We start from the raw sequence: 55992 nt of genomic DNA on the forward strand, positions 1-55992 counted from the left end.
CAGCAGCCTTTCTTTCTGTCAACCAGTTTCGAAGAATTTTTCGTTTCCTCTCAACCGCTTGCGCCTTATCGAAACTTTCATCTCGCATCAGCGGGAGGCGAATTCTACAGCGTTCAAAACCGCTGTCAACCACCTCTTTCTAGCATCTTCGATCTTTTCAGACCGAAGCCCCGACAGAGCCAAACCACCACCCTGCCAGGCCGGCGCATTCTACTCGAATCCGCCGCCGGTGCAACCCTTTATTTTCATCTAACTCCTTGTTTAACAAGAAGTTTTCAGATCAGGCTGCGCCGGAAGAGGTGCGCATTATAGGCACTCAAATCCGCCCGTCAACGACTTTCTGCGAGGAATACTAAAAAGAGGAGCTACATATATAGATGAGGCGGTTCAGGCCTGCATGATCCACCCCTCTACCCCCATAGCAGCCTGACGCAGCGCCTCGGAACGGGTTGGATGGGGATGGCAGACCAGTGCGATGTCTTCCGACGAGGCCGCGAACTCCATCGCCACGCAGTACTCGCCGATCATCTCGCTCACGCTCGGCCCAACCATGTGTACGCCCAGGATCTCGTCGGTGCGCTCATCGGCCAGAACCTTCACGAAGCCTTCCGTCTCATGGTTGATCTTGGCGCGGCTGTTGGCCGTGAAGGGAAACTTGCCGACCCTATAGGCGCGCCCCTGTGCCTTGAGTTGTTCCTCCGTCTGCCCCACACAGGCCACTTCAGGCTTGGTATAGATGACGCTGGGGATAGCGTTGTAGTTCACTTCGGCAGCCTTACCGGCAATTTTCTCGATGCAGGCGATCGCTTCATCTTCTGCCTTGTGCGCCAGCATCAATCCCGAAGTCACGTCACCGATGACCCAGGCGCCCGGCACGGATGTTTGGTGATGCTCATTGATCAGCATGCCGCGTTTGTCTGTAGCGAGCCCTACGCTTTCCAGCCCCAACCCCTGCGTATAAGGACGGCGCCCGATGGCCACGAGGACATAGTCGCACTCAACTATCTGCGACTCACCGCCAGCCGACGGCTCGAGCGTCAGTTCAACGCTCTTACCCTTGACCACAGCACCGCCGACCTTGCTACCGAGTTTGAAGCGCATACCCTGCTTGCTCAGAGCTCGCTGCAGGGTCTTGGCTGTTTCATCATCAAGGCCGGGACATATGCGATCGAGGTATTCGACCACGGTTACCTCACTGCCGAGCCGGCGCCAGACCGAGCCCAGTTCCAGCCCTATTACTCCGGCACCAATCACGACCAGGTGTTTAGGCACCTCTGGTAGTGACAGCGCCCCCGTAGAGTCGAGAATACGCTGGTTATCGATGTCCACACCTGGCAATGGCGTGGGCTCGGAGCCCGTCGCGATGACAATGTCTTTGGCCTGTAACTCGAGCAGGCTTCCATCGGCGGCCGCCACCTGCACCCGCCCTGCTCCAGCCAGTTTCCCCCAGCCTTTGATCCAATCAACCTTGTTCTTGCGGAAGAGGAATTCGATACCCTTGGTCAGCCCCGCAACGCTCTCGTCCTTCTGCCTCATCATCTGCGTCAGATTGAGCTTCGGTTTGACCTCGATGCCGAGACTGGCGAACTCCTTGCCGGCAGCTGCCTCAAAGAGTTCGGAGGCATGCAACAGGGCCTTGGACGGCATGCAACCCACATTCAAGCAGGTTCCGCCCAAGGTTTCGCGCCCTTCGACACAGGCCACTTTGAGACCGAGCTGGCCGGCTCGGATAGCCGCGTTGTAGCCGCCAGGACCACCGCCTATCACAACCACATCGTATGCAGTCATTCGATCACTCCCCAGGTTAACGAGCAGCCGGCAATGCCGCAGTTTGGGCACGACCGCGCAGCAGATGGAAAGCCGCAAAAGCCGCTGCAGCAAAAACGCTATGCAGTAAAACCATAGGCCAGGAGGTACCGTCCTGCAGCATGCCGAGCAGCACACCAGACAACGTTGCTCCCGCCATCTGGGCAAAACCCATGAAACCCGCCGCAAGTCCAGCGCGATGGGCATTGGGGATAACCGCGCCGGCGACCGAAGCCGGTATCAGCATGCCGCCGCCCACCGTCACCAAAACCTGCGGAAGAGATAATCCCAATAGAGAAAGACCGTGTAGCGAATGGACCAACAGCGTCAGCACTGCACCTCCCGCCACCAGAGCCACGCCGATCGCGACAATCCGCTCAGGACCCAACTGCATGATCTTACGCTGCGTGAAGAACGCACCGGCGACCAACCCGGAGACAATGGCACCGAAGGTCAACCCATACTCGGCGGCACTTAAACCGAGCATGCCTATATAGATGGAGGATGAGCCGGCGATCACGCTGAACATGGCTCCGTAAGTAAAAGCCAGGGTCAGTGCGAAAATGCGCACCGCCCGCCCTCGTAGCAGGTCTCGGTAGTCTCCAGCCAGCGCCAGCAACCTCCCTGCTTGTGGGTCGAGGTTGCGATTGCTCTCCTGATAACGGAAAAGCACCGCCAGCAACGCAACGCCCCCCACGCCGATCGATGCCAACAAGGGAGCCTGCCAGCCCCACTGCTGGGTGAGGAGCCCACCCAGCATGGGCGCGACCGCAATCGAAACCAGCATCCCTATGACCGTCAGGGCTAGCGCCGGGCCAGCCTGCGCCTGCCAGACATCCCGCACTATGGCTCGCGCCAGCACCAACGCAGAGCAGGCGCCTAGGCCTTGCAGCGCTCGCGCCGCGATGAACTCGCTCAGGTCGACGGCAGCCAGCATCCAGGATGTCGCCAGTAGATAAACCAACAGGCCCGCAATCAGTACCGGGCGCCGACCAAGACGGTCGGACAACGGCCCGAGCAGCAATTGCCCCAGGCCAAAGGCCGCAACAAAGACCGACAGCGCCGGCAGGCTCGATCCCTGCGGTTCGGCAAATCCGCGCTCCAGCTCGGCAAGCGCTGGAATCAGCAGCTGGGTCGATATCTCACCCAGCGCAGTCAGCGCCATGAGCATCAGTAGCAGGACTCTGGAAGGTTTCAGCATGACGCGACTCCGCGGTGATAGCGGCACCAGGCTGGATCCGCCATTTATATTTTGACCATAATATAATTTGTGGAATGATGGCAATCATCAAAAGCCCAACCGAGGACAGGCGTCATGCAAGATCAATCCCGAGAAGAACGTTTGATCGCCTGGCGACAGGCAGAGCAGCAGGCCCGCACCAAGCTTGCTGAGCCCGGCACGCTGCCGCTGAAGCAGGTCAGCACGATGAGCGCCCAGGAGTTCTTCGACCGAATAGGCAATGGCGAGCTACCCAGCCCACCCTTCGGCCACTTGATCGATTTCATTCCACTGGAGTGGGAGCCAGGTCGATTCCTGTTCCAGGGCACGCCCGATAGTCGCCACTACAATCCCCTGGGCAGCGTACATGGCGGCTACGCGGCCACCCTGCTCGACTCCTGCATGGGCTGCGCGGTCCATACCCAACTCCAGCCAGGCCAGGGCTATACCACCCTTGATCTGCGCATCAGTTACGTGCGCGCTCTGACCGCCAGCACCGGACCGATTCGAGCCGAAGGAAAGATCTTGCACCTGGGCCGCTCCACGGCACTGGCCGAAGGACGGATCTACGACGTAGACGACCGCCTGTATGCCGTTGGCTCTACCACCTGCATGGTCTTCGACCTGCGTGGTTGAGCCAGTCAACGTCAGTCGCAAGCACCCAGCCCTGCCCGGCTCGGGCCCAGCACACTTGCCCACAGGATCGAATGTGCGCACCGAAAGAGTTTCCCCACCCAGCAAGCAGCTTGCACATAAAATTACGATTGACATGTATACATTCAATAGAATTACTACCATCATTCATAACCATCAAAGTCTATCGCTCCGCCACCACTGAGACAGGATCATCGTCATGACTTCTATCGTGATTGCCGGCTATGCCCGCTCCCCCTTTCACTTCGCCAAGAAAGGCGGCTTGATCAACCTGCGCCCGGACGACCTGGCCGCTCAGGTGCTGAAAGGCCTGGTCGACAAACTCGACCTCGACCCTAGCCGACTGGAAGACGTGATCATGGGTTGCGCCTACCCCGAGGCCGAACAGGGCATGAACATCGCGCGCATCGCCAGCTTCCGCGCCGGCTTTCCGGAAACGCTCGGCGGCGCTACGGTGAACCGCTTCTGCGGCTCGTCCATGACATCGGTGCATTTCGCCGCCGGACAGATCCTGCTCGGCGCCGGCGAGGCCTTCCTCTGCGCCGGCGTCGAATCCATGACCCGCGTGCCCATGGGCGGCTTCAACATTTCCCCCAATCCGACGCTGATGAGCAGCTTCCCGCAGGTCTACATGGCCATGGGGCATACCGCCGAGGAAGTGGCCAAGCGCTACTTGATCAGCCGCGAGGAGCAGGAGAGCATGGCCGTCGACTCCCACGCCAAGGCCGTACGCGCCCGCGAACTGGGCTACTTCAAGGATGAAATTCTGAGCGTGAGCACCCCGGACGGATTGGTCAATGAAGACGGCTGTATCCGCCCCGATACCAATCTGGAGGCACTGGCCCAGCTCAAACCGGCCTTCGGCGGTAGTGTCACCGCTGCGACCTCGTCACCACTAACCGACGGCAGCGCTGCCGTGCTGGTCTGCACTGAAACCTTCGCTCGCGGCCACAGCCTGGACATCCTGGCACGCATCAAGGCTGTCGCCGTCGGTGGCTGTGCCCCGGAAATCATGGGCATGGGCCCGGTGGTGGCAACCCGCAAGGTGCTGCAGCGAGCCGGGTTGAGCATCGACGACATCGATCTGGTCGAAATCAACGAGGCCTTCGCCAGCCAGTCCATTGCCTGCGTGCGCGAACTGGGTCTGGACATGGCCAGGGTCAACCTGGACGGCGGCGCTCTCGCCCTCGGCCATCCGCTGGGCGCCACCGGCGCGCGCATTACCGGCAAAGCCGCATCCCTGCTCAAGCGCACCGGTGGACGCTACGCCATCGCCACCCAGTGCATTGCTGGCGGCCAGGGCGTAGCCACCCTGCTCGAAGCCGTCTGAAACGGACACGGCGGCCGCCTCGGTTAGCCGATGAGGCGCGCCGCCGTGTAAGATGAAGGTCGGCATCTCAACCTCTCTGGAGCTGATCGCATGCGCTATTCGGAAGACCATAAAGCCAAGACCCATCAACGCATCATCGAAGAGGCAGCCCTGCGCTTTCGCCGCGATGGGGTACTCGCGACCGGTCTGCAGCCATTGATGAAGGCCCTGGGCCTGACTCACGGCGGCTTCTATGCGCACTTCAAGTCGAAGGACGATCTGGTCGAGCAGGCCCTGCAGCACAGCGCCGGCCAACTCCGCGACAGCCTGGTAGATCTGGAGCATGAGCCCAAACCGCTCTACTCCCTTATCAAACGCTATTTGTCGTCAGCCCACTGCAAAACGCCCGGCGCAGGTTGCCCGCTGCCGACCATTTCCGCCGAACTGGGCCAACGCGGTGAGCCGAGCGAAACTACCGACCAGATCGTGCGCAGCCGCCTGGAACTGATCCGCCAGAACCTTGCCGGCGACGATGCCGAAGCACAAAGCGCGCTGATGCTCTCAGCCATGGTCGGCGCCCTGGTGCTGTCGCGCAGCATCGCCGACCCCGAACTGGCAGAGCAGGTGCTGACCGGCACGCGCAAACTGTTGCTGCAGCAAGCCGACGCCTGATCTGCGGACATGAAAAAGCCCTCGCAGTTGTCTGCGAGGGCTTTTTCATTGCAGGCTCAATTCTTATAGCGTTGTGCCGCGCTATTGCGAGAGAGATTCGGCCCCAGCGCACCGCGCGCCGCGACGAACGCCTGCCAGTCGGCAGCATCGGGCAGCGAGGGGATGGTGACCAGCTCACCCTGATCGAAGCCAGCCAGCGCCGCGTCCACCATTTCACCCACTTCCATGATCATCTCGGCCGGCAGCTTGCTCCCGTCGATACCGCTACGTTCCCAGATCTCCGTGCGCGTCACCCCCGGCAGCACCGCCTGGATCTGGACGCCCTTGGCCGCAACCTCGCCATGCAGGGTCTGCGTCAGGCTCAACACATAGGCCTTCGAGGCGCTGTACACGGCGTTGAACATCTCCGGAGCCAGCGCCACCACCGAGGCAATATTGACGATGGCCCCGCGACCGGCAGCCGAGAATTGAGCCGCAGCCACCGCAGCAAGACGAGTCAGCGCCACCACATTGAGCTGAATCAGCCGCTCGGCCTGTTCCAGATCGGCCTCGGCCAGGGTGCCGTTGCTGGCAACACCGGCGTTGTTCACCAGCAAGCGGATCTCGGCATCAGTGCGCAACCGGTCTTCCACTGTCTGCAGGTCGGCCTTGCTGGTCAGGTCGGCCTTGAGCACGTCTACCTTGACCCCGTACTTCGCGCCCAGGCTTGCGGCCATCTCCTGCAGGCGCGCCAGATCGCGCGCCACCAGCAGCAGATCGTAACCACGACGCGCCAGGCGCTCGGCGTAGGTTGCCCCGATTCCAGAAGAAGCGCCGGTGATCAGCGCCTTGCCGTATTTGCTCATGGTGGTTCTCCGCGATTGATTGAATGACGAGCGCAATATTATATGACAAGCATAATTAAACAACCTTGAAAGCTCTATGACATCGATAGAGGAATCACTGCAGGTATAGCTGAACTGGCGTACCAGTCAGCAGGTAATGAGCCCGGACAACATCTGCCAGGGGCCGGAGCATCTAGCCCTGGGCAGCGCGCTCGGGCGAGGCATCCTCGAAACGGTCGACCGTGCGCAGGCTGCGGAAGCCCCACATCCAGCCACCGACCACGCCCAGCGTGCACAGACTGCCAATCAGCGCTGCCGGCACAGCGCCGAACCAGGCGGCGCTGCTGCCGGCGCGGAACTCGCCCAGCTCGTTGGACGAGCCGATGAACAGCATGTTCACCGCATTGACCCGCCCACGCATGGCGTCCGGGGTGGAGAACTGCACCAGCGAGGAGCGGATGTACATGCTCACCATGTCCGCCCCACCCGCCACCAGCAGCGCGGCGAAGGATAGCCAGAACAGGCTGGACAGCGAAAACACCAGATTGGCCAGACCGAACACGGCCACCGCGACAAACATGCTCATGCCCACATGACGGTTGAACGGCCGCAGGCTCAGGTAGAAGCCCACCAGCACTTCGCCGATGGCCATGGCGCTACGCAGGATGCCCAGCCCGGTCGGCCCGACCTGCAGCACCTCCTGGGCATAGATAGGCAACAACGCCACCACGCCGCCGAGCAGCACGGCAAACAGATCCAGGGAAATGGTGCCGAGAATGATCGGGCGCGAACGAATGAAATGGATACCAGCGGTGAAGCGCTGCCAGGCGGTGGACTCCAGTACCTGGCGCGCCTCGGCAAAGCGCACCTTGACCAGCGCCAGCATCAACACCCCACCAAGGAAGCAGCCCAGGCACACCGCATAGGTCAGCCCGCCGCCACCCAGGGCATACAGACCGCCGCCCAGTACCGGGCCGGAAATGGTCGAAGCGCGCACTATCATGCTGTTGGCCGCGATGGCCGGCGCCAGCCGCTCGCGTGGCACGATCTGCGGCAACAGGCTGGACAGCGCCGGCCCGGTGAACGCCCGGGCGCAGCCATAGAACACCAGCACCAGATAGAAGGCATTGACCGGCCCGTTGCTGACCGACAGCCACAGCAATGCCGCCGCGCACAGCGCCTCCACGCCCCAGCTCAGGGCCAGGATCAGCTTGCGGTCATAGCGATCGATCAGATCCCCTGCCGGCATCAACAGCAACAGCATGGGGATGAACTGCGCCAGGCCGACATAGGCCAGGGCCATGGGATCTCGGGTCAGGTCATAGACCTGCCAGGCCACCACCACGGCGAGGATCTGTACGGCAAACATGGCCAGTACGCGACTGACGAGAAACGGCAGGAAGCCGGGTTGACGATAAACGGACTGTTCGGCGAGCACGACGGTGGCCTTGTACTGCGGGCTGGGCGGAAGGCCGAACAATTTACTGGAGGCAAAGCTGTCCAGGCAAACAACTTCCAGAATCGGAGTTTGCCTGATCGGCACAGGCGGTTAACCTCTCGGCAGGGACAATGGAGCATGTTCATGCAAGAGATGGCACACCCCAGCCACCGCACCAACAGCCGCCGGACGATGCAGCTGCTCGGCCTGACAAGCGCGCTGCTGTTTATCAGCCTGTTCATCCTGCAGGACTGGCTGAAGACAAACTCGCTGTTCAATACCTGGCTTCTGGTCTGTATGGCCTGTTTCCTGGGCTTCGGCCTGGTCGGTATAGGTCGCGAGCATCTCGGGCGCTGCCCAGGCTGCAGACGACTGATCCATGCCTCATTCTTCTCCCAGACAGAGGGCGAGCCAATCAGGCTGCCCTGCCCGCGCTGCCAGGTGACCTGGAATATCGGCATCATCAGCCGCTCTGGCGACTAGGCCGGTAGCCACAGCAATCGATACAAACTCGCGGCAATAAGCACACAAAGTGAAGGCATAATGCCGCCACTGTCATGAATCGCATGGAGCGCCGCCGTTGTTTGTCCTGCTATTGCCACTGACTGCTCTTGTTGCAGTGGTCGTCTCGGTTCTGTTCTACCGCCGCCTGCGACAGCAGCGACTCTTGCTGGAGCACCTCGAGGAAGGCGTCGTGCGGCTCTGCACGAACGGCCGCATACGGGAGCACAACCCGGCCGCGAAAACCCTGCTTGGCGGCGCCGAGGCGGACCTGCGCGGCCGCCCGCTACGCGACTGGCTGCCGGAGCTGAGCGCGGATGCCACGCAGTCGGTCTCGCTGCACGGCAGCGACGGCCGGCAACGCACGCTGCGCATCTGCCGCATACCGGCAGCCTTTGGCAGCGGTGAACTCCTGCTTCTACAACCCCTGACCGCGGTTGCAGAGCGCGAACGCTTCCAGCGCAGCCAGTATTTCGCCCGCATTGGCACCTGGGACTGGGATATCGACACCGAACGCCTGTACTGGTCCGAAGCCATCTACGGCATGTTCGGCTATCAGGTCGGCGAGGTGACGCCGTCCTATGAATTGTTCTGCGCCAGCGTGCATCCGGACGACCGCGAGCAGGTCAGGGCCGGCGAGCTGCGCTGCATCGAGACAGGCGAGAACCACGACGAGGAATACCGCGTGATCTGGCCGGATGGCAGCGTGCGCTGGCTGCGCGAAACCGGCAACGTGATCAAGGACGCGCACGGCACGCCGCTGAAGATGATGGGTGTGGTCCGCGATATCACCGAGGAAAAGGCCAGTGCCAGCCAGCTGCACAAGCTGGCCCATCACGACCCGCTGACCGGCCTGTGCAACCGCCTGCGCTTCGAGCAGGACCTGCGCGACACGCTGGCAAGAGCGCACCGGAGTGGCACGCGCGTGGCCCTGGTGTTCATCGATCTGAACGGTTTCAAGGCCATCAACGACCGCCTCGGCCACGCTGCGGGTGATCAGGTGCTGGTCACGCTCGCCAAACGCCTGCAACAGGCATTGCGCGACTCCGATATCGTGGCCAGGCTGGGCGGCGACGAGTTCGTCGTAGTAATGGAAGGGCTATCCACCCAGCGCGAACCGCAGGATGAGGCGGCGGCCATTGCCGCCAAGCTGCTGGCAGCACTGATTCCACCCATCGAGCTGGCCCAGGGCCGCCAGCAGGTCGGTGCCAGCCTGGGTATCGCCCTGTTTCCGGAGCACGGCGCCAGTGTCGATCGCCTGCTGCACTGCGCCGATCAGGCCATGTACGAGGCCAAGCGCAGTGGCGACAACCAGTACCGCCTGGGCCAGGCACCGCGCGCGATGGAGCGCGACGCCTCAGACTGAGCGACGCACAATCTTGATCGAGTATTCCATCTGCGGCTTGCGCGTCACGCTGGCCGCGCGCCGGGTGACCGTGTCCAGCGTGATGTTCCAGAAGCCGCTGCTGGGTACCGTGATTCTCGCCGGGAACCGGTCGAAGGCACCGCCGTGGTAGGTATGCCGGCCGCCATTCTTGAAACTGCGGAAATTGGCGTCGTTCATCAGGCGGATATTGCAGGGCTGCGAGCTGTGGATGACGACGATGTCGTCTTCATTGAGCTGCTCGCGCTGGTGAATGAATTTCATGCTGTGTAGTCCTGGGCGTGAAGCGAAGCGCGCGACGATAACACGAGCGCCGGCAACTGGCGCCTCGCCGCGATGACGGGCCGACGCGCTGCTACGCTGGTGAGCGAGACGCGGCCATGAGCAATGCGGCTTCAGATCACCGAAATCACCGCCCCATGAAGCAAGGAGCTGAGCATGATCCCATCGCGTATTTTCACCCTGTCACTGGCCGCCACGCTGCTGCTCGGCTGCCAAAGCAATGGCGACGACCAGCTGGAAACCGAGTACGACCGCACGGAAGCCTTCACCGAGGGGGTGCCCGGCGGCGCGGTGATCGAAACGGAGGAGCTGCTGGCCAGCGTCAGCGCAGTCGACCCGGCCAAGCGCAGCTTCACCCTCAAGGATCGCAGCGGCAACAGCCGCACCTTCCACGCGCCACCCGAGATGCAGAACTTCGACCAGCTCAAGGTCGGTGACCGGGTCCGGGCCAAGGTCGCGCTGGAGCGCATCGTCTACCTGCGCCAACCCAATGAAGCCGCCAGCGACGGTGCGGCAGGCCTGCTGGCCACCGCGCCGCAGAACAGCAAGCCGGGCATGCTGGCCGCCGAGACCATCGAAGTCACGGCCGTGATCAAAGGTATGGACACCACCTTGCGCACCGCCACCCTGCAGCTTGCCGACGGCAGCGAGCGCACCGTCAAGGTTCGCCCGGATGTCGAGATGAAAACCGATTACCTCGGCCGCATCGTGGTAATACGCATGACCTCCGCTGTCGCCATCAGCGTCGAACCGCAGTAACCCTCGACTCAGGAGGGCCACCACCCGCCGGAGCGCTCTACGCATAGCCCCAGGCGCGGTGATAGCATGCGCGCCCCATGCGTATCTCCGAGATCTATCAACGCCTCGCCGACCTCGGCGCCCTGCCCGCCCACAGTGGCCGGGTGGTTCGCGCCTGGCTGCAGGGCAAGCCGCTCAACGCCGGTACCCGGCGCCAGCACACCGAGCACTTCCTGCCGCTGTCCGTGCGCAATGGCCTGCCACAGCTGAGCGATGACCTCGACAACCTGGCCAAGGTGCACTCCGAGCATCCGGCCGCCGACGGCTCGATTCGCCTGCTGGTCAGGCTCGGCGACGGCCAGATGGTCGAGAGCGTGCTGCTGCCGCGCGGCGGTCTGTGCGTGTCCAGCCAGGTCGGCTGCGCCGTGGGCTGCGTATTCTGCATGACCGGCAAGAGCGGCCTGCTGCGCCAGGTCAGCAGCGCCGAGATCGTCGCCCAGGTGGCGCTCGCCCGGCGCTACCGGCCGGTGAAGAAGGTGGTGTTCATGGGCATGGGCGAGCCGGCGCACAACCTGGACAACGTGCTGGAAGCCATCGACCTGCTCGGCACCGACGGCGGCATCGGCCACAAGAACCTGGTGTTCTCCACCGTCGGCGACCCACGGGTATTCGAGCGCCTGCCGCAGCAGCGGGTGCGCCCGGCCCTGGCGCTGTCGCTGCACAGCACCGACGCCGCCCTGCGCGAGCGTCTACTGCCCAAGGCGCCGAAGATCAGCCCGGACGAGTTGATGGAACTGGGCGAGACCTACGCCCGCACCATTGGCTACCCGATCCAGTACCAGTGGACCCTGCTCAAGGGCATCAACGACAGCCAGGCTGAAATGGACGGCATCCTGCGCCTGTTCCAGGGCAAGTACGCGGTGCTCAACCTGATTCCCTACAACAGCCTGGAGCTGGACGACTACCAGCGCCCGGACGGCGAGCGCATCGTGCAGATGGTGCGCTACCTGCACAGCCGTGGCGTGCTGACCAAGGTACGCAACAGCGCCGGCCAGGATATCGACGGTGGCTGCGGCCAGTTGCGCGCCCGCGCCGTGGATGTGGTCAATACCAGTCGCCTGCAGCGCCCCGCTCGCGGATGAACGGCCACCTCCGCTAGGCTTGGCAGACCTCGCGCAAGGGAATCGCCATCATGCCCGCCAAAACCTACCTGTTGTTGCTGCTCGCCCTCAGTCTGCCCGGCCTGGGCAACGCCGGGCCCCTGCGCGACCTGCTCAAGGAGCGGGTCACGCTGCCCAGCGGCAGTGAGGTGCGTCGCGACCTGCCCTACGGCGCACATCCGCGCCAGCGCTATGACCTCTACCTGCCAGCGGCGCCACGCAACGCACCGATCATCTTCATGGTCCATGGCGGCGGCTGGCATACCGGCGACAAGGCCATGGCCGCGGTGGTCGACAACAAGGTCGCGCACTGGCTGGCCCGCGGCTATACGCTGGTTTCAAGCAACTACCGTCTGCTGCCCGAGGCCAACCCACTCGAGCAGGTCCGCGATGTCGCCAGCGCCTTCGCCGAAGTGCAGCGCCAGGCACCGGGCTGGGGTGGCGACCCGGCGCGCATGGTGCTGATGGGCCACTCGGCCGGCGCCCACCTGGTCAGCCTGCTGGCCAGCGACCCCGCGCTGGCGCGCGGCATCGACACGCCCTGGCTGGGCACAGTCGCGCTGGACAGCGCCGCCTTCGACGTACCGCGCATCATGAACCAGCGGCACTTTGCCCTGTACGACGATGCCTTCGGCAAGGACCAGGCCCTCTGGCAGGCCGCCTCTCCGCTGCTGCGACTACAACGCGGCGCCCGGCCCTTTCTCGCGGTGTGTTCGACCCGCCGCGCCGAAGCCTGCGCCCAGGCCGACGCCTTCGCCAGCAAGGCTGCCGGGCTGGGCGTGCAGGTCAGCGTACTGCGCCAGGACCTGTCGCACCGGCAGATCAACCAGATGCTCGGCGAGGCTCCCGACTACACCGCCGCAGTGGACGCCTTCCTCGCCCGCCAAGGCCTGCCCTGAGCCGTGCTACCCTCGCCCGCTTTATCAGACAGCCACCCGTCCATGCACAACCTCGAACAATTGCGCCGCGGCGAGCTGCGCGGTATCACCCGCCTGAGCCTGAGTGCCGACCTGAGCGAGTTCCCACGGGAAATCTTCGACCTGGCCGACAGCCTGGAAGTGCTCGACCTCAGCGGCAACCGCCTGACCAGCCTGCCCCACGACCTGCCACGGCTGCACAAGCTCAAGGTGCTGTTCTGCTCGAACAACCCCTTCACCACGCTGCCCGAAGTGTTGGGCGACTGCCCGCAACTGGAGATGGTCGGCTTCAAGGCCAACCACCTCGAACAGGTGCCCGCCGCAGCGCTGCCGCCGGCCCTGCGCTGGCTGATCCTGACCGACAACCGCATCGCCTCGCTGCCCGCCAGCCTGGGCCAACGACCACGTCTGCAGAAGCTGATGCTGGCCGGCAACCGCCTGACGGCGCTGCCGGAAAGCATGGCCGAGCTGGGCAACCTGGAACTGCTGCGCATCGCCGCCAACCGTATCGAAAGCCTGCCCGACTGGCTGCTGCAGCTGCCGCGCCTGGCCTGGCTGGCGTTCGCCGGCAATCCGGGCAGCGACCACGCCGAGGCAGCTGCGCTGCGCACACATCCACAAGCACCCATTGCGCGTGACGAACTGATCCTGGGTGAGCTGCTGGGCCAGGGCGCCAGCGGGCTGATCCACCGTGCGCAGTGGAATACCCGCGAGGTGGCGGTCAAGCTGTTCAAGGGACAGATGACCAGCGATGGCCTGCCCCACAGCGAAATGGCCGCCTGCCTCGCCGCCGGGCGTCACCCACAGCTGCTGCCGGTGATTGCCCCGCTGCAAACCGCAACCGGGCAACCGGATGGCCTGCTTCTGGAGCTGCTAGACCCGCGCTTTCACGTGCTCGCCGGGCCGCCCTCGCTGAACAGCTGCACCCGCGACTGCTACGCACCGCAGCAACGCTTCAGCGCCGAACAGGTGCTCGCCCTCGCGCAGGGTGTAGCCAGTGCCCTGGCTCACCTGCATGCCCAAGGCATCCTGCATGGCGATATCTACGCACACAATCTGCTGGTCGACGGCCACGACTGCCGCCTCAGCGATTTCGGCGCCGCGTCCTTCTTCCTCCCCGGCAGTGGCCAGGGCGCTTCCCTGCAACGCCTGGAGAGCCGGGCCTTCGGTATCCTTCTGGCAGAGCTGCTACAGCGTTGCGACACACCACCCGCACGGCTGAGCACACTGGCCGAGGCGTGCCAACAGGTCGATGTAGAACAGCGCCCGAACTTCACCGAACTGGCGGAGGCACTGGCATGAAGCGTCACGTCGGCGTCATCCGCCCGTAATCGCATAGCCACAAGGGGCTGTCAGGCTGGGGCTTTACCTCCGCCAAGGACAGCCTCCATGCGCCTGACCCGCCTCACCGCCACCCTTGCCCTGACCAGCCTGATCGGCACGCCGTTGCTGGCCGATGCCAAGCCCAAGCCCGACTCGCTCACCTTCACGGCGATCGGCACCTACCGCACCGGCCTGTTCGAACAAAGCGCGGCCGAGATCGTCGCCCACGACGCCAAGACCCAGCGTCTGTTCGTGGTCAACGCCGCCAGCGGTAAGATCGATGTACTGGATATTCGTACCCCGAGCCAGCCGGCCCTGCTGTTCAGCATCGACCTGTCGGCCTACGGCAGCACGGTCAACAGTGTCGCCGTGCACCATGGCCTGGTCGCCGCCGCCGTGCAGAATGCGGTCAAGACCGAGCCGGGCCAAGTGGTGCTGCTCAATGCCAACGGCCAGGCGCTGAGCGCGGTGACTGTCGGCGCACTGCCGGACATGCTCACCTTCACCCCGGACGGCCGACGCATCTTGGTAGCCAACGAGGGCGAGCCGAGCGACGACTACCTGATCGACCCCGAAGGTTCGGTCAGCATCATCGACCTGCCTCGCCGCCCGCAACAACTGAGCCAGCGCAACGTACGCACCGCCCACTTCCGTGCGTTCAGCCGCGAGCGCCTGGATCCTTCGGTGCGAATATTCGGCCCCAATGCCAGCGTGGCCCAGGACCTGGAGCCGGAATACATCACGCCGAGCAGCGATGGCCGTCGCGCCTGGGTAACCCTGCAGGAAAACAATGCCATCGCCGAGGTCGACGTCTCGACTGCCCGCGTGGTGGCCATACGTGGCCTGGGCTACAAGGACCACAGCCTGAGCGGCAACGAGCTGGATGCCAGCGACAAGGACAACGCGGTGAACATCCGCAACTGGCCGGTACGCGGCCTGTACCAGCCAGATGCCATCAGCAGCTTCCGCTACCGCGGCCGCACCTACCTGGTCACCGCCAACGAGGGTGACTCCCGTGACTATCCCGGCTATAGCGAAGAGACCCGACTCGGCAATTCGGCGTACCTGCTGGACCCGATCAAGTTCCCCGATGCGGCCAGCCTCAAGCAGAACGCCAATCTCGGCCGACTGACTGTGAGCAAAGCCAGCGGACTGAACCCGCAGACCGGTACCTACGAGGCGATCTACGCTTTCGGCGCGCGTTCCTTCTCGGTGTGGAGCAGCGATGGTCGCCAGGTCTACGACAGTGGTGCCGACTTCGAGCGGATCAGCGCCGAGCGTATGCCGGCCCTGTTCAACAGCAACCACAAGGAGAACAGCCCGGACGGTCGCAGCGATGACAAAGGCCCGGAACCGGAGGGCGTTACCCTGGCCAAGCTGTGGGGCAAGCCCTACGCCTTCATCGGTCTGGAGCGCCTGAGCGCGGTGATGGTTTACGACATGAGCCGACCGCAAACGCCGCGCTTCGTCGAATTGGTCAGCAACCGCAACGCCAGCGTACAGCCCCCTGCCGCAGAGGCCGGCGACCTGGGTCCGGAAGGCGTGCTGGTGATCAGTGCGCAGGACAGCCCGATCCGCGGCGTGCCGATGCTGGTGGTCGGCAACGAGGTCAGCGGCACCACCACCCTGTATCGCATCGACCGCCGCTGAACCATAGCCCCGGGGGACGCCCCCGGGGCTTGTCAGCGCCCCTGCCATTCCGCTGCTGACGCCCTGAACAAAGATTGCCGCTGGATCTAGAGTGCCCCATCAGGGCAGGCTGATAGCCTCATCGGCACTCGCCAGCCAGTCGCCCAGAGTACGCGGGCGCTGCACGCCAAAGCCCTGCACATAGTCAACGCCCAATTCCAGCAAACGCGTGCGAATGCTCGGGGTTTCCACATACTCGGCGATGGTGCGGCGGCCGAGGGCATGGGCGATCTCGTTGATCGAACGGACCATCGCCAGGTCACCCGAGGAATGCTCGATTTCCTTGACGAAGCTGCCGTCGATCTTCACGTAGTCCACCGGCAGGCGCTTGAGGTAGTCGTAGCTGGAAAAGCCTACGCCGAAGTCGTCGATGGAAAAGGTGCAACCGGCACGCTGCAGGTGGCGCACCAGGTCGGCGGTCTTGGCCAGGTTGGCCACCGCTGCGGTCTCGGTCAGCTCGAAGCAGATATGCCGCGGGTCCACCGCGTAGCGCTCGAACAGGCTCTCGATGAAACCCAGCAGCTTGTCGTCGTTGAGGCTGCTGCCGGACAGGTTGATCGACAGCCCGGTGCTGTGCTCCCACACCTGCGGGCAGCGCTCCAGCTCGCTGAAGATGCGCCGCAGCACCCAGCGATCGACCTTGGTCATGCGGCTGTAGCGCTCGGCCGCGGCGATGAAGTCCTGCAGCAGCAGTTCGTTCTGCATCACCAGTAGCAACTCGTAGTGCGGCATTTCCTCCGCATCGGGGTCGGTCGGGGCGATCTGCTGCACCCGCAGCGACAGGTCCTCGCGCTCGACGATGTCATCCACCCGCGCGGCGATGGCCAGCAGCCCGGTGCGCGCCTCGTCGGCTTCGTGGTCGAAACAGTGCACCCGGTTGCGCCCGCTCTCCTTGGCCACGTTGCAGGCGGCGTGCAGGTCGCACAGCAGGTTGGCCACATCGTGACGCGCGGCGGCCTCGACCACGCCGGCGCTCAGGGTCAGGCCGTGGCGGTGACCTTCCCAGGCAAAGCCCTGTGCCTCGACAGCCGCACAGATGGCTTCGGCACGCGCCACCGCGTTCGCCTCAGTGCAAGCGGGCAATACGGCGGCGAACTCCACGCCGCCCAGGCGCGCCAACTGGCTGTCGGCCGGCAAGTGCTCGGCCAGCGCAGCGGCCACCTGGCGCAGGCAGGCGTCGCCGGCCACCGGCCCGGCATGGCTATTGATCAGGCTGAACTGATCGATGTGCAGCATCAGGAAAGACACCGGAGCGCTGGTGGACAGGGCCTGTGCCACCACCCCGTCGAAACTGCTGCGGTTGAGCAGCCCGGTCAGTTCATCGTGGCTACGTGCATGGGCGATCTCCCGGTACAGGCGCCCGACCATGTCCTGCAGGGTGCGCTGAATCAGGCTGTCGCCGCCGGTCGCAGCCTCGCCGGGCATCAGCCTGCCTTCGGCCAGCAGATCGACCATCTGCGCCCGGCTGTGGCTGCCGGCCTCGCGGCCCTGGGCATCGACCAGCACGTAATGATCCATCTGCGGGTTGCGCCAGATCAGTTGCAACGCCTGGCCGTCGCTGTCATGCAGCCAGTCGCCCTCCTTCAGCGCGTCCAGGCGCTCCAGCCAGCGCTGCTGCTCGGCAGGCACGCTGGCAGGCGCCGGTGGCGCCGGTGGGCGCGGCACGTACTCCACCGCCTCCTCGCCCAGCAACTGGCGGCGTAACTGACCCAGCACCGGGGCATGCTGGAAATGCCCGACGGCGAACTCGTCCATGCGCCGTTTGAGGATCTGCAACAGGTGATCGACATCGAAGGTCCGCGCCACCTGGTCGGTGCCGTCCTGCTCCGTATCGCCTTCCTGCAGGCGCTTGGCCAGCAGGCTGGTCAGGGCCAGGTCGACGCGCCAGGAGTAGTCCTCGCCGCCCAGGCGAATCAACTCGTTGACCAGCAGATCGCGCCAGCCGGCATCCATCCAGTCGAGCAGCAGCTTGGGCACCTGTTCGCCGACCAGCCCGGCAACCGCAGCGGACACATCGTTGCGCGCCTGCTGCAGGATGTCGTGGCCGCGGTGCTGCTGCATCACCCGCTCGGCGGCGTGGCGATAGGCACGCTGTTGCTGCTGCAGCAGCTCGTCGAGCTCGGCATCGTGAGCGGTAAACGCCTCGGGGGCCGCCACCATGTGCTCGATCACCGTTTCCAGACGGTGCTCCAGGGCCTTGTTCGGCGGCTCGCAGTGATCACACAGGCGCAGTACCCGGTCGAGCGTGGCGCGTACCGGATGACTGCTATCGGCGATGGCCGCCGGTTCGCGCAGGGCCGACTCCAGTACCGGCAGCAGCAGACGCTGGAGGGCCGGTTTCAGCCCTGGTGCCACTCGCGCCTCCTGCGCCAGGGCCTGGAACACCTCACCGACCAGTTGGGTGTCTTCGCGCTGACGCGGACTCAGCTGGCAACCCTGGCCCTCGAACTGCTCGAGCAGCTGTCGGGGCGTCCAGCCCAGGCTTGGCGCCTGCTGCCGGTAGAGCGCCGACAGGGCCTCGCCGAACGGCACCTCCTGCGCCGGGGCTGGCATCGAACTGGCGGGCGCAGTGGTCGGTGCGCTGGCACCGTGCAGGTTACGCACGGCCCGCCAGGTGGCATCTCCGGGCAGCTCGCGACTGGCCAACGGGCTACGCCGCCCCAGTAGCGGGCCCTCGGGCTCAGGCAGCGGGGTGATGCGATGGCGGTCGAACTGCGCCACCAGTTCCTGAAAGTAGAGCTGCAGGCTATCGCCCAGTACCTGCGCGGCCTGTTCAAGGAACAGAGTGCGCACGGCTTCCGGCTGGTCGCGCAGACGCAGACCGGCCTGCACCTGACGCAGCAGAAACTCCAGGGAAAGCGGATGGTCGGCATCCACCTGGTGCTGACCGCCAAGCCGGTTGAGGCAACCGCAGGCGCGCCACTCCAGGGTGCCCAGGGACTCGCGCAGCATGCGGACCAGGCGCCGGGCGAGAAGCATGTCCTCGACCTCGGTGTCGTCCACCAGGCTCCATTCATCGTGCTCGCTGGCCTGGGTCGGCTGCGCCGCGCTGCACTGCGGCAGGTAGCGGCAGATGGTGGCGCAGACGCTGGCCTGCAGCCACTCCCCTTGCCTGGCGCACAGCCGCTGGAACTCGTCGCAGGCTTGCGCCTCCAGATTGGAGTGCGCTCGCAGGCGCTGCTCGGCCAGCGCCAGTTCGAGTGATCGCAGCAGTTCGCGCAGGGCCTCGGGCACACGCTCACGCACCACGGCAGTAAGCGCCTCGACGAGTCCGCTGGGAAACTGGATGACCATCGAACATGCCTCCTGCATGTCGCTGTATTCCAGCCATGACTATAGACGCTGTCCGCGCAGCCAGAAGACAGAAGGCCCGCTTGCGCGGGCCTTCTGTGGGTGAATCGAACGGTCTCAGGTACCGCTCTTGACCTTGGTCCAGATGCGCGTGCGCACCCGGTCGATCTTCAGCGGCATGGCTTCCAGGGCATAGAGCTTGCCCATGATCGCCTCCGGCGGGTAAACGGTGGGGTCGTTCTTCAGCTTGGGGTCGACCAGGTTGTCGGCCTTGGCGTTGCCGTTGGCGTAGTGCACATGGTTGCTGATGTCGGCCATCACCTGCGGTTGCAGCAGGTAGTTCATGAAAGCGTAGCCAGCCTCCTCGTTCGGGGCATCGACCGGCATGGAGACCATGTCGAACCAGATCGGCGCGCCTTCCTTGGGAATCACGTACTCGATTTTCACCCCGTTGGCGGCTTCGTCGGCACGGCTGCCGGCCTGCATGATGTCGCCGGAGAAACCGACTGCCACACAGATGTCGCCGTTGGCCAGGTCGCCCACGTACTTGGAGGAATGGAAGTAGCTGACGTTCTTGCGCATCTCCATCAGCAAGGCCTCGGCCTTCTTGTAGTCATCCAGGTTCTGGCTGTGGTGCGGCAGGCCCAGGTAATGCAGGGCCATCGGCAGCAGCTCCGGGCCGTTGTCGAGGATGGCCACACCACACTTGGCCAGCTTCTGCAGGTTTTCCGGCTTGAAGATCAGGTCCCAGGAATCGACAGCCACGCCTTCGCCGAGCACCGCCTTGACCTTGTCGACGTTGTAGCCGATGCCGGTGCTGCCCCACAGGTACGGGAAGCCGTGCTGGTTACCCGGATCGTTGGTTTCCAGTGCCTTCATCAGCACCGGATTGAGGTTGTCCCAGCCGGGCAGCTTGCTGCGGTCGAGCTGCTTCAGGGCGCCGCCCTGGATCTGCCGGGCCATGAAGTGGTTGGAGGGGAACACCACGTCGTAGCCCGAACGCCCGGCCATCAGCTTGGCATCGAGGGTCTCGTTGCTGTCGTAGACGTCGTAATGAGCCTTCTGGCCGCTGGCCTTCTCGAAGTTCTTCAGGGTGTCCGGGGCGATGTAGTCGGTCCAGTTGTAGATGCGCACGCCATCGGCGGCCTGGCTGGCGGATGCGATCAGCATCAGCGGGAGGAGTTTCTTCAGCATGCTTTACCTCATTGATTGTTCTTGTAGGCAGATATGAAGGGGGGGCTCAATAGATCAGTACGTAGGTCTTACGCACCGTTTCTTGTATGTCCCAGATGCCGGTGGTGTTGGCCGGCATCATCAGCGCGTCGCCGGCCTTGATCTCCATCGGCTCACCGCCGTCCGGGGTGAAGGTGCAGCGCCCGGCGATGAAGTGGCAGAACTCCTGGTGCACGATCTGCCGGCGCCAGCGCCCCGGGGTGCATTCCCAGACGCCAGCCTCGACGCCGTCGTCGCGCTCGACGCTGGTGGTCGACGCCACAGCCACCGGCTCGCCGAGCGGAACGGCGACCGGGTTGGACTCTTCCAGCACCAGGCTGGCGGTGTTCTTGAAGTGGTTGATGGTCATGACGTTCTCTCCAAAAAAATCGCGCGGTCAGCGCATGAAGCCTTCCATGAAGCCCGCCACCTGCTGCGCCAACCGCCGGCGCCAGGGAGCGCTGTGCGGGTTGGCCAGAACCCGGTCTTCATGGACAAAACTGCGGATGATGGCGTTGTAGCCCAGCCAGCGGCAGGGTTCGGGTTCCCAGCCACGCAGCTGCTTCAGGTTGCTGTCGCTCAACACCCAGGGCTGGCGGGTCAGCTCGGTTTCGCGGCCGAGAATCAGGTCGGCCAGCGTGCGCCCGCCCAGGTTGCTGGCGCCGACACCCTCGCCGCCGTAGCCGCCGGACAGGGCAATGCCGTTCTTGCGGTCGCGCAACATGTGCAGGTGGAAGTTGCGCGACATGCCCAGGTTGCCGCCCCAGGCGTGGCTCAGGCGGACGTTGCGCAGCTGCGGGAACAGCTCGCCGAACAGGTAGCGACGTAGCTCGCGCTCGTCCATGGACAGGTTGAAGTCGGCCCGCAGCTGGCCGCCGAAGCGATAACCGCCGCGCGCGCCAAACACCAGGCGATCGTCCGCACTGCGCTGGGCATAGGTGACCTGGCGGCTGGACTCGCTGAACGCCTGGCCACGGTCCAGGCCGATCTGCGCCCAGACATCCTCCGGTAACGGCTCGGTGGCCACCAGCAGGCTTTGTACCGGCAACTGATAGCGCCCCAGCGGCGGCAGACTGGCGGCATAGCCTTCGACGGCCGGCACCACCCAATCGGCACGCACATGGCCTTGCGCGGTGCGCACCTGCCCGGGCTGCCAGTCGATCACCCGGCTCTGCTCGTAGATTTCCACGCCCAGCGCCTCGACGGCGCGGGCCAGACCACGCACCAGCTTGGCCGGCTGGATGGTCGCGCAGTGCGGGGTGTAGATGGCGCCATAGGCATTGCTCAGGCGCAGCTGCTGGGCCAACTCGTCGGCGCTCAGCCAGCGATAGTCCTGCTCACTCAAACCGTCGGCATGCAACTCGCGCAGCCATTCGCGTTGACGCACTTCCTGCTCCGGGTAACGCGCCGCGCAATACAGCACGCCGCCCTTGCGGTAGTCGCAGTCGATGCCTTCGCGCTGCAGCACCGCGCCAACCTCATCGGGGATACCGTGCAACAGATCGAAGCCCGCCTTGCGCTGCTCCGCCGGCAGGCCACCGAGCAGGCGATCCTCTCCGAGGATATTGCCCATCAGCCAGCCACCATTGCGCCCGGAGGCGCCGAAGCCGGCAGTCTCGGCCTCCAGCACCACCACCCGCAGCTGCGGTGCCTGGCGCTTGAGGTAGTAGGCGGTCCACAGCCCGGTGTAACCGGCGCCGATGATTGCCACATCGGCCTGCAGTTCGGCCTGCAAACTCGGGCGGGCCTGCAGCGGCTCGTCGAGCTGGTCCATCCACAGGCTGATGTTGCGCCAGGAAGTCATCGGGGTGTCTCCGCCAATCAATCGATGGCGCAGACTAGTCAGCCGACTCAGGCTTTGTCTTGCGTGCGGGCCCGCGAGGAAATTTGCTTGAGGTAAGCCTTGGGCGTCATGCCCATGCGCTCGCGAAAGCATTTGTAGAAGGCCGACAGCGAATTGAAGCCGGCGGCAAAGGCCAGCTCATCGATACGACCGGAGTCACTGCCGGCTTCCAGGCCATCGAGCAGATGCTGCAGGCGCGCCTGATTGACGTAGCGATAGAAGCTCTGCCCCAGCACCTGGTTGAGCAGATGGGAAATCTGGTTGCGGCTGTAGCCGGTGGCGGCGGCCACCTGCTGCAGATCCAGCTCCGGGTCGAGGAAGGGTCTGTGCTTGTGGAAGTAGTCCTGCAGATCCTGCGCCAGCAGGCTCAGCTGGCGCGCGGACAGGCCCAGGCGGCTGGTCGCTGGCCGTGGCGAACCACGCCCCTCAGCACTCCCTGGGGCCTCCCGCACCAGCGTCGCGTATTCGTTGATGCGCCAGATCAGGCCCTCACGTACGGTGATCGACTCGCCGGTACGAAACGCCACCAGCCCCTCACCGCCAAGCACCCGCGTCTGGTACTGGATAAACGCGGTGTGGCCGTCGATACGAATTCGGTCGACATGCTCCAACAGCTCGCCGGGACGCCGCGGCAGGTTGTTCTCCACATACTCACGCAACTCGCCCAGGCGCATGCAGCGCTGCTGGAAGAAGTCGTTGTACTCGATATCCGGGTGATACAGCGCCAGCACCGCTTCCAGGTCACGATGCTTCCAGCTCAGGTGGTAGCGCAGGATGGTCTCGCGGGTGCGCTCGGTCTGCGCCGCGTCGTCGGGGAAGTCGCTGTCGTGCATACGGGTATGGGCCAGGGAGAACGCCGCCAGCTTGCCCGAGTCGTCGTTCCTGCTCAATGCCGCTAACCGGCGTAAAGCCGGGCGCCGCCGGGATGTGCCAGCACGGTCGACGGGCTCATGCCGATGATGGTGCGAAAGGTATGGCTGAAATGCGCCGAATCGGTGAAACCGGCAGCCACCGCCGCATCGGTGAGGCTCATGCCGCGCGCCACGCCGACGCTGGTGACGAACAGGCGGTGCCACTGGCGGTAGCGACGGATGGGGATGCCGATCTTCTGGCGGAACAGCTGGGTCAGGCGTGGCACCGAGAGGCCGACCTGCTCGGCGAGAAAGGCGATGGACTGGTTGCATGCCACATCCGCCTTGATCAGCTCCACGGCGCGGACGATGCGCGGGTCGCAGGCAAAGCCGACAGGAGTCTGCTGCTGCGGATTGATCAACTGCTCCAGCCAGTCCCAGACCACCTGCGGTTCGGCACAGCTGCGGTGCAGCGCATCGAAGCGCGCGATGCAGGCACCCTCGTCGTCCAGAGCGAAGCGCACACCGCCGCACTCGCTGGCCATGCGCGGCGCCAGCAGGGCGTGATCCTCGCCGAATACGTCCAGGTAACAGATCGCCACCCGCGAGCCCTGGCCGTGCACGACCAACTCCAGGCCGGCGGGGAGCAAGGCGCTGCGACAGTGGATGTCGGTGCCTTGGCTATGGATCAGCAGCTCGCCATCCAGGCTGAACAGCAGCATGGCCGCAGCCTGTTCCAGCTGCAGCGGCGCAGAGAACGGACTGAGGTGGAAGGTGCGTTTGTCCCACAGATAAAGCAGGACCGGAGCATCGCTCGCCGGCATGGACGTATCTCGCCCTTGTTGTTTTTGTGGCCGCAGGGTTAGCACAGGCCGACAGTCGATGGAAGCGCGGCCGCGAACGTCGTCACAATAATTTGTGTTGCGGCGCTGCGATTTCATCAGTTCTTACAAGCCGGGCCGGGACACGAGTGTTTTCATGGCCGCCACCTCGCTGCTGTGTGCGGGGCTACAAAAACAACAATGAACACACAGGTACAACCCCCATGAAAAAGCTGCTCGTCCCGGCGCTGGCCACTCTCGGCCTGTGCGTTGCCATGTCATCCCAGGCTGGCACCCAATCGCAAACCAAGAACCCCATCGTCCTCGTCCCCGGCATCTTCGCCTTCGACAGCATCGCCTTCGTCGATTACTGGTACAAGATTCCCAGTGCCCTGCAGAGCCAGGGCGCCAAGGTCTACGTACCGAAGATCAACGCCTTCGACAGCTCGGCCAAGCGCGGTGAAGCACTGATCGCCCAGTTGGAACAGATTCGCGCCGCTTCCGGTGGCAGCATCAAGAAGTTCAACCTGATCGGCCACAGCCAGGGCGGCCTGACCACCCGTTACGTGCTCAACGTACGCCCCGACCTGGTGGCCTCGGTGACCACCCTGAACTCGCCGCACAAGGGCTCGCCCCTGGCCGACCTGGTGACCGGCGTGGCTCCGCCCGGCAGCCTGCAGGGCGTTGCTTTCGACGTGTTCGCCAACGCCGTGGGCAACCTGGTCAATCTGCTGTCGAACAACAAGAAGAGCCCGTCGGACGTGCGCGCCATGCTCGCCGAGTTCAACAAGAACGGTGCTGCGTCCTACAACCAGCGTTACCCCGTGGGCGTGCCGAGCACTGCCTGCGGCCAGGGCCCGGAAACCGTCACGGTGAACGGCAACAGCGTGCGCTTGTACTCCATGAGCGGGACCGCGCCACTGACCAATGTGCTGGACATCTCCGACCCGCTGTTCACCGTCACCTCGTTCGCCTTCAACGAGGCCAACGATGGCGTTACCGGGCGCTGCTCCAGCCACTTCGGCAAGGTGCTCAAAGACAACTACACGATGAACCACCTGGACATCAACAATCAGGTGTTCGGCCTGGTGTCGCTGTTCGAGACCAACCCGAAGACGGTGTTCCAAAACCAGGCCAACCGCCTGAAGAACCTCGGTTTGTAATGCCTGAGCGGGCATGGTGCCGCCCCTCGCCATGCCCGCCACGAGGAATATTCGATGCCCAAGCGAATCATCCCGGCCGCCCTGGCCGTCGGTGCAATCACGGTCGGCGCCACCTTGCTGCTCTACCAGCCTGCGCCCCTGCCCTCGCCCTCGCCTGCTCCCGTTATGCAATCCGCGCCGAACGATGCCCGCAGCCAGCAGGCCCGTGCGCTGAACCAGCAATTGCGCGCCACGCCAGCCACGGCGCTTAGCGATCCCGGCCCATTGCCAGCCTCGCTGCAGGGCGCCAGTCACGGCGTGATTCTGCACAGCGACGCCCAGGGCAACCTGATGTTGCAGGCGGATGTGCTGCACCTGTTCGATTTCTACCTGGCCGGCCGCGAAGAGGAAGGCCTGGACAAGGTACTGACCCGTATCCACCAGGCCCTGGCTGCCCAGTTGCAAGGCCAGGGCCTGGAGCAGGCACGCGATCTGCTGCGCCGCTATGTGGATTACCGCATCGCCCTGCAGAACCTGCCGGAAGCCGGCGCGGAGCTGGATGCCGGCGCACTGCGTCTGCGCTTGGACGCCATCAACGGTGCGCGCCAGCAGTTCTTCAGCCGCGAGGAGTACGCCGTGTTCTTCGCCCGCGACAATGCCGAGGACGAATACATGGTGCAGCGCCTGGCGATGGCCCAACAGGATGGACTGAGCGACGCGCAACGCCAGCAGGCACTGGCCGAGCTGGAGCTGCAACTGCCGGAAGATGTGCGCCGGGTACGCGCCGAGAGCGTGCGCTACGGCGAGCTCTATGCCGAGACCCTGGCGCTGCAGGAGCAAGGCGCCAGCGCCGAGGAAATTCGCCAGCTGCGCGAGCAGAGCCTGGGCAGCGAGGCCGCCGACGCTCTGGCCGAGCTGGATCGCCAGCAGGCCGCCTGGCAGCAACGCCTGCGTGACTACGCCAGCGAACGCAACCGCCTGCGCGCCGCCGGACTCAGCCAGACCGACCTGCAAGCGGCCATCGCCAGCCTGCAGAGCAGTCGCTTCGACGAACTGGAGCGCAAACGGGTGCAGGCACTGGATAGCGACCTCTGAGCTACGCTGAGCGCAGGAGGTGGCTCATGACCCCAGACAAAGACGACAAACCGCTGACATTCCGCGAGATGCTGCAAAGCGTGCTGGCCGCCGCCTTCGGCGTGCAGAGCGGCAAGAACCGCGCGCGCGACTTCAGCCGCGGCAAGCCTAGCCACTTCATTGTGCTCGGGGTGCTGTTTACCGGAGTGTTCGTGCTGGTGCTGTTTGCGCTGGTCAAACTGGTGCTGCATCTGGCCGGCGTGTGAATCTCACTGCAGCAGACTGTCAATGGAGCAGCTGTAGCGATGCATCTGCGGATTGCGAGTGGCGCTGAAACGCTTGAAGTCCAGGCCCATATCCGCACGCGCCAACCTTTTCAACAGGCGTGCCGCCTGCTCTCGATCCACCAGACGCAGCAACCTAGCCAGCTGATCCTTGCCACCGCGCTCGGCAAAGTCCAGCCCTGTGGCGTGGTCATGCAGCATGACCAGCGCGCAGCCGCCCAGGATGAAATGCCCCGTCGCCAGCACATCGACCTTGCCGTCGATACGTGCCTGCAGAGCCTCCGGCGAACTGTTCAGAGCCGTGTAGCGCAACTGCCGGCCTTGCTCCTGGGCCGCCTGCATCACGCCGAAAGCCATCTCGTCATTGGTTGACCACACCAGGCTGACCTGCGGATAACGTGGCAAAACGCCAAGCGCCTGCTCGTAGGCACGCTGGCGCCGCCACTCTCCGTACAGCAACTGGCGCAAGCGCATCTGCGGCTGCTCAGCCAGGGCTCGCTGCAGACCAAGCTCGCGCAGGGTCGCCGACGGAGTGTTCTTCACACCGGAAAAGCCCAGCAACTCCGCGCCCTGAGTGGGCGCAAGCGCGAACAGCGCCCTGGCCATCAAGTAGCCGGCCTCCTCGTCGTTGGGCACCAGGCTGCCAATCCAGTTGGCGTATTTGCTACGAGTCCCGCCGACAAGCGCCTGCTGCTCGGCGGTCAGCGTACTGTGCAGGGAGAACAGGCGAATGCTGCTGCCTTCGAACAGGCGCAGGATTTCCGGGCCGGTGTACGATTCGTTGGTGAAGATCAGGTAGTCGGGTTTGCGCTTGCGCTCCAGCACACCGCGCGCCTGACGCAGGATGTTCTCGGCACTGCGCTCGCCGTACAGCACCTCAAGCTGCATGCCCAGGTCACCGGCAGCATCTTCCATATAGCGGGCGTAGTCGACCCAGAAGCGCTCGTGGGAAAAACCAGGGTTGAGAAAAACCACCGAGGCGGCCTGAGCGGATGCCCAGCCACAGCTGAGGATGCAGATCAGTAACGCACGAAGGAACGACACGATGAGCCTGAGCCTTGGGGTTTTCCGGCGAAGTATACAGGGCAGATCCAGTCGAGCATGAAAAAGCCAGTGCTGACGGCAGTCGAGCACTGGCTTGGTACCCCTCGCGACTACTGGTGGCTGACCCAGAACACCGCCGTGGTCACGACTATCAGTATCAGTGCGAAGATGGCCCATGCGTCGATGACGCTGTCATTGCTCTGTTCGGTCATGACTGCCCCCCTTGTTGTGATTATCGGCCCTAGGCAGTTAAGACCAGGTATGCAGCCGCCTCAAGCTCTGCACCTCGCTTATCACTTTTAGTGAAGTGCATATATAGAAACATCACTTTTGCGCATATTGCGTTGCTGTTATCGTGCCCGCCTCTGCCAGCAGAGCGCGTTGCCGTGCGCGAAACGAGCCTCAGCTGCCGATGAAGCAGCAGCCTGAATAACAGGACCCTTATGTACGTATACGACGAATACGATCAGCGGATCGTCGAGGACCGCGTCAAGCAGTTCCGCGACCAGACCCGCCGCTACCTGGCCGGTGAATTGTCCGGCGAGGAATTCCGCCCCCTGCGTCTGCAGAACGGCCTCTATATCCAGCGTTTCGCGCCCATGCTGCGCATCGCCGTGCCTTACGGCCTGATGTCTTCGGCCCAGGTGCGCATGATGGCCAAGATCGCTCGCGACTACGACAAGGGCTACGCGCACATCAGCACCCGGCAGAACGTGCAGTTCAACTGGCCGGAGCTGGAAGACGTGCCGGAGATCCTCGCCGAGCTGGCCACCGTGCAGATGCATGCCATCCAGACCAGCGGCAACTGCATCCGCAACACCACTACCGACCAGTTCGCCGGTGTGGCCAAGGACGAGATCGTCGATCCGCGCCCCTGGTGCGAAATCATCCGCCAGTGGTCGACCTTCCACCCCGAGTTCACCCACCTGCCGCGCAAGTTCAAGATCGCCGTCAACGGCGCCGTGAGCGATCGCGCTGCCATCGAGGTGCACGACATCGGCCTGGAAGCGGTGCAGAACGAGGCCGGTGAACTGGGCTTCCGCGTTTCCGTCGGCGGCGGCCTGGGCCGCACCCCGATCGTCGGCAGCTTCATCAACGAGTTCCTGCCGTGGCAACACCTGCTCGGCTACCTCGACGCCATCCTGCGTGTGTACAACCGCTATGGCCGTCGCGACAACAAGTACAAGGCGCGCATCAAGATCCTGGTCAAGGCGCTGACCCCGGAAGTCTTCGCCGAGAAGGTGAACGCCGAGTTCGCGCATCTGAAGGATGGCCCGACCACCCTGACCGAGGCCGAAGTCGCCCGCGTCGCCGCCCACTTCGTCGACCCGGCCTATGTCGCCCTGGCCGACCAGGACGCCGAACTGGCCGCCCTCGACGCCCAGCACCCGGGCTTCGCCCGCTGGCGCCAGCGCAACACCTTCGCCCACAAGAAGCCGGGCTACGTGGCCGTGACCCTGTCGCTCAAGCCCACCGGCACCGCCCCTGGCGACGTGACCGACAAACAGCTGGATGCCATCGCCGAGCTGGCCGAGCGCTACAGCTTCGGCGAAGTGCGCAACAGCCATAACCAGAACATCATCCTCGCCGATGTCGAACAGCAGCAGCTGTTCACCCTGTGGGGCGAACTGCGCGAACTGGGCTTCGCCACGCCGAACGTGGGTCTGCTGACCGACATCATCTGCTGCCCGGGCGGCGACTTCTGCTCGCTGGCCAACGCCAAGTCGATTCCGATTGCCGAAGCCATCCAGCGCCGTTTCGACGACCTCGACTACCTGTTCGACATCGGCGACATCGACCTGAACATTTCCGGTTGCATGAATGCCTGTGGCCACCACCACGTTGGCCACATCGGCATTCTCGGCGTGGACAAGAAGGGCCAGGAGTTCTACCAGGTTTCGCTCGGTGGCAGTGCCGGCCGCGAGGCCAGCCTGGCGCAGATTCTCGGCCCATCCTTCGCCCAGGACGATATGGCGGACGTGGTCGACAAGATCATCAAGGTCTACGTCGAGCAACGCACCGAAGAAGAAAGCTTCCTCGATACCTTCCGCCGTGTCGGCATCGATCCGTTCAAGGAGCGCGTGTATGCAGCGAATCATTAAGAACGGCCAGATCCTCGACGAGACCTGGCACCTGCTGCCCAAGGACGCCACGCTCGACGGCATCTCCAACTGCGACGACCTGATCGTACCGCTGGCCCTGTGGCGCGAGCACGCGCATGCCCTCAAGGCGCGCGACGGTGGGCTCGGCGTGTGGCTGGATGCCGGCGAGGAAGTCGAGGAAATCGCCGACCAGCTGGACAGCTTCCAGGTGATCGCACTGAACTTCCCCGCTTTCACCGACGGCCGTCACTGCTCCAGCGCCTATCTGCTGCGCACCCGCTACGGCTACAAGGGCGAAGTGCGCGCCATTGGCGATGTGCTGCGCGACCAGTTGTTCTCCTACCAGCGTGTCGGCTTCGATGCCTTCGCCCTGCGTGCGGACAAGGACCCGGTCGATGCGCTGAAGGCCTTCGAGGAGTTCGGCGAGGTCTACCAGGCCTCCGCCGACCAGCCGCAGCCGCTGTTCCGCCGCCGCGCCTGATCCAGGCCAGCAGCATGAAAAAGCCCCGCCAAGTGCGGGGCTTTTTCATTCCAGGCCCTCGCCCCTAAGGGTTTGCCCGCACACTCTCCCAGGCCAGCTCAGCCAGCAGCTCGCGACAGTCGGCCAGCTCGGTCTGGGTACGCCCAGCCAGCCAGTTGCGGGCGAAGTCGTGGGCTGGCCCGATGATCACCGAAGCGAAGCAATCCGCCGGCATGACCTTGAACAGCCCCTGCGCGCGGTAACCGGAAAGCGCCTCGAAGATGCGCTGAAAGTGCAGACGATTGACCTCGCGCAGCTCCGCGCCGAGCTCGCTGGCCTCGACCCGACCCCGGCTATGCAGAATGAAGCGCGCCCAGTCCGGATTGGCCGCCACCCAGTCGATGTAGCTGGTGACCAGCAGCTTGACGCAGGCTTCGGCGCTGTCGGCCGTGGCGAAGCCCTGCTCCAGCAGCTCCGCGTATTCGCCCGTACCCGCCAGGTACAGGGCGCCGATGATGCGTTCCTTGTTGCCGAAATGATGGTAGAGGCTGCCGATGCTGGCACCGGAGCGGTCACGGATCATCTCTATCGTGGTGGCATCCACGCCATTTTCGGTGAAGCAGGCCAGGGCGGCCTGGAGGATTTCGTCCTTGCGGGAACGGCGGGCCATGGAGCCTCCGATTGATTAGAATAATTTTCTAGAATTTAATTCTGATATTCGTATACTGCCTCGGCGCGCGCTTCTCTTCAATCTCAGTTCAGGAGCACCCCATGAGTCAGATGATGCAGATGTACCAGCAGGTCGGCCCCGCCCAGTTCAGCAGCATGATCGGTCAGGTCGCCCCCTACTTCGCCAGCATCGCCCCGCAGTTCGTCGAGCTGCGCCCGGGCTATGCCGAAGTCGCTTTCCCCAAACGCCGTGAAGTGCTCAACCACATCGGCACCGTGCATGCCATTGCCCTGTGCAACGCCGCCGAACTGGCCGCCGGCACCATGACCGACGCCTCGATTCCCAAGGGCTGCCGCTGGATTCCGCGCGGCATGACGGTGGAATACCTGGCCAAGGCCGATGGCGATATCCGCGCCGTGGCCGATGGCAGTGCCATCGACTGGAGCCAGACGGGTGACGTGAAGGTGCCGGTCATGGCCTATGTCGGCGAGAAGCCGGTGTTTCGTGCCGATATCACCATGTACGTCAGCCAGGCCTGATCGCCCAAACGAAAAGGCCCGGATCAACCGGGCCATTTCCTGCGCACATCTGCTTAGCCGAGGTTGACCAGCACCCGACCGACCATCTTGCCGGCGAGGATCTGCTCGATCGCCTTGGGCAGTTGCTCCAGGCTGACCTCCTCGGCCAGGCTCTCCAGGTTGCCGAGCTTCCACTGCAGGGACAGCTTGTCCCACATGGAAGCCTTGACCACCAGGGGCAGCTCTACCGAATCCACGCCCAGCAGGTTGACCCCGCGCAGGATGAAGGGCGCCACGCTGCCCTTGAAGCCCATGCCGGCGGTCAGGCCACAGCAGGCGACACTGCCACCGTAGCGCAAGGCCTTGACCACGTTGAACAGGATATCGCCGCCGACGGTGTCCACCGCCCCGGCCCAGCGCTCCTTGAGCATGGCCTTCTCGGTACCTTCCTGCAGTTCCTCGCGCGTGACGATCTGACGAGCACCCAGTTGGCGCAGGAACTCGCCCTGCTCGGCCTTGCCAGTGGCTGCCGCCACGTCGTAACCCAGGCGCGCCAGCAGTGCCACGGCGATGCTACCGACACCGCCGGTGGCACCGGTGACCAGCACCGGGCCGGCGTTCGGCGTCAGGCCGGCCTGCTCCAGCTTGTCCACGCACAGCGCGGCGGTCAGGCCGGCAGTGCCGAGCAACATGGCCTCGCGCAGGCTCAGGCCCTTGGGGCGCTTGATCACCCAGGCGGCCGGCACGCGAATGTACTGACCGAAGCCGCCAGCCGTGTTCATGCCCAGGTCGTAACCGGTAACGATCACCTCATCGCCAGCCGAAAATTCCGCCACGGCGGACTCGGCCACCACGCCGGCGGCATCGATGCCCGGGGTATGCGGGAAGCTGCGCGTCACCCCGCGGTTACCGCTGGCCGACAGGGCATCCTTGTAATTGAGCGAGGAATACTGCACGCGGATCAGCACCTCGTCGGCCGGCAGTTCGGCGGTGTCGCGCTGGACCACTTGGGGCACGAATGTGCCGTTTTCTTCGCTGACCAATAGTGCCTTGAACGAACTCATGAGGCTCTCCTAGCAGAAATCCGATTACCAGAAACGTTGTTGGTTGAGGCGGCTCCACCAATTCAGCAGAACCCGGTCGACCGTGGTGCTGGCGGCCAGGCCGAAGCGCTCCGGCAGGCTCTTCTTCTGCGCATAGTGCAGGTGGAACAGCTCCGCTTCGCGAACACGCTCGGCCAGGTACTCGTCGCTGGTCTTGAGCTCGTCCACCAGATGCTTGTTCAGTGCCGAAATACCCAGCCACACCTCGCCGGTGGCGATCTCGTCGATATTCAGCTGCGGGCGGTAGCGGGCGACGAAGTTCTTGAACAGCTCGTGGGTGATCTCCAGGTCTTCCTGGAACTTCTCCCGGCCCTTGTCGGTGTTCTCGCCGAACACCGTCAGGGTGCGCTTGTATTCACCGGCGGTCAGCACCTCGAAGTCGATATCGTGCTTCTTCAGCAGGCGATGCACGTTGGGTAGCTGCGCAACCACGCCGATGGAGCCCAGGATGGCGAAGGGGGCGCTGAGCACCTTGTCGCCGATGCAGGCCATCATGTAGCCGCCGCTGGCCGCCACCTTGTCCACGCAGACGGTCAGCGGCACGCCGGCCTGGCGAATACGTGCCAGCTGTGAGGCGGCCAGGCCATAACCATGGACCATGCCGCCGCCACTCTCCAGCCGCACCACCACCTCGTCCTGCGGCGTGGCCAGGCTCAGCAGCGCGGTCACCTCATGGCGCAGGTTGTCGGTGGCCGAAGCCTTGATGTCACCATCGAAATCCAGCACGAATACCCGCGGTTTGTGCTGGCCTTCCTTCTTGTCCTGTTTGGCCTGCTTGGCCTCGGCCTTGCGCTGAGCCTTGAGCTGCGCCTTGTCCAGCAGCTCATGCTCAAGACGCTCGCGCAGCGCCTTGTAGAAGTCATTGAGCTTATCGACCTGCAGCTGACCACTGCCCTTGCCACGTCCCTTGCCGCGCAACGCAGCGATGGTCAGCAGCACCACAACGATCGCAATCACCACGGTCAGAGTGCGAAGCAGAAACTCCGCGTAATCCACCAGAAACTCCACACCACCCCCTCATCACATCCTGTTTATCCGGCGCCGTAGCCGACACCCAACCGCTCCAAGCATACGGCCCCGGAGGCAGCCGGCCAACCGCGCAAATCGGCTTTAGAGCCCGTTCAAAGTCTGCTGCGCGTCGGCCCTGCGTCGTTAGGAACAGGCTCGGCCTACTCATTCATCACTCGCAAACTGCGCGCCCTCACCTCTCAGCAGGGGCGCCCAGCACTAGCCAGGCTCTAGCTCGCGAGCCTTTGAATAGGCGTTTCGATGGATCAGAACAGATTCAAACAAGCGTATGTTTTTTCGTTGACAGGGGCCCGATTCAGCCCCTAACCTCGCGAAACTTCAAGCCGCCAGGGCGACACAGACGTGGGTAGCATCTATCTCATTCGACATGGCCAGGCCTCCTTCGGCGCCGATGATTACGACGTGCTGTCGCCGCTGGGTATTCGCCAGGCCGAAGTGCTCGGCGATCACCTGGCCCGGCTCGGCATCCGCTTCGACCGCTGCCTGAGCGGCGACCTGCGCCGCCAGCAGCATACTGCCAGCGCCGCGCTGCAGCGTTGTGTGGCGGCGGGGCTGCCAGCCCCCGAGCTGGAAATCGACCCGGCCTTCAATGAATTCGACGCCGAAGCCGTGATCGAAGGCCTGCTGCCAGCCATGCTACCGGACGAGCCGGACGCCATGACCATCCTCGGCAACCCCAAGGAAAACCGCGCCGCCTTCCAGCACCTGTTCGCCCGCATCATCCACCGCTGGGTTCGCGGCGAGCACGATCAGCCCAACCACGAAACCTGGCAAGGCTTTGTCGATACGGTGCGCGGCGGGCTTGAACGTCTGCTCGCCCAGGCCGAGAAACGCGACAACATCGCCGTGTTCACCTCCGGCGGCACCATCACCGCCCTGCTCCACCTGATCACCGCGATGCCGGCGGACAAGGCGTTCGACATGAACTGGCAAATCATCAACACTTCGCTGTCGCGCCTGCAGTTTCGCGGCAGCGAGGTGACCCTGGCTTCCTTCAACAGCCGTGTGCATTTGGAGCTGTTGGAGGCCCCGGAACTCATCACTTATCGCTGAGTACCGGCCCACAGCGGCCCGCAAGGCCGCCAGCAACCCTTGATAAAAAGGACAGAAACCATGAGCTCCGTTGCCGACATCATCAACACCATGCAATCCAAGTTCAACGCCAGCGCCGCTGCCGGCCTGGACCTGGTGTTCCAGTTCAACATCGAAGACGGCGACAACTACGCGCTGATCGTCAAGGACGGCACCTGCGACGTGCAACAGGGCGACAACCCCAACGCCAACGTCACCCTGATCATGGACAGCGCCACTCTGGAAGGCATCGCCACCGGCGAAACCGACGGCATGCAGGCCTTCATGGGCGGCAAGCTGCGCGCCGAAGGCGACATGATGCTGGCCATGAAACTGGCCGAGCTGTTCCCGGTATAAGCCCTCAGGCGCGACCGAGAAGTCAGAAAAACCGGAGTCCCAGACTCCGGTTTTTTTTCGCCCGCCAGGTGAATCAGAGCCCTTGATCGGTTACCAACAACCAAATCTATAACGCTGTGCTTTGCTTGTTAGGGCCAGCAGGCAACATTAGATTAGCCAATAATTGACGCCCCCCATCATAAGCAGAAGGGATAAGCATGACGCTGACAGACCAGTCCACCGGCATCCGCGAAGGCGAAGAGCTCGATGCCGCGCAGATCGACCCGTACCTGAAGGCGCATATCCCGGGCCTTACCGGCGAGCCTCGCATCAGCCAGTTCCCCGGTGGCGCCTCCAACCTGACCTATCTGCTGGAATACCCCAACCAGGAATTCGTCCTGCGCCGCCCACCGTTCGGCCACAAGGCCAAATCGGCACACGACATGGGCCGCGAGTACCGCATCCTGAACCAGCTCAACGCCGGTTTCCCCTACTGCCCCAAGGCCTACGTGCACTGCACCGATGAGTCGGTGATCGGTGCCGAGTTCTATGTGATGCAGCGAGTCAACGGCATCATCCTGCGCTCCGACATGCCGGCCGAGCTGAACTTCAGCGCCGAGCAGACCCGCGAGCTGTGCAAGAGCTTCGTCGACAAGATGGTCGAGCTGCACAACGTCGACTACCAGGCCTGCGGTCTGGCCGACCTGGGCAAGCCGGAAGGCTACGTGAAGCGCCAGATCGAGGGTTGGAGCGACCGCTACGAGAAGGCCCTGACGCCCGACGCGCCGACCTGGGAACCGGTCAAGGCCTGGCTGCGCGAGAAGATGCCGGCCGACCACCACAAGCCGGGCATCGTGCACAACGACTACCGCTTCGACAACGTGATCCTCGACCCGGCCAACCCGATGCAGATCATCGGCGTGCTGGACTGGGAGCTGACCACCATCGGCGACCCGCTGATGGACCTGGGCAACACCCTCGCCTACTGGATCGAAGCCGACGACCCGCAGCCCATGCAGCTGATGCGTCGCCAGCCGAGCAACGCGCCGGGCATGCTGACCCGCCAGGAGTTCGTCGACTACTACGCCGAACGCGCCGGCATCCAGATCGATAACTTCGACTTCTACTACTGCTATGGCCTGTTCCGCCTGGCCGGCATCGTGCAGCAGATCTATTACCGCTTCTTCCACGGCCAGACCAAGGACAAGCGCTTCGCCCAGTTCATCATGATGAACAAGTTGCTGGAGCAGGCGGCCCTGCAGGTCATCGGCAAATCCACCCTCTAACCCCCGGCTCAAGGTAACCAGAATGTCCAAGACCCACCTGTTCGACCTCGACGGCAAGATCGCTTTCGTTTCCGGCGCCAGCCGCGGCATCGGTGAAGCCATCGCCAAACTGCTGGCCCAGCAAGGCGCCCACGTGATTGTCTCGAGCCGCAAGATCGACGACTGCCAGAAAGTTGCCGACGCCATCATCGCCGACGGCGGCCAGGCCACCGCCATCGCCTGCCACATCGGCGAGATGGAGCAGATCCAGAACGTGTTCGCCTTCATCCGCGAAAAATTCGGTCGCCTGGACATTCTGGTCAACAATGCCGCCACCAACCCGCAGTTCTGCAACGTGCTGGATACCGACCTGGGCGCGTTCCAGAAGACCGTCGACGTCAACATCCGCGGCTACTACTTCATGTCCATCGAAGGCGGCAAGCTGATGAAAGCCAACGGCGGCGGCTCGATCATCAACGTCGCGTCCATCAACGGTGTCTCTCCGGGCGAGTTCCAGGGCATCTACTCGGTGACCAAGGCCGCCGTGATCAGCATGACCAAGGTCTTCGCCAAGGAATGTGCGCAGTTCGGCATCCGCTGCAACGCCCTGCTGCCGGGCCTGACCGACACCAAGTTCGCCTCTGCGCTGACCAAGAACGACGCCATCCTCAACGTCGCCCTGCAGCGCATCCCGCTCAAGCGCGTGGCCGAGCCGAGCGAGATGGCCGGTACCGTGCTGTACCTGGCCAGCGATGCGTCCAGCTACACCACCGGCGTGGCGCTGAACGTCGACGGCGGCTTCCTCTCCTGAGGATTTGCCGCGCATAAGAAAGGGGCCTGCGGGCCCCTTTCTCATGGCTGATATGCCGCGACTCACCGCCTCTTGTGGGAGCGGCTTTAGCCGCGATTGGGCCCCTGCGCTGCCCGCTGATCGCGGCTAAAGCGGATTGCCGCCCAGCCACTCCCACAGGCACCTGCAATCCTACAGCCCCATCTGCTTGCTGATGATCTCGTTCATGATCTCCCGCGAGCCGCCGCCGATGGAGAGGATGCGGTTGTCGCGGTACAGGCGCTCCACCAGCGATTCGCGCATGTAGCCCATGCCCCCGAGGATCTGCACGGCGTCATAGGTGATGCGGTCGGCGACGTCGGTGGCGAAGTTCTTGGCCATGGAAATTTCCTTGATCACGCTTTTGCCGGCAGCCATCTTCGCCGCCTGGCGGTAGGTGAACTCGCGGGAAACCTCCAGCTGCGTCGCCATCTCCGCCAGACGGTGCTTGAGCACCTGGAACTTGCCGATCGGCTTGCCGAAGGCCTCGCGCTCGCGAGCCCAGCTCATGGCCTCCTCCAGCGCCATCTGCGAGGTCATGTTGGCCATCAACGCCAGGCTCAGGCGCTCGCTCTGGAAGTTGGCCATGATGCAGGCGAAGCCCATGTTCTCGGCGCCGATCAGGTTCTCGACCGGCACTTGGCAATCATCGAAGAACAGCTCGGCCGTGTCCGAGGCGCGCCAGCCCATCTTCTTCAGCGAGCGGCCGACCGTGAAGCCTGGGGTACCCTTCTCGATCAGCAGCAGGCTCACACCGCCGAAACCCTCGCCGCCGGTGCGCACCGCCACGGTGTAGTAGTCGGCCCGCACGCCGCTGGTGATGAAGGTCTTGCTGCCGGTCACCCGATAGTGGTCGCCGTCGCGCACCGCACGGGTCTTGAGGCTGGCCACGTCGGAGCCACCGGAAGGCTCGGTGACCGCCAGCGCCATGATCTTTTCGCCAGCCAGCACCGCCGGCACCACCCGCTCGCGCAGCGCCGGCTTGGCCCACTTCAGCACCGGTGGCAGGCCGATATCCAAGGAGCCGAGACCGGCAACCAACCCGCCGGAGCCGGAGCGCATCAGCTCCTCGCTGGCCGCCACCTTGGCGAATAGATCGCCTTCATGGCTGCCACCGAACTGCTCCGGATAGCCGATGCCGAGAATGCCGGCGGCGCCGGCCTTGCAATACAGCTCGCGGGGGAATTCCTCAGCCTCCTCCCAGTCCGCCACATGGGGCAGGACTTCGCGCTCGATGAAGCGGCGCACCGAGTCGCGCACCAGTTGATGGGATTCGTCGAAGTATTCCTGGAAAGCGGACATGCGGGTGGCTCCCGATTATTGTTTGCACCACCCTAACCGAGCGCTTGCTTGGTTTTCAAGGAGCGATTTTCTGCCGCAACGCCTGGGACACCCGAATCTGCAGGTCGTAGGCAGGCCCTTCCACCCCATCGGGATCACGCGTGTAGCGGCGCGCGAAGCCGTCAACGCCCCATTCGCGGTATTGCTGCACGTGGTGCAGTTCATGGGCCCAGAGCGCCACATCCAGGGCTGCGGACTCGGTCTCGCGAAACACGATCAGGTCGATCAGCGTCACCGCGCGGATGTCCGGGTTGTGCAACAGGGTGCTGGCGGCATCCAGCTGCTCGCCACCACCGACCCGGTAGCGCACCGTATCCAGCAACTCGGGTGGATACCAAGCCAGCAGCTGCTGACGAATGGCCGGCGGAATCGGCGCGCTGCCGGCGGCCAGCAACTGCTGCCGCGACTGGCGAAGCCAGGCCTCCAGATTGACGGCCGCCAGGTTCAGCGCATCCTCGCGCACCTGCGCGTACTCCGGCACGCACAGGCAACCGTACAGGCAGACCTGCACCTGGCCAGGCGGGCACGTATTGGCGCCGGCCGGCAGGGCCAGCGCCAGAAGCAAGGTACTCAGACGAAAAGGGAGCAGGCGCACGAAGGATTCCATTGATCGCGGAGCGCCTAGGACCACAGGCGCGGGCGGATTATCCCTGTTCAGGTTGCGGCATGCAGCATGGGCTTCGCGGCTCAGCGGGCGAGGACAGTGGAGGCTATTGCTTAGCGGCCTGTACTTGTCTGCCCTTCACCAAAGCGTTCGCGGTAGGCGCTGGGCGACAACCCGACACTGCCGCGAAAGGCCAGGCGAAAGCTCTCCACGGTGCGAAAGCCACATTGCTCGGCGATACGCTCGACGCTTTGCGCACTCCCCTCCAGCAAGGCGCGAGCTCGTGCCATGCGCTCATGCTGCAGCCAGGCCTTGGGGCTGAGGCCGGTGGCGTCGCGAAAGCGGCGCAGAAAGGTGCGCTCGCTCATCGCCACCCGGGCAGCCAACTCATGCACGTGCAACGGCTCGGCCAGGCGCTGACGCGCCCAGTCGAGCAAGGCGGCCAGATCGTGACGCGCAGCCTGGGCCACCGGCGCCGGGATGAATTGCGCCTGGCCGCCCGCGCGCTGCGGCGCCATCACCAGGCGCTGGGCCACGCGATTGGCCACCTGACTGCCGAAGTCGCGCGCCACCAGGTGCAGGCAGGCATCGATACCGGCGGCGCTACCGGCCGAGGTGATCAGCTGGCCGGCATCGACATAGAGCACCTGTGGGTCCACTTCGATATGCGGATAGCGCCGCGCCAGTTCTTCGGTGTAGCGCCAGTGGGTGGTCGCGCGCCGGCCATCAAGCAGGCCGCTGGCAGCCAGTACGAATACGCCTGAACAGATCGACAGCAGCCGCGCGCCACGCCCATGTGCCTCGCGCAATGCCTGCAGCAGGGCCGGCGGCGGCAGCTCGGCACGGTCGCGCCAGCCGGGCACGATGATGGTCTGCGCCTCGCCCAGTGCTTCCAGGCCCGCATCGGCCAGTACCTGGATGCCACCCATGGCGCGCATCGGGCCCTGCTCCAGGGCAACGATCTGGTGGCGATACCAGGGGAATTCGAATTCCGGCCGCGCCAGGCCGAATATCTCCACGGCAATGCCGAACTCGAAGGTGCACAGGCCATCGTAGGCCAGGATGGTCACCAGACCGGGATCGTTACGCATTGGCGGAAAACTTCCGATTACTGTCAGATCCGCCACTGTAGCCGACCCAGGCGCCTGGATAAAGTGAGGCCACACCCACCCACGAGGAGTTTCAGCATGAGCCTGGTCAGCCAGCACCCCGCCGCATCCGCCGCCGTCGCCCTGATGCACTTCAGCCAGCGCCTGAGTTTCGAGACCGACTGCTCCGACGTGCATGCCAGCCAGCAGAGCGGCGACGTCGACTATGTGCTGCTCGACGTACGCGGCGAAGCCGCCTTCGCTGCCGGCCACGTCCCCGGCGCGATCAACCTGCCACACCGGCAGATGAGTGCCGAGCGCATGGCCGAGTACCCGCAGGACACTCTGTTCGTCGTCTACTGCGCCGGCCCGCACTGCAACGGCGTACACCGCGCCGCCGTGCGCCTGGCCAGCCTGGGCTACGCGGTGAAGGAGATGCTCGGCGGTGTCACCGGCTGGCTCGACGAAGGCCTGAGCCTGGTTGGGGCCGAGGGCGAACAAGCCAATCCGGCAACCGGCATCGCTTGCGCATGTTGATCCGCCAGGCCTGCGCAAAGGATGCCCCGCAACTGCTGGCGCTGATGCGCGAACTGGCGGCCTTCGAGGACTATCTGACGGACTTCGCCGTGGATGAGGCGGCCCTGCATCGGTGCGCCTTCGGCCCCGAGGCGCAGTGCCGGATCTTTGTCGCCGAAGCCGCCGACGCGTTACTCGGTTATGCCGTTGCGCTGTCCATCCCATTCACCTACGACCTTCGCCCGACCGTGCGCCTCAAGGAACTGTACGTGCGCCCAGGCCAGCGTTCTCAAGGGCTGGGCCACCAGTTGCTGGTCAGCGTGGCGCAGTGGGCCATGCAGCAAGGCGCGGGCCGTCTGCACTGGGATGTACTGACAGGTAACGCACGGGCGGAAAGCTTTTATCGGCGCCTGGGCGGACGGCCGGTGCAGAAATGGATCGCCTATGAAATGAACGACGCCGAGCTGCGCCAACTGGCAGCCTCGCAGCACGCCTGACGCAGAAACTCGTGGAAGCGGCTTCAGCCGCAAATAACGCCGTTACCCCCAGCAGGCCGTTCAGCCGGATATCGGACGGCGCCCTGCCAGGGCATGGGCCAGAGTGCCGCCATCGACCAGCTCCAGCTCACCGCCCAGCGGCACGCCATGGGCGATGCGCGACAGCACGATGTTCTTGCCGGTCAGCATCTGCGAGATGTAATGGGCGGTAGCCTCGCCCTCCACCGTCGGGTTGGTGGCGAGGATCACCTCGGCGAAATGGCTCGCGCCGATATACGCCAGCAACTCGGGAATGCCGATGGCTTCCGGTCCCAGGCCATCGAGCGGCGACAGGTGCCCCTTGAGTACGAAGTAACGACCGCGATAGCCGGTCTGCTCCACCGCAAAGACATCCAGCGGCCCCTCCACCACGCACAGCAGTGCGTCGTCGCGGCGCGGGTCACTGCACTGCGGACACAGCTCGTCCTCGCTCAGGGTGCGGCAACGACTGCAATGCCCAACCCCCTCCATCGCCGCCGCCAGGGCCTGCGACAGACGCATGCCGCCACTGCGGTCGCGCTCCAGCAACTGCAAGGCCATGCGCTGCGCGGTCTTCTGCCCGACACCGGGAAGAACACGCAGCGAATCGATCAGTTGGCGGATCAGCGGGCTGAAGCTCATGGGTATGTCCGGAAAAAGCTTGTAGAGGCAACTCGGTACAAGTGGCGACCAGGCGCTGTGCAGAGCAAGGCGCGCTTCGGGCCGGGCAGCGGAGTTTACTGCCCGTAAATGAGCATGCCCGGCCCGGAGCGCAACACAGCTATGTGCAGTGACTGGGCGTCACGCATTCAGAAGGGCATTTTGAAGCCTGGGGGGAGCTGCATACCTGCGGTCATGCCGGACATCTTCTCCTGGCTGTTCTGCTCGACCTTGCGCACGGCATCGTTCACCGCCGCGGCGATCAGGTCTTCCAGCACTTCCTTGTCTTCCTGCATCAGGCTGTCGTCCAGGGTAATGCGTTTGACGTCGTGGCGACCGGTCATGACCACGCTCACCAGGCCGGCACCGGACTGGCCGGTGACTTCGGCATTGGCCAGCTCTTCCTGCATCTTCTGCATCTTTTCCTGCATTTGCTGAGCCTGTTTCATCAGGCCTGCCATGCCACCTTTCATCATGATCGGGTTCCTCGGCTATCTAATCAGGGAGTCAGGGGTTCGATGGAGTCGGCGCGAATAGTCGCGCCGAACTGTTGAATCATTTGCTGTACCAGCGGGTCGTCGTGGATCGACTGCTCGGCCTGGCGCTGACGTTCGGCGCGCTTGCGTGCGGCAGCCTGAGCCGGCGTTTCCTGCTCGGGACGAACCAGTTCGATGCGCAGGTTGAGGCTGCGTCCCAGATGCTGGTTGAGTGCCTCGTTCAAGCGACGCTGCTGGGTGGCGTTGAACAGTGCACTGTGTGCGGGGTCCAGGTGCAACAGCCAGTCGTCGCCGTTGGCTTCGATCAGGGTGCAGTTGGCACCGATGCTACCCGTCATGCCGGACAGCCCCAGGCGCGGGAACAGGTCCAGCCATTCGGCGGCCAGGCCGGTTGCCGGCGCCATGGCCGGCGTGGGCTCTGCTACTGCTTCGCCGGGTTGCTCGTCGATCGGGGCGTCGAAGTCGTAGCCAAGGCTATCGGCATCCGGCTCGTAATAGTCGTAATCGCCGGGCGGCGGCTCGTCGTCATCGTCTTCCTCGGCGCTGACCGGTGCAGTATCGACCACCTGGGCCGCCGACTCGCCCAGCGGCAGTGCCACCGGCGCATCGACTGGGCCTTCGGCAACAGCAGCCTCTGGCTCGACCGAGGCGCTCTGCGGGGCAGCCGGCAGGCTCGCTTCTAACGGTGCAACAGGCGCAGCGGTTGCCCATGGCACATCGACGGCCGCAGCGGGTTCGGCTGCTGCGCCGGGCGACGCTACCGACTCGCTGGCCGGGGCGACAACCTCTGGCACAGGTACGGGAGCGGGCTCGGCTGGCGCAGCAGCAACCATCGGAGCCGGAGCCGGAGCCGGAGCCGGAGCCGGAGCCGGAGCCGGAGCCGGAGCCGGAGCCACCACAGGTTCGGGCGTAGCTGCTGCGGGCGCAACGGCTTGGGCAACCGGAGCAACGATAGCGGCCGGCGCAGCCACAGGGGCCACACCGGCCACCGGGGTCTGGCTGGAATCAGCGGTGGCCTTGCTGATCCCCAGGTCCTTTAAAGGTGACCTCGGCGCGCCGTCGGCATCGGCCGGACGGAACGCCAGCATGCGCAGCAGCACCATCTCGAAACCGCCACGCGGTTCCGGCGCCAGGGGCAGATCACGACGGCCGATCAGACCCATCTGGTAGTAGAACTGTACATCCTCGGCCGGCAGCGCCTGGGCCAATGCCAGCACCTTGTCGCGGTCGCCCTGGCCGTTGTCCACTGCTTCCGGCAGGGCCTGGGCGATAGCGACCCGGTGCAGCACGTTGAGCATCTCGGACAGCACGCCGTTCCAGTCCGGGCCCTGTTCGGCCAGGTGGCGCACGGCCTCCAGCAGCGCGCGGGCATCGCCTTCCAGCAATGCGTGCAGCACACCATAGACCTGGCCATGATCGAGGCTGCCGAGCATGGCGCGCACATCGGCGGCCAGCACCTTGCCCTCGCCGAAGGCGATGGCCTGGTCGGTCAGGCTCATGGCGTCGCGCATCGAACCATCGGCGGCACGGCCGAGCAGCCACAGGGCGTCTTCCTCGAAAGGCACGCTCTCAGCGCTCAACACATGGGTCAGGTGCTCGACCACCCGCTCCGGCGGCATGTTCTTCAGGGAGAACTGCAGGCAGCGCGAGAGGATGGTGACCGGCAGCTTCTGCGGGTCAGTGGTGGCCAGCAGGAACTTGACGTGGGGTGGCGGCTCTTCGAGGGTCTTGAGCAGCGCGTTGAACGAGTGCGTGGACAGCATGTGCACTTCGTCGATCAGGTAGACCTTATAGCGTCCGCGACTCGGCGCGTACTGCACGTTTTCCAGCAGCTCGCGGGTGTCCTCGACCTTGGTGCGACTCGCGGCGTCCACCTCGATCAGGTCGACGAAGCGGCCCTCGTCGATCTCCCGGCACACCGAGCAGGTGCCACAGGGCGTGGAGCTGATGCCGGTCTCGCAGTTCAGGCACTTGGCGATGATGCGCGCGATGGTGGTCTTGCCCACACCTCGGGTACCGGTGAACAGGTAGGCGTGGTGCAGGCGCTGGCTGTCCAGGGCGTTGATCAGAGCCTTGAGCACATGGGTCTGGCCGACCATCTCGCGGAAGCTGCGCGGGCGCCATTTACGTGCAAGAACCTGATAACTCATGAAAAACCGTCGCGGCTGGGATGGCGGAAGTGGCTAATCCTAGCGGAGCACCGGGTAAATTGCACCCACCGTGGCCCGTGCATCCCGTCCGGTGAGACTTGTCGGCGTCGAACACATCGAATACTGTTCATCCATACAGTATTTGAGCAATTTCCAATGTTCCTCTGCCCCCCTTCTTCCTTCTGTCGGCGCTCGTCATGAATGCTTCGGTCATTGCTCTGGATCGCCTGTTCGATGAGCGCCGGATCTGGAAAGGCCAACCGCTGCCATCAAGCGGCGGAACCCAGCCTAGCGGACATGCCGAGCTGGACGCCGCCCTGCCCAGCGGTGGCTGGCCGGAGGCGGCGCTGAGCGAAATTCTTCTGGCCATGCCGGGGCGAGGCGAGCTGCACCTGCTGTGGCCCACGCTGGCACGCCTGAGCCGGGCCGGCGAGCGACTGGTATTGGTTGCCCCGCCCTTCCTGCCCTACGCCCCGGCCTGGCAGGCCGCAGGGCTCGACCTGCAATGCCTGGAGATAATCCGCGCCAGCGAGGAAGACGCCCTGTGGGCGGCCGAGCAGTGCCTGCGTTCCGGCAGTTGCGGCGCCGTGCTGTGCTGGCCACGCCAGGCCAGCGATCGCGCCCTGCGCCGCCTGCAGGTAGCGGCCGAGACCGGGCAAACCCTGGGCTTCGCCTATCGCCCGGCCAGCGCGGCCCACAACCCTTCACCCGCCGCCCTGCGTCTGCTGCTGGAAGGGCCGGCGCAGGTGCGCGTGCTCAAGTGCCGCGGCGGTCTGGCACCGGCGCGCGCCATCGCGCTTTGAGGTCGACATGCGCTGGGCCTGCATTCTCCTGCCGCAACTGGCACTGGACCACGCGTTGCGCCAGCGGGATGACCCGCAGGCGCCACTGGCGCTGCTTAGCGGCCCGGCCAATCGCCGTGTACTTCAGACGCTCAATGGCGCGGCGCGGGAACTCGGCTTGCGCCCCGGCATGGCGCTCACCGCCGCCCAGTTGCTGAGCCACGACTTCAGCACTGGCGACTATGACCTGGCTGCCGTAGAACGTTGCCAGCAGTTCCTCGCCGCCTGGGCTTATCGCTTCAGCTCCCAGGTCAGCCTGCACTACCCGCGCGCGCTGCTGCTGGAAGTGCATTCCAGCCTGGCCCTGCTCGGTCCCTGGCCACACCTGGAGGCACGCCTGCGTGCCGAGCTCGATGGGCTGGGCTACCGCCATCGCATCGTCCTGGCCCCCAATCCCGCCGCCGCCCGCGCCCTGGCCAATACCCACGATGGCCTGGCCGTGGCCGAGCACGAACTGCCACAAGCCATCGAGCGGTTGCCGGTCAACCGCGCCGGCCTGCCCACCGAGCTGGCCAGCGCGCTGGCCCGCATGGGTCTGCGTCAGCTGCGCCAGGTCCTGCAGCTGCCGCGCGCGGGGCTGGCCAGGCGTTTCCCACCCGTGCTGCTGGAGCAGCTGGATCTGTTGCTCGGCCGCCGCCCACTGGGACTGGACTTCTACCTGCCGCCCGACGAGTTCATCACCCGCGTCGAGCTTAACTTCGAGGTGGAATCGCACCAGGCCCTGCTCTTCCCGCTACGCCGCGCCCTGGGCGATCTGGCTGCCTACCTAGCAGGCCGAGACAGCGGCGTACAACGTTTCAGCCTGATACTGGAACACCGCAGCGGCACAGCCACCGAATTGCAGGTCGGCCTGCTCGCCGCCGAACGCGATGCCGGCATGCTCTTCGAACTGACCCGCACCCGTCTGGAGCAGCTGCAGCTTCCCGCCCCGGTACTGGCGCTGAAACTGACGACACGCGAACTGCCGGCCTTCGTGCCCGAATGCCGCGAGCTGTTCGACCCACGACCACAGCAGAAGCAGAGCTGGGAACAGCTGCGCGAACGACTGCGTGCCCGCCTCGGCGACGAAGCGCTGCATGGCCTCAACAGCCATGCCGACCCTCGCCCCGAACAGGCCTGGCGAGCACAGCCAGGCAAGGCCTCGACACTGAGCGATGTGCCGCGACCGGGCTGGCTGCTGACCGAACCGCAGCCCCTGCGCGAGCCACTGGCGCGCATCCTTGCTGGCCCGGAGCGCATCGAGTCCGGTTGGTGGGACGGTGGCGATCTGCGCCGCGACTACTACCTGGTGGAAACCCGCAACGGCCAGCGCGCCTGGGTATTCCGCGGCGCCGCCACGGACGAACCGTTCCTGCTGCATGGGTGGTTCGCATGAGCGGCTATGCCGAACTGCACTGCCTATCGAACTTCAGCTTCCAGCGTGGTGCCTCCAGCGCCCTGGAACTGTTTGAACGCGCCCGGCGCCTGGGCTACCAGGCCCTGGCCATCACCGACGAATGCAGCCTCGCCGGCATAGTGCGCGCCAAGCAGGCGGCCGAGGCCACAGGCGTGACACTGATCATCGGCTGCGAGCTGCGCATCGAGGCCGGGCCCAAGCTGGTGCTACTGGTGGAAGACCTGAACGGCTACCAGCGCCTGTGCCAACTGATCACCCTCGCCCGCCGACGCGCCGACAAGGGCAGCTACCGCCTGCTGCGCGAAGATCTCCAGCCGCCACTAGAAGGCCTGCTGGCCATCTGGCTGCCCGATGCCGCACACGACGGCGGCTGGCTCCAGGAGCTGTTTCCCCAGCGTCTGTGGTTGGGCGTGGAGCTGCACCGCGGCCCGGACGACGCTGGGCTTCTGGCAGGCCTGCTCGATCTCGCCGAACGCCAGGGCATACCGCCCGTGGCCTGCGGCGACGTGCATATGCATGCCCGCGGCCGCCGTGCCCTTCAGGACTGCATGACCGCCATCCGTCATCACCTGACCGTCGCCGAGGCTGGTCAGTACCTCTTCGCCAACGGCGAGCGCCATCTGCGGCGCCTGGAAGAGCTGCGCGAGCTGTACCCGTCCGAGCTGCTGGAGGAGAGCCTGCGCATCGCCGAGCGCTGCCACTTCAACCTGGCGGAGTTGAAGTACCAGTATCCCCATGAGGTCGTACCCAAGGGCGAAACGCCCACCACCTGGCTGCGCCATCTAGTCGAGCAAGGTGCGCACAGGCGCTGGCCGCAGGGCATGACGCAGAAGGCCCGCGAACAGCTGGAAAGAGAACTGCAGCTGATCGCCGAACTGGAATATGAAAGCTACTTCCTCACCGTGCACGACATCGTCGTCTTTGCCCGTAGCCAGCATATCCTCTGCCAGGGCCGCGGCTCGGCGGCCAACTCGGCGGTGTGCTTCGTGCTCGGCATCACCGAACTCGACCCGGGTCGCAGTAACCTGCTGTTCGAGCGTTTCCTGTCCCGCGAGCGCAACGAGCCGCCGGATATCGACGTGGACTTCGAGCACGAGCGCCGCGAAGAGGTCATTCAGTACGTGTTCCGTCGCTACGGCCGCAACCGCGCTGCGCTCACTGCCGTGGTCAATACCTACCATGCTGCAGGTGCCATTCGCGACGTGGCCAAGGCCCTCGGCCTGCCGGCACAACAGCAGGGAGCCCTGGCCGGTTGCTGCGGCCGCTGGACCGATCGCCTGCCCTCGCCCGAGCGCCTGTGCGAGGCCGGCTTCGACCCGGAAAGCCCGGCACTGCGCCGGGTACTGGCACTGACCGAAGCACTGACCGGCTTTCCCCGACATCTGTCGCAACACCCAGGCGGCTTCGTCATCTCCGAGCAACCCCTGAGCGAACTGGTGCCGGTAGAAAATGCCGCCATGGCCGAACGCACGGTGATCCAGTGGGACAAGGACGACCTGGACGAGGTCGGCCTGCTCAAGGTCGACGTGCTGGCGCTGGGCATGCTCACCGCCCTGCGCCGTTGCTTCGACCTGATCGAAGGCTATCGCGGCCAACGCTGGAGCCTGGCAACGCTGCCAGCGGAAGACAAGGCCACTTACGAGATGATCAGCCGTGCTGACACCATCGGCGTGTTCCAGATCGAGTCGCGGGCGCAGATGGCCATGCTGCCGCGGCTCAAGCCCGAGAAGTTCTACGACCTGGTGATCGAAGTCGCCATCGTCCGCCCGGGGCCGATCCAGGGCGACATGGTTCACCCCTACCTGCGCCGCCGTAACGGTGAAGAGGCCGTCACCTACCCCAGCGAGGAGCTGAAAAAGGTCTTCGAGCGCACCCTGGGCGTGCCGCTGTTTCAGGAACAGGTAATGGAGCTGGCGGTGGTCGCCGCCGGCTACACCCATGGCGAGGCCGATGACCTGCGCCGCTGCATGGCCGCCTGGAAGCGCCGCGGAGGACTGGAGCCACACCAGCAGCGCCTGACCGAAGGCATGCTCGCGCGCGGCTACAGCACCGAATTTGCGGCCCGCATCTTCGAACAGATCAAAGGTTTCGGTAATTACGGCTTCCCCGAATCCCACTCCGCCAGCTTCGCCCTGCTCACCTACGCCAGTAGCTGGCTCAAATGCCACGAACCGGCGGCCTTCGTCTGCGCCCTGATCAACAGCTGGCCGATGGGTTTCTACAGCCCCGACCAGCTGCTGCAGGATGCCCGCCGCCACGGCGTCGAGGTCCGCCCGCTGGATGTTCAGCACAGCGACTGGAACTGCAGCCTGGAGCCAGGCGACAACGCGCAACCGACGCTGCGCCTCGGGCTACGCCTGATCCGCGGGTTGCGCGAGGAGCAGGCGCGACGCCTGGAGGCCGCTCGCCGCCTGCGCCCCTTCAGCGATATCGCCGATCTCTGCCTGCGCGCCGACCTGGACGACCGCTGCCGCGCCCTGCTCGCCGACGCCGGCGCCCTGCACAAGCTGGTCGGCCACCGGCACCTGGCCCGCTGGGCCATCGCCGGCGTGGAGCGCCAGGCCCCACTGTTCGCCGAACTGCCCGCCGCCGACGAGGTACCCGTCGAACTGCCACAGCCCAGCCTGGGCGAGGACGTGCAGACCGACTACGCCACCCTCGGCACCACACTGGGCCCACACCCACTGAGCCTGCTGCGCGATGACCTGCGCGCACGACGCTGCCGCAGCTCCAAAGAACTCGATGGACTCAACAACGGCCGCCTGGTCAAGGTCGCCGGCCTGGTCATCGGCAGGCAAAGGCCACAGACCGCCAGCGGCATCACCTTCGTCACCCTGGAAGACGAGCACGGCATGCTCAACGTGGTGGTACGCCTCGAACTGGCCGAGCGCCAACGCCGCGCACTGCTCGGCGCCCGACTGATGCAGGTGGATGGCCACCTGGAACAGGCCAGCGGCGTACGCCACATCATCGCCGGCCGACTGCACGACCTCACCCCGCTGCTCGATGGCCTGAACGTGCGCAGCCGGGATTTCAGGTAGACACAGCACAAGCGGGTTGAATGAAGTGCACCCTCGACGCCAGAGCAAAGAATCAGGCCATATGCTTCACCAGCATCTGAGCCGGCTCTGGCCCATAGGCACCGAATAGCTGTTGCCGAATCGGTTGAAAAAACCGGGATCCCAGAGCGCTAATGCCCGGAATAACAACAATCGCCCGATCAATAAAAAACCGGGGCCACCGAAACCACCGCTGAAGAGGCGGGAATTCCGAAGGCACCCGGAAACAGGGGGGAAACGTCACAACTTCGCTAGCGACTCAGGTCGGCAGCACGCCGCGCTGGCGCGACAGGGTCAGGGCCAGGTCCTCGATCATGTCTTCCTGGCCGCCGACGGTGCCGCGCTTGCCCAGCTCGACCAGCAGCTCGCGGGCCTGGATGCCGTATTTCTGCTCGGCACGTTTGGCGAACAGCAGGAACGAGCTGTACACCCCGGCGTAGCCCAGGGTCAGGGCGTCGCGGTCGACGCGGATGGGCTGGTCCATCATCGGCACCACCAGGTCCTCGGCGACGTCCATGATCCGGTACAGGTCGATGCCGCTCTCCACGCCCAAGCGCTTGAGCACCGCGACGAAGACTTCCAGCGGGGTGTTGCCGGCGCCGGCGCCGAGGCCGGCGACCGAGCCGTCGATGCGTGCCGCGCCGGCCTCGATGGCGGCCAGCGAGTTGGCGATGGCCATGCCCATGTTGTGGTGGCCGTGGAAGCCGATCTCCACATCGGCATTCAGCCCGGCACGCAGCACCGAGATCTTCTCGGTGACCTCGTCGGGCAGCATGTAGCCGGCCGAGTCGGTGCAGTAGATGCAGTTGGCGCCGTAGCCCTGCATCAGCCTGGCCTGGGCCAGCAGCTGCTCGGCACTGACCATGTGCGCCATCATCAGGAAGCCGACGGTATCCAGGCCCAGCTTGGCGGCCATGCCGATGTGCTGCTCGGAGACATCGGCCTCGGTGCAGTGGGTGGCGACGCGGATGGTGGAGACGCCATGATCATGGGCCATCTTCAAGTGGTCGACGGTGCCCATCCCAGGCAGCAGCAGGGCCGAGACCTTGGCCTGTTTCATCTTGGGGATCACCGCGGCGAAGTATTCCTCGTCGCTGTGCGCCGGGAAGCCGTAGTTCAGCGAGGCGCCGCCCAGGCCGTCGCCGTGGGTGATCTCGATCAGCGGCACGCCGGCGGCATCCAGTCCGGTGGCCACCGCCACCATCTCGTCCAGGCTGATCTGGTGGCGCTTGGCGTGCATGCCGTCGCGCAGGCTCATGTCGTGCAGGCGCACGCTCTTACCTTGCAGGTTCATGGTCGATCTCCAATCAGCGAACGGGGAGCTTGAGGGCGCCCTTGTGGGCTTCCTCGGCGAACATCTCGGCGGTGCGCAGGCCGGCGGCGGTCATGATGTCGAGGTTGCCGGCGGATTTCGGCAGGAAGTCGCCGAGGCCCTCGACCTCGACGAAGATCGACACCTTGCGGCCGTCGAACACCGGGCCGTTGATCAGCTTGTAGCCGGGCACGTAGCGCTGCACCTCACGGACCATGTCCAGCACCGAGGCGCGGATGGCGTCCTGGTTCGGCTCGGACTCGGTCAGGCAGTGGATGGTGTCGCGCATCATCAGCGGCGGCTCGGCCGGGTTGATGACGATGATCGCCTTGCCGCGCTGAGCGCCGCCGATCTTCTCCACCGCGCCGGCGGTGGTGCGGGTGAACTCGTCAATGTTCTGCCGGGTACCCGGGCCCACCGAGCGCGACGAAACCGTCGCGACGATCTCGCCGTATTCCACCGGCTGCACCTGCGACACGGCGGCGACCATGGGGATGGTGGCCTGGCCGCCGCAGGTGACCATGTTGACGTTCATCGCCAGGGTCTCGGCGTGCTGCTTGAGGTTGACCGGCGGCACGCAGTAGGGGCCGATGGCGGCCGGGGTGAGGTCGATCATGATCACCCCGAGTTCGTTGAGCTTGCGGCTGTTCTCGGCATGCACATAGGCGCTGGTGGCGTCGAAGGCGATGCGGATGTCGTCGTCCAGCACGTGCGGCAGCAGGCCGTCGACCCCTGCGGCGGTGGTCTTGATGCCGAACTCGGCGGCGCGCTTGAGGCCTTCGGATTCGGGGTCGACGCCGACCATCCACACCGGCTCGATCCATTCGGAGCGACGCATCTTGATCAGCAGGTCGGTGCCGATATTGCCGGGGCCGATGATGGCCGCCCTGAGTTTCTTGCTCATGGGAGCTCCTATGCGCAGAAGGACACCCGGGCGCTGCCCAGGCCGTCGATGGTCAGTTCGAAGCGGTCGCCGGCGCGCGCCGGCTCCAGCGGAACCAGGGAGCCGGAGAGGATGATCTCGCCGGCCTTGAAGGGAATGCCGAAGGCGCCCAGGGTGTTGGCCAGCCAGGCCACCGCGGTCAGCGGGTTACCCTGCACCGCCGAGCCCAGGCCTTCGCTGATCGGCGCGCCGTTCTTGAACACGCGCATATGCAGGTTGGGCAGGTCCAGCTCTCGCGGATCACGCTCCTCGCTGCCGAGCACGAACACGCCGCAGGAGGCGTTGTCGGCGACCGTGTCCTGGATGCGGATCTTCCAGTCGTGGATGCGCGAGTCGACGATCTCGAAGCAGGCCATCACGCTCTCGGTGGCCTCCAGCACGTCCTGCTCGGTGACGCCGGGACCGACCAGATCGCGCTTGAGCCTGAAGGCGATCTCGCCCTCGGCGCGCGGCTGGATCAGGCGGTTCTCGCTCAGGGAAATCTCGTCGCCATTGGCGAACCACATGTCACGGGTGAGGAAGCCGAAATCCGGCTGGTGCACGCCGAGCATCTGCTGCACGGCGCGCGAGGTGACACCGATCTTCTTGCCGACGATGGCCTGGCCAGCGGCGACCCGCTTCTCCACGATGCGCCGCGAGATGTGGTAGGCGTCCTCGATGGAAATCTCCGGCCAACGCTCGGTCAGCGGCGCCAGGGTGTGGCCCTCGCGCAGCGCCCGGTAGAGCGCGTCGGCATGCTGGTCGCGCAGTTGCTCGCTCATGCGCGGCCCTCCGCGATGAAGGCCAGGCACTCATGGTTGAACAGCTCGCGATGCTCGACCATGGCCCAGTGCCCGCACTCGCTGAGCAACACGAAACGGATCTGGCTGCAGGCCTGCATCATGGTCTGCGCGCCGGATACCGGGCAGAACTTGTCGTTCATGCCCCAGAAACCGAGGATCGGGCACTGCAGCTCGGCCAGGCGCGCGGTCATGTTCGGTACCTGCATGGTCGACAGCACGCACAGCGGCTGCTGGTTGACCACGGCCACGCGCTCCTCGACCGTCTCGTCGCTGAGCAGGCTGGCGTCGAACAGCTGCAGACCGAGCAGGCGGCGCATGCCGGCCGCCTCCTTCAGCTCGCCGGCGGCGAAGGCCGCGCCCATCTGCTGGATGCCTTCCATCTGCAGGTAGTACTGCTCTTTTTCCATCAGCCCGCCGGGCGCCATCAACACCAGCCGGCTGACCCGCTGCGGCTGATCCAGGGCCAGCTTGAGGGCGATGGCGCCGCCCAGGGAGTTGCCGACCAGCACGCAGCGGCCGATGTCGAGCGCGTCGAGCAGGCCGCTCAGGGCGGCGACGAAGAAGTCCAGCGTGTACTGGGTCTCGGGCTTGTCCGAGGCGCCGTAGCCCGGCAGGTCGGGGACTATCACCCGCTGGCCGGCGGCGGCGAATTGCGGGTAGTTCTGCTTGAAGTTGCTGTGCCCGCTGGCGCCCGGCCCGCTGCCGTGAATGAAGACCACCGGCTCGCCCGAGCCCTGGTCCAGGTAGTGCAGGCGCAGGCCATCCTGCAGGGTGACGTACTGTCCGTGCGGCGCGGCCATCGGCGATCTCCTCGGCTCGTGGTAGTGCCGGGATTATTTCGACGCCGTGGCAAGGCAACATCGTCCGAGAGGACTACAGATCGCCGATGGCCCCAGGGTTCGGCGGGCGCATATCCACGGGCTGCGCAGGCATAGTCCGCTCGGACGTAGCCGCCATGTGCCCTGCCCCCTAGCCTCGCCGGCAGATAATTGCGCGAAGAGGCGAAGATGAAGGACCCGATGGATTTCGGCGGCAAGGTGGTGCTGGTCACCGGCGGAGGCAAGGGCGTCGGCCGCGGCATCAGCCTGCGCTTTCTCGAACGCGGCGCGACGGTGGTGATCTGCGGGCGCCAGGTGCCGGAGCAGCTGCCGCAACTGGGCGAGCGCGTGGCCGAGTTCGTGCCCTGCGACGTGCGTGATGTGGAGCAGCTGACCGCGCTGATCGAGCACATCACCAGTCGCCACGGCCGCCTCGACGTGCTGATCAACAACGCCGGCGGCGCCCCGCACGCCGACGCGGCGACCGCCTCGCCGCGCTTCTCCGAGTCGATCATCCGCCTCAACCTGCTGGCCCCGCTCAACCTCTGCCAGCTGGCCAACCAGGTGATGCAGAACCAGGCCAGCGGCGGCGCCATCGTCAATATCTGCAGCGTCAGCGCCGTGCGCCCCTCGCCCGGCACCGCCGCCTACGGCGCGGCCAAGGCCGGGCTGCTCAACCTGACCCGTTCGCTGGCGGTGGAATGGGCACCCAAGGTGCGCCTCAACGCGGTCACCGCCGGGCTGATCCTCACCGAGCAGGCCGACCTGCACTATGGCGATGCCGCCGGCATCGCCCGGGTCGCCGCCGGCATTCCCCTGCAGCGCCTGGCCGCGCCAGGGGATATCGGCGACGCCTGCCTGTACCTCGCCTCGCCTCTGGCATCCTATGTCAGTGGCGCCGACCTCTGTGTTCACGGCGGCGGCGAACGCCCCGCCTTTCTCGATGCCGCCCAGGCCAACTGATTGATGGAGTCCCCGATGTCCGCCCACGCCAGCCATAGCGTCCACCTCGCCCTCTCGGTGGAGGCCGCCTGGAAGCGCCTCAGCGATCTCAGCCAGGCACCGCATTACGTGCCGGGGCTGACCGGCTGCCAGTTCCACCCCGGCCCGCAACGCGGGCGCGGCGCCAGCCGCCGGGTGCTGCGGCGCTTCGGCCAGTGGCTGGACGAGACGGTGATCGACTGGCACGAAGGCTCGGGCTTCGTTCTGCGCCTGCACCATGGCGCCCAGGGTGCCCCCTTCCCCTTTCGTGAGGCGAGTTTCAGCTATGCCCTGGAGCCGACCGACAGCGGCAGCCGCATGACCTTGCGCATGGACTACCGCCTGCGCGGCGGGCGCTTGTTCGAAGGCCTGCTGGCAGGCTCGTTCGACAAGGTGGTGCGGCAGATCGCCGGCAACCTCAAGGCCTACTACGAGACCGGAGTGACACAGAACCCGGCCTTCTCGGGCTGAGTTCGGGCACCAGCAGGGTGGAAAACTGCGCAGCGTTTTCCACCCTGAGGGTCAGGCAGGCGCTGTCGACAGAGTCTGCCCGGCCACCATGGAATGCGCGCGAAAGATCGTCTCGACTATCCGCCACTGGCCGTCGATACGGCGGTAGCGATCCCGGTACAGGCCACCGAGCTGGCGGGTAGCGCCGCTCTCGCCATCCAGATTGAAGTAGTACAGCGCCCAGCGCCCCTGCGCTTCGTCCGTACCGATCAGTTCGATCTCCGGGTTGGCGCCGTGGTGCAGGTCGATCACCCGCTCGTGGCAGGCCAAGGACTGGTAGAGCGCGACAAAGCTGTCGCGTTCGTGAAAGGTGCCGACGGGGCCGTAGTCGATCAGCACCGGGCCAGCGGCGAAGCAGTCGCGGATCACCGCTACCTCCTTCAGGTCGCAGGCATTGAAGTAGCGGTGCTTGAGCTGGCGGATGGCCTCCAGCACCTCCAGGCGGGCGATGCGCTGATCCAGGTTCATCGGCCCTGCTCCAGGTTGTCCGGCCCCCAGTAGGCCTTCATCGACTGGAAGCGGCCGTCCTCGGCAAACTCCATCACGTCGATCACCTCGATGGCGCACGGCTTGCCGTCCCACTCCAGCTCGACGCGAAACGGCATGGCCGCGCTGTTGCCGGCCACCCGCACCGGCCCGGTCAGGCGGGCGCGGGCGTTGCTGCGGCCGAGGCCCTCGCGGTAGAAGCGCTCGATGGCGGTGCGGCCGACCAATGCCGGCGTGCCGACCGGGTCCTCGACTATGGCGTCGTCGGCGTACAGGGCGAGGATGCCGTCGATATCACCGGCATCCACCCGCTCTACATAGCGCTGCATCGCCGCGCGCTTGGCTTCGACCGTCATCTCAGGCCACCTCGAACAGCGCGGCGGCGCCCATGCCGCCGCCGATGCACATGCTCACCACTACGTAGCGCAGGCCGCGGCGTTTACCTTCGATCAGGGCGTGGCCGACCATGCGCGCGCCGGACATGCCGAACGGGTGCCCGATGGCGATGGCGCCGCCGTTGACGTTGAGGCGCTCGTCGGGTATGCCCAGGGTGTCGCGGCAGTGCAGCACCTGGCAGGCGAAGGCTTCGTTGATCTCCCACAAACCGACATGGTCGATGCCGAGGCCATGG

The 55992-nt window shown here is 65.0% G+C and carries 55 protein-coding genes and 1 pseudogene (1 of these 56 cut by a window edge); 28 read left to right on the forward strand and 28 right to left on the reverse strand.

Annotated features, from left to right (window positions below; genetic code table 11):
* A pseudogene (locus AYB31_RS21945) lies at positions 1-253 on the forward strand (hypothetical protein); the annotation flags it as partial.
* Between the two features lie 134 nt (positions 254-387).
* On the opposite strand, the gene lpdA reads toward AYB31_RS21945, so the two are convergent.
* Both lpdA and AYB31_RS03445 read right to left on the reverse strand, forming a co-directional pair.
* Entirely contained in the window at positions 388-1788 is a 1401-nt protein-coding gene (lpdA, locus tag AYB31_RS03440; protein WP_068825831.1) for a dihydrolipoyl dehydrogenase, read from the reverse strand.
* A gap of 16 nt (positions 1789-1804) precedes the next feature.
* Positions 1805-3004, reverse strand: a complete 1200-nt coding sequence (locus tag AYB31_RS03445) for an MFS transporter (RefSeq protein ID WP_068826781.1) — start codon at positions 3002-3004, stop codon at positions 1805-1807.
* A 117-nt stretch (positions 3005-3121) separates the two neighbouring features.
* Here AYB31_RS03445 and AYB31_RS03450 point away from each other — a divergent pair, with 117 nt between their 5' ends.
* The 3 genes from AYB31_RS03450 to AYB31_RS03460 all read left to right on the forward strand — a co-directional run bounded on the left by AYB31_RS03450 (position 3122) and on the right by AYB31_RS03460 (position 5660).
* A complete protein-coding gene (locus AYB31_RS03450) occupies positions 3122-3661 on the forward strand; it encodes a PaaI family thioesterase (protein WP_068825832.1) in 540 nt (179 codons plus the stop codon).
* Positions 3662-3878: 217 nt separating this feature from the next.
* Positions 3879-5009, forward strand: a complete 1131-nt coding sequence (locus tag AYB31_RS03455; protein ID WP_068825834.1) for a thiolase family protein — start codon at positions 3879-3881, stop codon at positions 5007-5009.
* A 90-nt stretch (positions 5010-5099) separates the two neighbouring features.
* Complete coding sequence (locus AYB31_RS03460; protein WP_068825836.1) at positions 5100-5660, forward strand: TetR/AcrR family transcriptional regulator; 561 nt, start codon at positions 5100-5102, stop codon at positions 5658-5660.
* Positions 5661-5716: 56 nt separating this feature from the next.
* Here the strand turns inward: AYB31_RS03460 and AYB31_RS03465 are convergent, their stop codons facing one another.
* On the reverse strand, positions 5717-6505 hold the full coding sequence (locus AYB31_RS03465; protein ID WP_068825839.1) for an SDR family NAD(P)-dependent oxidoreductase: 789 nt from the start codon (positions 6503-6505) through the stop codon (positions 5717-5719).
* Positions 6506-6677: 172 nt separating this feature from the next.
* Positions 6678-7922: an MFS transporter gene (locus AYB31_RS03470; protein ID WP_068826783.1), complete on the reverse strand. Its 1245-nt coding sequence runs from the start codon at positions 7920-7922 to the stop codon at positions 6678-6680.
* A 144-nt stretch (positions 7923-8066) separates the two neighbouring features.
* Between AYB31_RS03470 and AYB31_RS03475 the strand changes: the two genes are divergently transcribed.
* Together AYB31_RS03475 and AYB31_RS03480 are read left to right on the forward strand one after the other, a co-directional pair.
* Entirely contained in the window at positions 8067-8405 is a 339-nt protein-coding gene (locus tag AYB31_RS03475) for a hypothetical protein (RefSeq protein WP_068825841.1), read from the forward strand.
* Between the two features lie 136 nt (positions 8406-8541).
* Positions 8542-9789: a diguanylate cyclase domain-containing protein gene (locus AYB31_RS03480; protein WP_269085696.1), complete on the forward strand. Its 1248-nt coding sequence runs from the start codon at positions 8542-8544 to the stop codon at positions 9787-9789.
* On the opposite strand, the gene AYB31_RS03485 is transcribed toward AYB31_RS03480, so the two are convergent.
* Positions 9781-10071 (reverse strand): DUF1883 domain-containing protein, encoded by a 291-nt coding sequence (locus AYB31_RS03485; protein WP_068825845.1) that lies wholly within the window; start codon positions 10069-10071, stop codon positions 9781-9783. The genes AYB31_RS03480 and AYB31_RS03485 overlap by 9 nt on opposite strands.
* 174 nt (positions 10072-10245) lie before the next feature.
* Here AYB31_RS03485 and AYB31_RS03490 point away from each other — a divergent pair, with 174 nt between their 5' ends.
* The 5 genes from AYB31_RS03490 (at position 10246) to AYB31_RS03510 (ending at position 15877) form a co-directional block, all read left to right on the forward strand.
* Positions 10246-10848, forward strand: a complete 603-nt coding sequence (locus AYB31_RS03490; RefSeq protein ID WP_068825847.1) for a hypothetical protein — start codon at positions 10246-10248, stop codon at positions 10846-10848.
* A gap of 77 nt (positions 10849-10925) precedes the next feature.
* Positions 10926-11969 (forward strand): RNA methyltransferase, encoded by a 1044-nt coding sequence (locus AYB31_RS03495; RefSeq protein WP_068825849.1) that lies wholly within the window; start codon positions 10926-10928, stop codon positions 11967-11969.
* A gap of 50 nt (positions 11970-12019) precedes the next feature.
* Positions 12020-12886, forward strand: a complete 867-nt coding sequence (locus tag AYB31_RS03500) for an alpha/beta hydrolase (protein ID WP_068825851.1) — start codon at positions 12020-12022, stop codon at positions 12884-12886.
* A gap of 42 nt (positions 12887-12928) precedes the next feature.
* A complete protein-coding gene (locus AYB31_RS03505) occupies positions 12929-14206 on the forward strand; it encodes a leucine-rich repeat-containing protein kinase family protein (RefSeq protein WP_068825853.1) in 1278 nt (425 codons plus the stop codon).
* Between the two features lie 87 nt (positions 14207-14293).
* A complete protein-coding gene (locus tag AYB31_RS03510) occupies positions 14294-15877 on the forward strand; it encodes a choice-of-anchor I family protein (protein ID WP_068825855.1) in 1584 nt (527 codons plus the stop codon).
* Positions 15878-15976: 99 nt separating this feature from the next.
* Here AYB31_RS03510 and AYB31_RS03515 read toward each other — a convergent pair whose 3' ends face one another.
* From AYB31_RS03515 to AYB31_RS03540, 6 genes are all read right to left on the reverse strand, one after another.
* Entirely contained in the window at positions 15977-19210 is a 3234-nt protein-coding gene (locus tag AYB31_RS03515) for a DUF1631 family protein (RefSeq protein ID WP_068825856.1), read from the reverse strand.
* A gap of 114 nt (positions 19211-19324) precedes the next feature.
* The gene (locus AYB31_RS03520) at positions 19325-20401 is read right to left on the reverse strand and encodes a polyamine ABC transporter substrate-binding protein (RefSeq protein WP_068825858.1); all 1077 of its coding nucleotides are present in this window, start codon (positions 20399-20401) and stop codon (positions 19325-19327) included.
* A 46-nt stretch (positions 20402-20447) separates the two neighbouring features.
* A complete protein-coding gene (locus tag AYB31_RS03525; protein WP_068825860.1) occupies positions 20448-20789 on the reverse strand; it encodes a cupin domain-containing protein in 342 nt (113 codons plus the stop codon).
* A gap of 27 nt (positions 20790-20816) precedes the next feature.
* Positions 20817-22223, reverse strand: coding sequence for an NAD(P)/FAD-dependent oxidoreductase (locus AYB31_RS03530; protein WP_068825862.1), 1407 nt, complete (start codon positions 22221-22223; stop codon positions 20817-20819).
* A 47-nt stretch (positions 22224-22270) separates the two neighbouring features.
* Entirely contained in the window at positions 22271-23095 is an 825-nt protein-coding gene (locus AYB31_RS03535) for a helix-turn-helix domain-containing protein (RefSeq protein ID WP_068826784.1), read from the reverse strand.
* 62 nt (positions 23096-23157) lie between these two features.
* Positions 23158-23937 (reverse strand): AraC family transcriptional regulator, encoded by a 780-nt coding sequence (locus AYB31_RS03540; protein WP_068825864.1) that lies wholly within the window; start codon positions 23935-23937, stop codon positions 23158-23160.
* 221 nt (positions 23938-24158) lie between these two features.
* Between AYB31_RS03540 and AYB31_RS03545 the strand changes: the two genes are divergently transcribed.
* Genes AYB31_RS03545 through AYB31_RS03555 form a run of 3 tightly spaced genes read left to right on the forward strand, consistent with a single transcriptional unit; the run spans position 24159 to position 26416 of the window.
* Positions 24159-25097, forward strand: coding sequence for a triacylglycerol lipase (locus tag AYB31_RS03545; protein ID WP_068825866.1), 939 nt, complete (start codon positions 24159-24161; stop codon positions 25095-25097).
* A 54-nt stretch (positions 25098-25151) separates the two neighbouring features.
* The gene (locus tag AYB31_RS03550) at positions 25152-26171 is read left to right on the forward strand and encodes a lipase secretion chaperone (protein WP_068825867.1); all 1020 of its coding nucleotides are present in this window, start codon (positions 25152-25154) and stop codon (positions 26169-26171) included.
* Between the two features lie 26 nt (positions 26172-26197).
* Complete coding sequence (locus AYB31_RS03555) at positions 26198-26416, forward strand: DUF2970 domain-containing protein (RefSeq protein ID WP_068825869.1); 219 nt, start codon at positions 26198-26200, stop codon at positions 26414-26416.
* Between the two features lie 3 nt (positions 26417-26419).
* On the opposite strand, the gene AYB31_RS03560 is transcribed toward AYB31_RS03555, so the two are convergent.
* Positions 26420-27481, reverse strand: a complete 1062-nt coding sequence (locus tag AYB31_RS03560; RefSeq protein ID WP_068826786.1) for an ABC transporter substrate-binding protein — start codon at positions 27479-27481, stop codon at positions 26420-26422.
* Between the two features lie 440 nt (positions 27482-27921).
* Between AYB31_RS03560 and AYB31_RS03565 the strand changes: the two genes are divergently transcribed.
* A complete protein-coding gene (locus AYB31_RS03565) occupies positions 27922-29580 on the forward strand; it encodes a nitrite/sulfite reductase (protein ID WP_068825870.1) in 1659 nt (552 codons plus the stop codon).
* Positions 29564-30061 carry a DUF934 domain-containing protein gene (locus AYB31_RS03570; RefSeq protein WP_068825872.1) on the forward strand — a complete coding sequence of 166 codons (498 nt, stop codon included), beginning with the start codon at positions 29564-29566 and terminating at the stop codon, positions 30059-30061. The genes AYB31_RS03565 and AYB31_RS03570 overlap by 17 nt, the downstream gene beginning before the upstream one ends.
* Before the next feature lie 64 nt (positions 30062-30125).
* Here the strand turns inward: AYB31_RS03570 and AYB31_RS03575 are convergent, their stop codons facing one another.
* Positions 30126-30710 (reverse strand): TetR/AcrR family transcriptional regulator, encoded by a 585-nt coding sequence (locus AYB31_RS03575; protein WP_068825873.1) that lies wholly within the window; start codon positions 30708-30710, stop codon positions 30126-30128.
* Positions 30711-30811: 101 nt separating this feature from the next.
* Here AYB31_RS03575 and AYB31_RS03580 point away from each other — a divergent pair, with 101 nt between their 5' ends.
* Positions 30812-31249, forward strand: coding sequence for a hotdog fold domain-containing protein (locus AYB31_RS03580; protein ID WP_068825875.1), 438 nt, complete (start codon positions 30812-30814; stop codon positions 31247-31249).
* A 53-nt stretch (positions 31250-31302) separates the two neighbouring features.
* Here AYB31_RS03580 and AYB31_RS03585 read toward each other — a convergent pair whose 3' ends face one another.
* Both AYB31_RS03585 and sohB read right to left on the reverse strand, forming a co-directional pair.
* Positions 31303-32292, reverse strand: a complete 990-nt coding sequence (locus AYB31_RS03585; RefSeq protein WP_068825876.1) for a YhdH/YhfP family quinone oxidoreductase — start codon at positions 32290-32292, stop codon at positions 31303-31305.
* A 24-nt stretch (positions 32293-32316) separates the two neighbouring features.
* Positions 32317-33339, reverse strand: a complete 1023-nt coding sequence (sohB, locus tag AYB31_RS03590; RefSeq protein ID WP_068825878.1) for a protease SohB — start codon at positions 33337-33339, stop codon at positions 32317-32319.
* Between the two features lie 363 nt (positions 33340-33702).
* On the opposite strand from sohB, the gene AYB31_RS03595 reads away from it, so the two are divergent.
* From AYB31_RS03595 to AYB31_RS03610, 4 genes are all read left to right on the forward strand, one after another.
* Complete coding sequence (locus AYB31_RS03595) at positions 33703-34413, forward strand: histidine phosphatase family protein (RefSeq protein ID WP_068825879.1); 711 nt, start codon at positions 33703-33705, stop codon at positions 34411-34413.
* A 60-nt stretch (positions 34414-34473) separates the two neighbouring features.
* Positions 34474-34788, forward strand: coding sequence for an SCP2 sterol-binding domain-containing protein (locus tag AYB31_RS03600; protein WP_068825881.1), 315 nt, complete (start codon positions 34474-34476; stop codon positions 34786-34788).
* Between the two features lie 197 nt (positions 34789-34985).
* Entirely contained in the window at positions 34986-36053 is a 1068-nt protein-coding gene (locus AYB31_RS03605) for a phosphotransferase family protein (RefSeq protein WP_068825882.1), read from the forward strand.
* Positions 36054-36075: 22 nt separating this feature from the next.
* Positions 36076-36843 (forward strand): SDR family oxidoreductase, encoded by a 768-nt coding sequence (locus AYB31_RS03610; RefSeq protein ID WP_068825884.1) that lies wholly within the window; start codon positions 36076-36078, stop codon positions 36841-36843.
* Positions 36844-37014: 171 nt separating this feature from the next.
* Here the strand turns inward: AYB31_RS03610 and AYB31_RS03615 are convergent, their stop codons facing one another.
* The 3 genes from AYB31_RS03615 to ftrA form a co-directional block, all read right to left on the reverse strand.
* Complete coding sequence (locus tag AYB31_RS03615; protein WP_068825886.1) at positions 37015-38163, reverse strand: acyl-CoA dehydrogenase family protein; 1149 nt, start codon at positions 38161-38163, stop codon at positions 37015-37017.
* Positions 38164-38218: 55 nt separating this feature from the next.
* The gene (locus tag AYB31_RS03620) at positions 38219-38797 is read right to left on the reverse strand and encodes an eCIS core domain-containing protein (RefSeq protein WP_236715500.1); all 579 of its coding nucleotides are present in this window, start codon (positions 38795-38797) and stop codon (positions 38219-38221) included.
* 122 nt (positions 38798-38919) lie between these two features.
* Positions 38920-39897 (reverse strand): transcriptional regulator FtrA, encoded by a 978-nt coding sequence (gene ftrA / locus AYB31_RS03625; protein ID WP_068825889.1) that lies wholly within the window; start codon positions 39895-39897, stop codon positions 38920-38922.
* A gap of 96 nt (positions 39898-39993) precedes the next feature.
* On the opposite strand from ftrA, the gene AYB31_RS03630 reads away from it, so the two are divergent.
* Both AYB31_RS03630 and AYB31_RS03635 read left to right on the forward strand, forming a co-directional pair.
* Positions 39994-40431, forward strand: a complete 438-nt coding sequence (locus AYB31_RS03630) for a rhodanese-like domain-containing protein (RefSeq protein WP_068825891.1) — start codon at positions 39994-39996, stop codon at positions 40429-40431.
* Entirely contained in the window at positions 40425-40907 is a 483-nt protein-coding gene (locus AYB31_RS03635) for a GNAT family N-acetyltransferase (protein ID WP_068825892.1), read from the forward strand. The genes AYB31_RS03630 and AYB31_RS03635 overlap by 7 nt, the downstream gene beginning before the upstream one ends.
* Before the next feature lie 60 nt (positions 40908-40967).
* On the opposite strand, the gene recR is transcribed toward AYB31_RS03635, so the two are convergent.
* From recR to dnaX, 3 genes are all read right to left on the reverse strand, one after another.
* Positions 40968-41567, reverse strand: coding sequence for a recombination mediator RecR (gene recR, locus AYB31_RS03640; protein ID WP_068825893.1), 600 nt, complete (start codon positions 41565-41567; stop codon positions 40968-40970).
* Between the two features lie 167 nt (positions 41568-41734).
* A complete protein-coding gene (locus AYB31_RS03645) occupies positions 41735-42061 on the reverse strand; it encodes a YbaB/EbfC family nucleoid-associated protein (RefSeq protein WP_003460931.1) in 327 nt (108 codons plus the stop codon).
* 23 nt (positions 42062-42084) lie between these two features.
* Positions 42085-44232 (reverse strand): DNA polymerase III subunit gamma/tau, encoded by a 2148-nt coding sequence (dnaX, locus tag AYB31_RS03650; RefSeq protein ID WP_068825895.1) that lies wholly within the window; start codon positions 44230-44232, stop codon positions 42085-42087.
* A gap of 197 nt (positions 44233-44429) precedes the next feature.
* Between dnaX and imuA the strand changes: the two genes are divergently transcribed.
* Genes imuA through AYB31_RS03665 form a run of 3 tightly spaced genes read left to right on the forward strand, consistent with a single transcriptional unit; the run spans position 44430 to position 49511 of the window.
* Entirely contained in the window at positions 44430-45035 is a 606-nt protein-coding gene (imuA, locus tag AYB31_RS03655) for a translesion DNA synthesis-associated protein ImuA (protein ID WP_068825897.1), read from the forward strand.
* Positions 45036-45042: 7 nt separating this feature from the next.
* Complete coding sequence (locus AYB31_RS03660; protein WP_068825899.1) at positions 45043-46449, forward strand: Y-family DNA polymerase; 1407 nt, start codon at positions 45043-45045, stop codon at positions 46447-46449.
* Positions 46446-49511 carry an error-prone DNA polymerase gene (locus tag AYB31_RS03665; protein ID WP_068825901.1) on the forward strand — a complete coding sequence of 1022 codons (3066 nt, stop codon included), beginning with the start codon at positions 46446-46448 and terminating at the stop codon, positions 49509-49511. The genes AYB31_RS03660 and AYB31_RS03665 overlap by 4 nt, the downstream gene beginning before the upstream one ends.
* A gap of 277 nt (positions 49512-49788) precedes the next feature.
* Here the strand turns inward: AYB31_RS03665 and dmpG are convergent, their stop codons facing one another.
* The 4 genes from dmpG to AYB31_RS03685 are packed head-to-tail and all read right to left on the reverse strand — an operon-like array spanning position 49789 to position 53366.
* Positions 49789-50823, reverse strand: coding sequence for a 4-hydroxy-2-oxovalerate aldolase (dmpG, locus tag AYB31_RS03670; protein WP_068825903.1), 1035 nt, complete (start codon positions 50821-50823; stop codon positions 49789-49791).
* A 13-nt stretch (positions 50824-50836) separates the two neighbouring features.
* Positions 50837-51745, reverse strand: a complete 909-nt coding sequence (locus AYB31_RS03675; protein ID WP_068825906.1) for an acetaldehyde dehydrogenase (acetylating) — start codon at positions 51743-51745, stop codon at positions 50837-50839.
* An 8-nt stretch (positions 51746-51753) separates the two neighbouring features.
* Positions 51754-52545 carry a fumarylacetoacetate hydrolase family protein gene (locus AYB31_RS03680; protein ID WP_068825909.1) on the reverse strand — a complete coding sequence of 264 codons (792 nt, stop codon included), beginning with the start codon at positions 52543-52545 and terminating at the stop codon, positions 51754-51756.
* Positions 52542-53366, reverse strand: a complete 825-nt coding sequence (locus tag AYB31_RS03685; protein WP_068825911.1) for an alpha/beta fold hydrolase — start codon at positions 53364-53366, stop codon at positions 52542-52544. The genes AYB31_RS03680 and AYB31_RS03685 overlap by 4 nt, the downstream gene beginning before the upstream one ends.
* 207 nt (positions 53367-53573) lie before the next feature.
* Here AYB31_RS03685 and AYB31_RS03690 point away from each other — a divergent pair, with 207 nt between their 5' ends.
* Entirely contained in the window at positions 53574-54347 is a 774-nt protein-coding gene (locus AYB31_RS03690; RefSeq protein ID WP_068825913.1) for an SDR family oxidoreductase, read from the forward strand.
* 15 nt (positions 54348-54362) lie between these two features.
* Complete coding sequence (locus tag AYB31_RS03695; protein WP_068825915.1) at positions 54363-54836, forward strand: SRPBCC family protein; 474 nt, start codon at positions 54363-54365, stop codon at positions 54834-54836.
* 51 nt (positions 54837-54887) lie between these two features.
* Here the strand turns inward: AYB31_RS03695 and AYB31_RS03700 are convergent, their stop codons facing one another.
* The 3 genes in view from AYB31_RS03700 to AYB31_RS03710 are tightly spaced (at most 1 nt apart) and all read right to left on the reverse strand, a layout consistent with a single transcriptional unit that may run on beyond the window.
* The gene (locus AYB31_RS03700; protein WP_068825916.1) at positions 54888-55343 is read right to left on the reverse strand and encodes a nuclear transport factor 2 family protein; all 456 of its coding nucleotides are present in this window, start codon (positions 55341-55343) and stop codon (positions 54888-54890) included.
* Positions 55340-55717 carry a steroid Delta-isomerase gene (locus AYB31_RS03705; protein ID WP_068825918.1) on the reverse strand — a complete coding sequence of 126 codons (378 nt, stop codon included), beginning with the start codon at positions 55715-55717 and terminating at the stop codon, positions 55340-55342. The genes AYB31_RS03700 and AYB31_RS03705 overlap by 4 nt, the downstream gene beginning before the upstream one ends.
* Position 55718: 1 nt before the next feature.
* Positions 55719-55992, reverse strand: the final stretch of a protein-coding gene (locus tag AYB31_RS03710) for an acetyl-CoA C-acyltransferase (RefSeq protein WP_068825920.1). It continues 929 nt past the right edge of the window; only the last 274 of its 1203 coding nucleotides appear in the window; its start codon lies beyond the right edge, outside the window; its stop codon occupies positions 55719-55721.

The organism is Pseudomonas sp. BMS12 (genome assembly GCF_001592875.1).
Classification (GTDB): domain Bacteria; phylum Pseudomonadota; class Gammaproteobacteria; order Pseudomonadales; family Pseudomonadaceae; genus Aquipseudomonas.

Coding starts and splice junctions, on each gene's coding strand:
- AYB31_RS03525 (WP_068825860.1), bottom strand. CDS start 20,789: ATGACCATCAACCACTTCAAGAACACCGCCAGCCTGGTGCTGGAAGAG.
- AYB31_RS03565 (WP_068825870.1), top strand. CDS start 27,922: ATGTACGTATACGACGAATACGATCAGCGGATCGTCGAGGACCGCGTC.
- AYB31_RS03555 (WP_068825869.1), top strand. CDS start 26,198: ATGACCCCAGACAAAGACGACAAACCGCTGACATTCCGCGAGATGCTG.
- AYB31_RS03610 (WP_068825884.1), top strand. CDS start 36,076: ATGTCCAAGACCCACCTGTTCGACCTCGACGGCAAGATCGCTTTCGTT.
- AYB31_RS03500 (WP_068825851.1), top strand. CDS start 12,020: ATGCCCGCCAAAACCTACCTGTTGTTGCTGCTCGCCCTCAGTCTGCCC.
- AYB31_RS03540 (WP_068825864.1), bottom strand. CDS start 23,937: ATGCCGGCGAGCGATGCTCCGGTCCTGCTTTATCTGTGGGACAAACGC.
- AYB31_RS03615 (WP_068825886.1), bottom strand. CDS start 38,163: ATGTCCGCTTTCCAGGAATACTTCGACGAATCCCATCAACTGGTGCGC.
- dnaX (WP_068825895.1), bottom strand. CDS start 44,232: ATGAGTTATCAGGTTCTTGCACGTAAATGGCGCCCGCGCAGCTTCCGC.
- AYB31_RS03605 (WP_068825882.1), top strand. CDS start 34,986: ATGACGCTGACAGACCAGTCCACCGGCATCCGCGAAGGCGAAGAGCTC.
- AYB31_RS03455 (WP_068825834.1), top strand. CDS start 3,879: ATGACTTCTATCGTGATTGCCGGCTATGCCCGCTCCCCCTTTCACTTC.
- AYB31_RS03645 (WP_003460931.1), bottom strand. CDS start 42,061: ATGATGAAAGGTGGCATGGCAGGCCTGATGAAACAGGCTCAGCAAATG.
- AYB31_RS03570 (WP_068825872.1), top strand. CDS start 29,564: ATGCAGCGAATCATTAAGAACGGCCAGATCCTCGACGAGACCTGGCAC.
- AYB31_RS03505 (WP_068825853.1), top strand. CDS start 12,929: ATGCACAACCTCGAACAATTGCGCCGCGGCGAGCTGCGCGGTATCACC.
- AYB31_RS03675 (WP_068825906.1), bottom strand. CDS start 51,745: ATGAGCAAGAAACTCAGGGCGGCCATCATCGGCCCCGGCAATATCGGC.
- lpdA (WP_068825831.1), bottom strand. CDS start 1,788: ATGACTGCATACGATGTGGTTGTGATAGGCGGTGGTCCTGGCGGCTAC.
- AYB31_RS03660 (WP_068825899.1), top strand. CDS start 45,043: ATGCGCTGGGCCTGCATTCTCCTGCCGCAACTGGCACTGGACCACGCG.
- ftrA (WP_068825889.1), bottom strand. CDS start 39,897: ATGCGTAACGATCCCGGTCTGGTGACCATCCTGGCCTACGATGGCCTG.
- AYB31_RS03545 (WP_068825866.1), top strand. CDS start 24,159: ATGAAAAAGCTGCTCGTCCCGGCGCTGGCCACTCTCGGCCTGTGCGTT.
- AYB31_RS03700 (WP_068825916.1), bottom strand. CDS start 55,343: ATGAACCTGGATCAGCGCATCGCCCGCCTGGAGGTGCTGGAGGCCATC.
- AYB31_RS03685 (WP_068825911.1), bottom strand. CDS start 53,366: ATGGCCGCGCCGCACGGACAGTACGTCACCCTGCAGGATGGCCTGCGC.
- AYB31_RS03695 (WP_068825915.1), top strand. CDS start 54,363: ATGTCCGCCCACGCCAGCCATAGCGTCCACCTCGCCCTCTCGGTGGAG.
- AYB31_RS03530 (WP_068825862.1), bottom strand. CDS start 22,223: ATGACTTCCTGGCGCAACATCAGCCTGTGGATGGACCAGCTCGACGAG.
- recR (WP_068825893.1), bottom strand. CDS start 41,567: ATGAGCTTCAGCCCGCTGATCCGCCAACTGATCGATTCGCTGCGTGTT.
- AYB31_RS03465 (WP_068825839.1), bottom strand. CDS start 6,505: ATGAGCAAATACGGCAAGGCGCTGATCACCGGCGCTTCTTCTGGAATC.
- AYB31_RS03680 (WP_068825909.1), bottom strand. CDS start 52,545: ATGAGCGAGCAACTGCGCGACCAGCATGCCGACGCGCTCTACCGGGCG.
- AYB31_RS03630 (WP_068825891.1), top strand. CDS start 39,994: ATGAGCCTGGTCAGCCAGCACCCCGCCGCATCCGCCGCCGTCGCCCTG.
- AYB31_RS03520 (WP_068825858.1), bottom strand. CDS start 20,401: ATGCTGAAGAAACTCCTCCCGCTGATGCTGATCGCATCCGCCAGCCAG.
- AYB31_RS03665 (WP_068825901.1), top strand. CDS start 46,446: ATGAGCGGCTATGCCGAACTGCACTGCCTATCGAACTTCAGCTTCCAG.
- AYB31_RS03475 (WP_068825841.1), top strand. CDS start 8,067: ATGCAAGAGATGGCACACCCCAGCCACCGCACCAACAGCCGCCGGACG.
- dmpG (WP_068825903.1), bottom strand. CDS start 50,823: ATGAACCTGCAAGGTAAGAGCGTGCGCCTGCACGACATGAGCCTGCGC.
- AYB31_RS03690 (WP_068825913.1), top strand. CDS start 53,574: ATGAAGGACCCGATGGATTTCGGCGGCAAGGTGGTGCTGGTCACCGGC.
- AYB31_RS03460 (WP_068825836.1), top strand. CDS start 5,100: ATGCGCTATTCGGAAGACCATAAAGCCAAGACCCATCAACGCATCATC.
- AYB31_RS03450 (WP_068825832.1), top strand. CDS start 3,122: ATGCAAGATCAATCCCGAGAAGAACGTTTGATCGCCTGGCGACAGGCA.
- AYB31_RS03585 (WP_068825876.1), bottom strand. CDS start 32,292: ATGAGTTCGTTCAAGGCACTATTGGTCAGCGAAGAAAACGGCACATTC.
- AYB31_RS03580 (WP_068825875.1), top strand. CDS start 30,812: ATGAGTCAGATGATGCAGATGTACCAGCAGGTCGGCCCCGCCCAGTTC.
- AYB31_RS03550 (WP_068825867.1), top strand. CDS start 25,152: ATGCCCAAGCGAATCATCCCGGCCGCCCTGGCCGTCGGTGCAATCACG.
- AYB31_RS03535 (WP_068826784.1), bottom strand. CDS start 23,095: ATGCACGACAGCGACTTCCCCGACGACGCGGCGCAGACCGAGCGCACC.
- AYB31_RS03490 (WP_068825847.1), top strand. CDS start 10,246: ATGATCCCATCGCGTATTTTCACCCTGTCACTGGCCGCCACGCTGCTG.
- AYB31_RS03600 (WP_068825881.1), top strand. CDS start 34,474: ATGAGCTCCGTTGCCGACATCATCAACACCATGCAATCCAAGTTCAAC.
- AYB31_RS03485 (WP_068825845.1), bottom strand. CDS start 10,071: ATGAAATTCATTCACCAGCGCGAGCAGCTCAATGAAGACGACATCGTC.
- AYB31_RS03635 (WP_068825892.1), top strand. CDS start 40,425: ATGTTGATCCGCCAGGCCTGCGCAAAGGATGCCCCGCAACTGCTGGCG.
- imuA (WP_068825897.1), top strand. CDS start 44,430: ATGAATGCTTCGGTCATTGCTCTGGATCGCCTGTTCGATGAGCGCCGG.
- AYB31_RS03495 (WP_068825849.1), top strand. CDS start 10,926: ATGCGTATCTCCGAGATCTATCAACGCCTCGCCGACCTCGGCGCCCTG.
- AYB31_RS03515 (WP_068825856.1), bottom strand. CDS start 19,210: ATGGTCATCCAGTTTCCCAGCGGACTCGTCGAGGCGCTTACTGCCGTG.
- AYB31_RS03705 (WP_068825918.1), bottom strand. CDS start 55,717: ATGACGGTCGAAGCCAAGCGCGCGGCGATGCAGCGCTATGTAGAGCGG.
- AYB31_RS03510 (WP_068825855.1), top strand. CDS start 14,294: ATGCGCCTGACCCGCCTCACCGCCACCCTTGCCCTGACCAGCCTGATC.
- AYB31_RS03575 (WP_068825873.1), bottom strand. CDS start 30,710: ATGGCCCGCCGTTCCCGCAAGGACGAAATCCTCCAGGCCGCCCTGGCC.